The 55,917-nt window shown below is 68.2% G+C and carries 49 protein-coding genes and 1 tRNA gene (1 of these 50 only partly in view); 27 read left to right on the forward strand and 23 right to left on the reverse strand.

Annotation, left to right across the window (positions count from 1 at the left end; translation table 11 throughout):
- Positions 1 to 54 precede the first annotated feature (54 nt).
- Together ACFDTH_RS00500 and ACFDTH_RS00505 are read right to left on the reverse strand one after the other, a co-directional pair.
- Positions 55 to 1,266, reverse strand: coding sequence for a CmpA/NrtA family ABC transporter substrate-binding protein (locus ACFDTH_RS00500; RefSeq protein WP_375285536.1), 1,212 nt, complete (start codon positions 1,264 to 1,266; stop codon positions 55 to 57).
- On the reverse strand, positions 1,263 to 1,844 hold the full coding sequence (locus ACFDTH_RS00505; RefSeq protein WP_375285537.1) for an ANTAR domain-containing response regulator: 582 nt from the start codon (positions 1,842 to 1,844) through the stop codon (positions 1,263 to 1,265). The genes ACFDTH_RS00500 and ACFDTH_RS00505 overlap by 4 nt, the downstream gene beginning before the upstream one ends.
- Before the next feature lie 105 nt (positions 1,845 to 1,949).
- Between ACFDTH_RS00505 and ACFDTH_RS00510 the strand changes: the two genes are divergently transcribed.
- On the forward strand, positions 1,950 to 4,256 hold the full coding sequence (locus ACFDTH_RS00510) for a GH92 family glycosyl hydrolase (RefSeq protein ID WP_375285538.1): 2,307 nt from the start codon (positions 1,950 to 1,952) through the stop codon (positions 4,254 to 4,256).
- Here the strand turns inward: ACFDTH_RS00510 and ACFDTH_RS00515 are convergent.
- The gene (locus ACFDTH_RS00515; RefSeq protein WP_375285616.1) at positions 4,253 to 4,711 is read right to left on the reverse strand and encodes a YaiI/YqxD family protein; all 459 of its coding nucleotides are present in this window, start codon (positions 4,709 to 4,711) and stop codon (positions 4,253 to 4,255) included. The two genes, ACFDTH_RS00510 and ACFDTH_RS00515, sit on opposite strands and share 4 nt — an antisense overlap.
- 2 nt (positions 4,712 to 4,713) lie before the next feature.
- Positions 4,714 to 6,399: a DEAD/DEAH box helicase gene (locus tag ACFDTH_RS00520; protein ID WP_375285539.1), complete on the reverse strand. Its 1,686-nt coding sequence runs from the start codon at positions 6,397 to 6,399 to the stop codon at positions 4,714 to 4,716.
- 93 nt (positions 6,400 to 6,492) lie between these two features.
- Here ACFDTH_RS00520 and ACFDTH_RS00525 point away from each other — a divergent pair, with 93 nt between their 5' ends.
- Genes ACFDTH_RS00525 through ACFDTH_RS00535 form a run of 3 tightly spaced genes read left to right on the forward strand, consistent with a single transcriptional unit; the run spans position 6,493 to position 9,474 of the window.
- Positions 6,493 to 8,121 (forward strand): NAD(P)/FAD-dependent oxidoreductase, encoded by a 1,629-nt coding sequence (locus ACFDTH_RS00525; protein ID WP_375285540.1) that lies wholly within the window; start codon positions 6,493 to 6,495, stop codon positions 8,119 to 8,121.
- Positions 8,114 to 8,293, forward strand: a complete 180-nt coding sequence (locus tag ACFDTH_RS00530; RefSeq protein ID WP_375285541.1) for a hypothetical protein — start codon at positions 8,114 to 8,116, stop codon at positions 8,291 to 8,293. Before ACFDTH_RS00525 ends, ACFDTH_RS00530 begins: the two co-directional genes overlap by 8 nt.
- Positions 8,294 to 8,352: 59 nt before the next feature.
- Positions 8,353 to 9,474 carry an NAD(P)/FAD-dependent oxidoreductase gene (locus tag ACFDTH_RS00535; RefSeq protein WP_375285617.1) on the forward strand — a complete coding sequence of 374 codons (1,122 nt, stop codon included), beginning with the start codon at positions 8,353 to 8,355 and terminating at the stop codon, positions 9,472 to 9,474.
- Positions 9,475 to 9,507: 33 nt separating this feature from the next.
- Here the strand turns inward: ACFDTH_RS00535 and ACFDTH_RS00540 are convergent, their stop codons facing one another.
- The 3 genes from ACFDTH_RS00540 to ACFDTH_RS00550 form a co-directional block, all read right to left on the reverse strand.
- Positions 9,508 to 9,891, reverse strand: coding sequence for a hypothetical protein (locus tag ACFDTH_RS00540; protein ID WP_375285542.1), 384 nt, complete (start codon positions 9,889 to 9,891; stop codon positions 9,508 to 9,510).
- A gap of 82 nt (positions 9,892 to 9,973) precedes the next feature.
- Positions 9,974 to 11,221: a spinster family MFS transporter gene (locus tag ACFDTH_RS00545; protein ID WP_375285543.1), complete on the reverse strand. Its 1,248-nt coding sequence runs from the start codon at positions 11,219 to 11,221 to the stop codon at positions 9,974 to 9,976.
- 41 nt (positions 11,222 to 11,262) lie between these two features.
- Complete coding sequence (locus ACFDTH_RS00550) at positions 11,263 to 13,596, reverse strand: TonB-dependent receptor (RefSeq protein WP_375285544.1); 2,334 nt, start codon at positions 13,594 to 13,596, stop codon at positions 11,263 to 11,265.
- Between the two features lie 116 nt (positions 13,597 to 13,712).
- Between ACFDTH_RS00550 and ACFDTH_RS00555 the strand changes: the two genes are divergently transcribed.
- From ACFDTH_RS00555 to ACFDTH_RS00570, 4 genes are read left to right on the forward strand one after another with little or no spacing between them, the layout of a single operon-like run.
- Positions 13,713 to 14,390: a TetR/AcrR family transcriptional regulator gene (locus tag ACFDTH_RS00555; protein ID WP_375285545.1), complete on the forward strand. Its 678-nt coding sequence runs from the start codon at positions 13,713 to 13,715 to the stop codon at positions 14,388 to 14,390.
- 44 nt (positions 14,391 to 14,434) lie between these two features.
- Positions 14,435 to 16,717, forward strand: a complete 2,283-nt coding sequence (locus ACFDTH_RS00560; RefSeq protein ID WP_375285546.1) for a TonB-dependent receptor — start codon at positions 14,435 to 14,437, stop codon at positions 16,715 to 16,717.
- A complete protein-coding gene (locus tag ACFDTH_RS00565) occupies positions 16,717 to 17,274 on the forward strand; it encodes a hypothetical protein (protein WP_375285547.1) in 558 nt (185 codons plus the stop codon). The genes ACFDTH_RS00560 and ACFDTH_RS00565 overlap by 1 nt, the downstream gene beginning before the upstream one ends.
- Positions 17,271 to 18,779: a PepSY-associated TM helix domain-containing protein gene (locus ACFDTH_RS00570; RefSeq protein WP_375285548.1), complete on the forward strand. Its 1,509-nt coding sequence runs from the start codon at positions 17,271 to 17,273 to the stop codon at positions 18,777 to 18,779. Before ACFDTH_RS00565 ends, ACFDTH_RS00570 begins: the two co-directional genes overlap by 4 nt.
- 21 nt (positions 18,780 to 18,800) lie before the next feature.
- Here ACFDTH_RS00570 and ACFDTH_RS00575 read toward each other — a convergent pair whose 3' ends face one another.
- Both ACFDTH_RS00575 and ACFDTH_RS00580 read right to left on the reverse strand, forming a co-directional pair.
- Positions 18,801 to 19,457: a 3-oxoacid CoA-transferase subunit B gene (locus ACFDTH_RS00575; protein WP_375285619.1), complete on the reverse strand. Its 657-nt coding sequence runs from the start codon at positions 19,455 to 19,457 to the stop codon at positions 18,801 to 18,803.
- Positions 19,457 to 20,167, reverse strand: coding sequence for a CoA transferase subunit A (locus tag ACFDTH_RS00580; protein ID WP_375285549.1), 711 nt, complete (start codon positions 20,165 to 20,167; stop codon positions 19,457 to 19,459). Before ACFDTH_RS00580 ends, ACFDTH_RS00575 begins: the two co-directional genes overlap by 1 nt.
- A gap of 93 nt (positions 20,168 to 20,260) precedes the next feature.
- Here ACFDTH_RS00580 and ACFDTH_RS00585 point away from each other — a divergent pair, with 93 nt between their 5' ends.
- Positions 20,261 to 21,133: a LysR family transcriptional regulator gene (locus tag ACFDTH_RS00585; protein WP_375285550.1), complete on the forward strand. Its 873-nt coding sequence runs from the start codon at positions 20,261 to 20,263 to the stop codon at positions 21,131 to 21,133.
- A gap of 24 nt (positions 21,134 to 21,157) precedes the next feature.
- Here ACFDTH_RS00585 and ACFDTH_RS00590 read toward each other — a convergent pair whose 3' ends face one another.
- Together ACFDTH_RS00590 and ACFDTH_RS00595 are read right to left on the reverse strand one after the other, a co-directional pair.
- Entirely contained in the window at positions 21,158 to 22,411 is a 1,254-nt protein-coding gene (locus ACFDTH_RS00590) for an NAD(P)/FAD-dependent oxidoreductase (protein ID WP_375285551.1), read from the reverse strand.
- Between the two features lie 759 nt (positions 22,412 to 23,170).
- Positions 23,171 to 25,390 carry a TonB-dependent receptor domain-containing protein gene (locus ACFDTH_RS00595; RefSeq protein ID WP_375285552.1) on the reverse strand — a complete coding sequence of 740 codons (2,220 nt, stop codon included), beginning with the start codon at positions 25,388 to 25,390 and terminating at the stop codon, positions 23,171 to 23,173.
- Between the two features lie 496 nt (positions 25,391 to 25,886).
- Here ACFDTH_RS00595 and ACFDTH_RS00600 point away from each other — a divergent pair, with 496 nt between their 5' ends.
- The 4 genes from ACFDTH_RS00600 to ACFDTH_RS00615 are packed head-to-tail and all read left to right on the forward strand — an operon-like array spanning position 25,887 to position 31,596.
- Positions 25,887 to 28,004, forward strand: a complete 2,118-nt coding sequence (locus tag ACFDTH_RS00600; protein ID WP_375285553.1) for a TonB-dependent receptor — start codon at positions 25,887 to 25,889, stop codon at positions 28,002 to 28,004.
- Positions 28,004 to 28,726, forward strand: a complete 723-nt coding sequence (locus ACFDTH_RS00605; RefSeq protein WP_375285554.1) for an ABC transporter ATP-binding protein — start codon at positions 28,004 to 28,006, stop codon at positions 28,724 to 28,726. The genes ACFDTH_RS00600 and ACFDTH_RS00605 overlap by 1 nt, the downstream gene beginning before the upstream one ends.
- A 2-nt stretch (positions 28,727 to 28,728) precedes the next feature.
- A complete protein-coding gene (locus ACFDTH_RS00610) occupies positions 28,729 to 30,126 on the forward strand; it encodes an ABC transporter permease subunit (protein WP_375285555.1) in 1,398 nt (465 codons plus the stop codon).
- Between the two features lie 9 nt (positions 30,127 to 30,135).
- A complete protein-coding gene (locus ACFDTH_RS00615) occupies positions 30,136 to 31,596 on the forward strand; it encodes an ABC transporter permease subunit (protein ID WP_375285556.1) in 1,461 nt (486 codons plus the stop codon).
- Positions 31,597 to 31,601: 5 nt separating this feature from the next.
- Here ACFDTH_RS00615 and ACFDTH_RS00620 read toward each other — a convergent pair whose 3' ends face one another.
- Positions 31,602 to 33,521 (reverse strand): TonB-dependent receptor domain-containing protein, encoded by a 1,920-nt coding sequence (locus ACFDTH_RS00620; RefSeq protein ID WP_375285557.1) that lies wholly within the window; start codon positions 33,519 to 33,521, stop codon positions 31,602 to 31,604.
- A 373-nt stretch (positions 33,522 to 33,894) separates the two neighbouring features.
- Here ACFDTH_RS00620 and ACFDTH_RS00625 point away from each other — a divergent pair, with 373 nt between their 5' ends.
- The 4 genes from ACFDTH_RS00625 to ACFDTH_RS00640 all read left to right on the forward strand — a co-directional run bounded on the left by ACFDTH_RS00625 (position 33,895) and on the right by ACFDTH_RS00640 (position 37,374).
- Positions 33,895 to 35,778 carry a gamma-glutamyltransferase family protein gene (locus ACFDTH_RS00625; RefSeq protein WP_375285558.1) on the forward strand — a complete coding sequence of 628 codons (1,884 nt, stop codon included), beginning with the start codon at positions 33,895 to 33,897 and terminating at the stop codon, positions 35,776 to 35,778.
- A gap of 107 nt (positions 35,779 to 35,885) precedes the next feature.
- Positions 35,886 to 36,812 (forward strand): CDF family Co(II)/Ni(II) efflux transporter DmeF, encoded by a 927-nt coding sequence (dmeF, locus tag ACFDTH_RS00630; RefSeq protein ID WP_375285559.1) that lies wholly within the window; start codon positions 35,886 to 35,888, stop codon positions 36,810 to 36,812.
- An 83-nt stretch (positions 36,813 to 36,895) separates the two neighbouring features.
- The gene (locus ACFDTH_RS00635; RefSeq protein ID WP_375285560.1) at positions 36,896 to 37,207 is read left to right on the forward strand and encodes an ArsR/SmtB family transcription factor; all 312 of its coding nucleotides are present in this window, start codon (positions 36,896 to 36,898) and stop codon (positions 37,205 to 37,207) included.
- Positions 37,204 to 37,374, forward strand: a complete 171-nt coding sequence (locus ACFDTH_RS00640; protein ID WP_375285561.1) for a metallothionein — start codon at positions 37,204 to 37,206, stop codon at positions 37,372 to 37,374. Before ACFDTH_RS00635 ends, ACFDTH_RS00640 begins: the two co-directional genes overlap by 4 nt.
- 27 nt (positions 37,375 to 37,401) lie before the next feature.
- Here the strand turns inward: ACFDTH_RS00640 and ACFDTH_RS00645 are convergent, their stop codons facing one another.
- Complete coding sequence (locus tag ACFDTH_RS00645) at positions 37,402 to 38,121, reverse strand: ZIP family metal transporter (RefSeq protein ID WP_375285562.1); 720 nt, start codon at positions 38,119 to 38,121, stop codon at positions 37,402 to 37,404.
- Complete coding sequence (locus ACFDTH_RS00650) at positions 38,118 to 39,167, reverse strand: alpha/beta hydrolase family protein (protein ID WP_375285563.1); 1,050 nt, start codon at positions 39,165 to 39,167, stop codon at positions 38,118 to 38,120. Before ACFDTH_RS00650 ends, ACFDTH_RS00645 begins: the two co-directional genes overlap by 4 nt.
- A 221-nt stretch (positions 39,168 to 39,388) precedes the next feature.
- On the opposite strand from ACFDTH_RS00650, the gene ACFDTH_RS00655 reads away from it, so the two are divergent.
- Entirely contained in the window at positions 39,389 to 39,832 is a 444-nt protein-coding gene (locus tag ACFDTH_RS00655) for a primase-helicase family protein (protein ID WP_375285620.1), read from the forward strand.
- Here the strand turns inward: ACFDTH_RS00655 and ACFDTH_RS00660 are convergent.
- A tRNA-Ser gene (locus ACFDTH_RS00660) sits at positions 39,788 to 39,877 on the reverse strand. The genes ACFDTH_RS00655 and ACFDTH_RS00660 overlap by 45 nt on opposite strands.
- A gap of 113 nt (positions 39,878 to 39,990) precedes the next feature.
- Between ACFDTH_RS00660 and hspQ the strand changes: the two genes are divergently transcribed.
- The 5 genes from hspQ (at position 39,991) to ACFDTH_RS00685 (ending at position 42,369) form a co-directional block, all read left to right on the forward strand.
- Positions 39,991 to 40,368: a heat shock protein HspQ gene (hspQ, locus tag ACFDTH_RS00665; protein ID WP_375285564.1), complete on the forward strand. Its 378-nt coding sequence runs from the start codon at positions 39,991 to 39,993 to the stop codon at positions 40,366 to 40,368.
- A gap of 112 nt (positions 40,369 to 40,480) precedes the next feature.
- A complete protein-coding gene (rplU, locus tag ACFDTH_RS00670) occupies positions 40,481 to 40,780 on the forward strand; it encodes a 50S ribosomal protein L21 (protein WP_375285565.1) in 300 nt (99 codons plus the stop codon).
- A gap of 24 nt (positions 40,781 to 40,804) precedes the next feature.
- The gene (rpmA, locus tag ACFDTH_RS00675) at positions 40,805 to 41,074 is read left to right on the forward strand and encodes a 50S ribosomal protein L27 (protein ID WP_375285566.1); all 270 of its coding nucleotides are present in this window, start codon (positions 40,805 to 40,807) and stop codon (positions 41,072 to 41,074) included.
- Between the two features lie 138 nt (positions 41,075 to 41,212).
- Positions 41,213 to 41,725 carry a GNAT family N-acetyltransferase gene (locus ACFDTH_RS00680; protein ID WP_375285567.1) on the forward strand — a complete coding sequence of 171 codons (513 nt, stop codon included), beginning with the start codon at positions 41,213 to 41,215 and terminating at the stop codon, positions 41,723 to 41,725.
- A gap of 56 nt (positions 41,726 to 41,781) precedes the next feature.
- A complete protein-coding gene (locus ACFDTH_RS00685; protein WP_375285568.1) occupies positions 41,782 to 42,369 on the forward strand; it encodes a TetR/AcrR family transcriptional regulator in 588 nt (195 codons plus the stop codon).
- A gap of 113 nt (positions 42,370 to 42,482) precedes the next feature.
- Here ACFDTH_RS00685 and ACFDTH_RS00690 read toward each other — a convergent pair whose 3' ends face one another.
- Positions 42,483 to 42,827, reverse strand: coding sequence for a nuclear transport factor 2 family protein (locus ACFDTH_RS00690; protein WP_375285569.1), 345 nt, complete (start codon positions 42,825 to 42,827; stop codon positions 42,483 to 42,485).
- 4 nt (positions 42,828 to 42,831) lie between these two features.
- Positions 42,832 to 44,100, reverse strand: a complete 1,269-nt coding sequence (locus tag ACFDTH_RS00695; RefSeq protein WP_375285570.1) for an NAD(P)/FAD-dependent oxidoreductase — start codon at positions 44,098 to 44,100, stop codon at positions 42,832 to 42,834.
- 604 nt (positions 44,101 to 44,704) lie between these two features.
- Here ACFDTH_RS00695 and obgE point away from each other — a divergent pair.
- On the forward strand, positions 44,705 to 45,766 hold the full coding sequence (gene obgE, locus ACFDTH_RS00700; protein WP_375285571.1) for a GTPase ObgE: 1,062 nt from the start codon (positions 44,705 to 44,707) through the stop codon (positions 45,764 to 45,766).
- A gap of 84 nt (positions 45,767 to 45,850) precedes the next feature.
- Here obgE and thrS read toward each other — a convergent pair whose 3' ends face one another.
- On the reverse strand, positions 45,851 to 47,833 hold the full coding sequence (gene thrS / locus ACFDTH_RS00705) for a threonine--tRNA ligase (protein WP_375285621.1): 1,983 nt from the start codon (positions 47,831 to 47,833) through the stop codon (positions 45,851 to 45,853).
- 291 nt (positions 47,834 to 48,124) lie between these two features.
- Between thrS and ACFDTH_RS00710 the strand changes: the two genes are divergently transcribed.
- The gene (locus ACFDTH_RS00710; protein WP_375285572.1) at positions 48,125 to 48,721 is read left to right on the forward strand and encodes a TIGR02281 family clan AA aspartic protease; all 597 of its coding nucleotides are present in this window, start codon (positions 48,125 to 48,127) and stop codon (positions 48,719 to 48,721) included.
- Positions 48,722 to 49,342: 621 nt separating this feature from the next.
- Here the strand turns inward: ACFDTH_RS00710 and ACFDTH_RS00715 are convergent.
- The gene (locus ACFDTH_RS00715; RefSeq protein ID WP_375285573.1) at positions 49,343 to 50,158 is read right to left on the reverse strand and encodes an LD-carboxypeptidase; all 816 of its coding nucleotides are present in this window, start codon (positions 50,156 to 50,158) and stop codon (positions 49,343 to 49,345) included.
- A 50-nt stretch (positions 50,159 to 50,208) separates the two neighbouring features.
- On the opposite strand from ACFDTH_RS00715, the gene ACFDTH_RS00720 reads away from it, so the two are divergent.
- Both ACFDTH_RS00720 and ACFDTH_RS00725 read left to right on the forward strand, forming a co-directional pair.
- Complete coding sequence (locus tag ACFDTH_RS00720) at positions 50,209 to 51,639, forward strand: glutamate ligase domain-containing protein (protein ID WP_375285574.1); 1,431 nt, start codon at positions 50,209 to 50,211, stop codon at positions 51,637 to 51,639.
- Between the two features lie 44 nt (positions 51,640 to 51,683).
- The gene (locus ACFDTH_RS00725) at positions 51,684 to 51,938 is read left to right on the forward strand and encodes a DUF6356 family protein (protein WP_375285575.1); all 255 of its coding nucleotides are present in this window, start codon (positions 51,684 to 51,686) and stop codon (positions 51,936 to 51,938) included.
- 6 nt (positions 51,939 to 51,944) lie between these two features.
- Here ACFDTH_RS00725 and ACFDTH_RS00730 read toward each other — a convergent pair whose 3' ends face one another.
- The 4 genes from ACFDTH_RS00730 to ACFDTH_RS00745 all read right to left on the reverse strand — a co-directional run.
- Positions 51,945 to 53,039 carry a DUF3667 domain-containing protein gene (locus ACFDTH_RS00730; RefSeq protein WP_375285576.1) on the reverse strand — a complete coding sequence of 365 codons (1,095 nt, stop codon included), beginning with the start codon at positions 53,037 to 53,039 and terminating at the stop codon, positions 51,945 to 51,947.
- Between the two features lie 43 nt (positions 53,040 to 53,082).
- Entirely contained in the window at positions 53,083 to 53,844 is a 762-nt protein-coding gene (locus tag ACFDTH_RS00735; protein WP_375285577.1) for a calcium-binding protein, read from the reverse strand.
- 77 nt (positions 53,845 to 53,921) lie between these two features.
- Complete coding sequence (locus ACFDTH_RS00740) at positions 53,922 to 55,163, reverse strand: cytochrome P450 (protein ID WP_375285578.1); 1,242 nt, start codon at positions 55,161 to 55,163, stop codon at positions 53,922 to 53,924.
- 32 nt (positions 55,164 to 55,195) lie between these two features.
- Positions 55,196 to 55,917 carry the 3' portion of an ABC transporter permease gene (locus tag ACFDTH_RS00745; RefSeq protein WP_375285579.1) on the reverse strand. 538 nt of this gene lie beyond the right edge of the window, so the window shows 722 of its 1,260 coding nt (coding positions 539-1,260); its start codon lies off the right edge, out of view; it ends in the stop codon at positions 55,196 to 55,198.

Below are 55,917 nucleotides of genomic sequence, written 5' to 3' on the forward strand. Positions count from 1 at the left end.
ACAAGCTGCCTGATTCGCGTCCGCGGCACAAGCCCCTTTCGCAGGTGCAGCACATCATGGCAGCCGGGCGAGATACCCGGCGATGTCTTCCGGATCGAAGGCCCGTCCATCGAAGAAGCGATCGCTGCCGAGCACCAGCCTGCCCTGCGTCGATCCCGCACCGATCGGCTCGTGCAAAGCGCCCTCCAGCTTGGAACTGGCATTGGGGAGCGGCGCATTCGATCCGGCGAGCGCGGCGCGGTACAGGTCCGGGCGGAACACCGACTGCGCCGTCGCGGCATCCTTCTCGGAAAAGGGCAGGCCGTCCCAGCGCACCATCTGCGCATACAGCCACGCCGCCTGGCTGCGCCACGGGAAGTTCGCCGCCTCCCGATGCTGGAACATGAAATCGGGATAGTGAACCGGCGCGCCGCCCGGCACCAACCGGATCCGGTCGGTGATCGCGCGAAGGATCGCGTCCACCGGAGCGTCCAGATACTCGCGCCGCGTGAGCAGAGCTGCGCTTTCCGCCACCGTATCGGGCCGCACGAAATGCTCGGCGGCCGCGTGAAGCGCGCGGATCAGTGCCGCCAGTGCTTCGGGACGTGCCGCCGCCGTCTCGGCCCGCAGCGCCAGTACCTTCTCCACCCCCCGCCGCCAGATCTGCGCAGTGGCGAGCGCAATCCGGCCGACCCCGCGATCGACTGCGATCGAGTTCCACGGTTCGCCCACACAGATGCCGTCCACTTCGCCCGCCGCCAACGCATCGGCGGCGAACGGCGGACTCGTCACGGAGATCGCGACGTCCTCGTCCGGTCGGATGCCGACGCCGGCCAGCCAGTAGCGCAGCATGTAGTTATGGCTGGAATATCGATGCACGACGCCGAAACGCAGCGGCCGCCCCGCCGCGCGCCGCTCGGCCGCCACCGCCTTCAGCGCCGCACCGATCGCCACCGGATCGCCCAAGACGTCGCCCAGCGCGCACGCCTCGCCAAGCGCCGTCGAGAAGGTGATCGCATTGCCGTTCAGCCCCAGGACGAACGGCACGGTCAGGGGTACCGCTGGCCGATCCCGCCCCAGGGTCGTCGCGATCGCCAGCGGGGCGACGAGATGCGCGGCATCGGTATGGCCGTAGAGCAGTCGATCACGGACCGTTGCCCAGGTGACGTCGCGTACCAGCTCGATCGCGACACCTTCCGCCGCGGCAAAACCCAGCTCCTTCGCCAGGATTGGCAGCGCCGCATCGACCAGCGGCACGAAACCGATGCGGAAGGTCTCGGCGCTCATCGCAGATCTCCCATCAGCGCCTCGCTGGTCACGATCGCCTCCGCCACTTCGGCGATGCGGCGGTTCGACTTCATCGCATGGCCGCGCAGCAGCGCATAAGCGGCTGGCTCGTCCAATCCGCGCCGTTTCATCAGGATTGCTTTGGCACGATCGACCGTCTGGCGGTCGGCTAGGGCATTCTTTGCCTCGGCCAGTTCAGTCTGCAGCCGCGAAAACGCTTGAAACCGGCGGACGGCAAGATCGAGCACCGGTTTGATCCGCTGTTTCGCCAACCCGTCTACGACATACGCCGAGACTCCTGCATCGACCGCTGCCATTGTTGACTGCGCATCCGATTGATCGACGAACATCGCGATCGGCCGCGCCAGCGCGCGCGACATCGCAAAAAAATCCTCCAGCAGGTCGCGGCTCGGGTTCTCAAGATTGATCAATACCACCTCGGGCGCGCACCTCTCGACTTGTGCGACCAGCGGCCCTGCCGGATCGATCACCACCAGATCAGTAAGCCCGGCATCGCGCAATCCTTCGGAGATGATCGCAGCGCGCGTCGTGCTGGTATCGATGATCGCGATCCTCACGGCTTCATCGCCTACAGGTCGAACCGGTCGTTCGCCAATCCCCCTCGGGCTTGGGCGACCGCGGCGACGCTTGGATGGGGCCCGCGCGCGTGCTCTAACGCTGCGATGTTCCGCCCCGCCTGCGCCCTGCTGCTCGCCGCTGTTCCCGCTCATGCCCAGACCGCGGTCGAGACGGTTGATCCGTTCATCGGCACGGGTGGAGAGGGGCACACCTTTCCTGGAGCGGTGGCGCCGTTCGGGATGGTGCAGTTGAGCCCCGATACCGACACGCGCTGCCGGATTCGCGAATGCTACGGCCACGCCGCCGGCTACCGGTACGACGATCCGACCATCCAGGGCTTCTCGCAGACCCATTTCTCGGGCGCGGGCCACTCTGATCTCGGCGATTTCCTGCTGATGCCCCTTGCGGGAGATGCCGTGCCGCTGGAGCCGGGTGACCCGGCCAAGCCGGGTTCCGGCTATCGCGCGCAGTTCAGCCATGCAGGGGAGGTGGCGCGACCAGGTTACTATTCGGTCCACCTCGGCACCGGTATCCGCGCCGAGCTCACCGCCGGCACGCGGGTCGGCGTGCACCGCTACACCTTTGCGCCCGGGACGGCGGCGCATCTGCTGCTCGACCTGCGCAGCTCGCTCTACGATTATCCGGGCAAGATCCTGTGGTCCACGGTGCGCGTCCGCGCCGATGGCACGCTGACCGGCATGCGCGAGACGCGCGGCTGGGCGCCCGCGCGCAAGCTGTTCTTCGCGATGCGGTTCAGCGCACCGGTGAAGGCGCACGGCTTCTTCAACCGCGAGGGGGAGATCGCCTACAAGGGGTTCCAGGGGCCAGGGCGGGGCCGCGAAGATGTTGACCAGCTCCAGGGCCGTGCGCTGGTGGCGCGGCTGGACTTCGGCAGGCTCGCCGCGCCGCTGGAGGTAAAGGTCGCCCTCTCCAGCGTCGACGAGGATGCCGCGATCGCCAACCTCGACAGCGAGGCGGGCGGCTTCGACGCAGTCGCCGCGCAGACCCGCGCCGCCTGGGAGCAGGCACTGGGCGTGCTACGGGTCGAGGCGCCGGCCCCGATGCAGCGTATGGTGATGACCGCGCTCTATCACACGCTGATCGCCCCCAGCGTCTTCTCGGACGCGGACGGGCGCTATCGCGGGCCGGACGATCAGGTGCACCGCGCGGAGGGCTTCACCTTCCACTCCACCTTCTCGCTGTGGGACACGTTCCGCGCCCAGCACCCCTTGCTGCTGCTTACCCAGCCCGAGGCGCGCAACCGCGATTTCGTCCGCTCCTTGCTCGCCAGCCAGCAGGCGAGCCCGTTCGGCATCCTGCCGGTGTGGCAGTTCCACGGTCGCGAAACCTGGACGATGATCGGCTATCACGCCGTGCCGGTGATCGCTGACGCCTATCTCAAGGGCGTGCGCGGCTTCGATGCCGCGGCGGCGCTCGACGCGATGGCGCAGAGCGCGCGCTACGGCCCCTATGGCGGCCTCGCCGATTACATGAAGCTCGGCTTCGTCCCGATCGACCGCGAGGCCGAGGCGGCGTCAAAGACGGTTGAATATGCTTATGACGACTGGACGATCGCGCGGATGGCGCAGGCGGTCGGCCGGGCGGACCTCGCCGCCGAGTTCGGCCGGCGCGCGGGCAATTGGCGCAACAGCTTCGACGCGAAGACCGGCTTCCTACGCGCCCGCAAGGCCGACGGCAGCTTCCGCGTGCCGTTCGATCCCACCGCGATCAACTACGGCAGCGACTATACCGAGGGCAACGCTTGGCAATATTCCTGGTTCGTGCCGCAGGACCAGGCCGGGCTGTTCCGGCTGCTCGGCGGCGACGCGGCGGCGGTGGCGAAGCTGGACCGGATGTTCGACTATGACATGTCATCTATCGACTACAGCCATGCCGAGGATATCGCCGGCCTGATCGGCCAATACATCCACGGCAACGAGCCGAGCCACCACGTCGCCTATCTCTACGCCTTCGCCGGCCAGCCGTGGCGCACGCAGGAGCGGCTCGCCCAAATCGTGGCGAGCCAGTACAAGGCGACGCCGGACGGGCTGTCGGGCAACGACGACCTGGGGCAGATGTCCGCTTGGCTCGTGTTCACCGCGCTGGGCTTCTACCCGGTTGCCCCCGGATCGAACGAATATGTCATCGGCCGCCCGTTCGTGGAGCGCGCGGTGCTGACGCTGCCAAACGGCAAGAGGCTAACAATGGTGGCGGGGGGACTGTCGGCGGCGAACCGCTATGTCGGGCAGGTGACGCTGAACGGCCGCGCGATTGATCGCGTCTTCCTGCGCCACGACGAGATCATGGTCGGCGGCGAACTGCGCTTCACCATGCGGGCAGCGCCGAACAAGGCCTGGGGCACGTCGCCCGCCGCGCGCCCCTTCTCGATGAGCACCGCCGCTCGCCGCTAGCGCACCGTCCGCTTGAGCTGCACCAGCGCCTCGTCAAGCGCCTGGAGAAAACGCGAGCGGTCCGCCTTGGCGAACGGGGCGGGACCGCCGAGCTGGTCGCCGCCGGCGCGCAGGTCCGCCATGATCGCGCGGGTGGCGATCGTCGCGCCGATCGAGCTGGTGGTGAACGGCCGGCCGGTGGGCGCCAGCACGGTGCCGCCCGCCTTGAGGCAGCGGTCCGCCAGCAGGATGTCGGCGGTGATCACCACCGCGCCCGCGCCCGCGCCCGTTTGCTCGGCGATCCAGTCGTCCGCGGCGTCGAAGCCGTCGCTCACCACCACGCGGCTGACCAGCGGATGCTCCACTACCCGCAGCCGCGCGTTGCTGACGATCGTCACCGGCACCTGGTGGCGCAGCGCGACCCGGTAGATCTCCTCCTTCACCGGGCAGGCGTCCGCGTCGACCAGGACGCGCAGGCTCACCGCCGGGGCACTTTCCCGCCCGGCCGGCGCGGTGGCGGGCCATCGCCGCGCGGCGGGCGACCGCCACCCGATCCGCCGGGAGCAACCGGCGCGCGGGCGATCAGCACATCGTCCGGGTCGTTCGGCTGCGCGCTGCGCGCCACCGCCGCCTCGAACTTCGCGGCGATCGCGCGGGGCACCTGGAACAGGGTCTCGCCCGCACCGATGCGGATCGCGCCCACCTCGCTCTTGGTGATGTGACCGCGGCGGCAGAGCAGCGGCAGGATCCAGCGCGGATCGGCGCGATGGCGGCGGCCGACGTTCATGCGGAACCACACGGTGTCGTCGAAGCCGGGGCGATGCCGCTCCTGCTGCGCCGCGCGGCGCGCCTCGGGCGTCGCCTCGATCAGTTCCTCGGGCGCGGGCAAAGCGGCGCGGTGCGCGCGGACCAGCGCCGCGGCGATCTCCTCCGCGCTCTTCTGCGCCAGCAGCTCGCGGCCCAGCGCCAGATCGTCCTCCTCCGCCTCGACCGGTGCGGTCAGCACCGTGAGCAGCCGCTCGCGATCGCGCGCACGCACCTGCTCGGGCGTCGGCGCGTCGATCCACTCGGCCGCGATCTTGGCGCCGCGCAGCACCGACTCTACCGCCCGCCGGCGCGGATAGGGCACGATCAGCACCGCGGTGCCCTTGTTGCCCGCGCGCCCTGTCCGACCCGAGCGATGCTGGAGTGTTTCGGCATCGCGCGGCAGCTCGACATGCACGACCAGGCTCAGCGTCGGCAGGTCGATGCCGCGCGCCGCCACGTCGGTCGCCACGCACACCCGCGCACGCCCGTCGCGCAGCGCCTGCAGCGCGGCGTTGCGCTCGTTCTGGCTGTGCTCGCCCGACAGTGCCACCGCCGCGAAGCCCCGCTCCACCAGGCTGGCGTGCAGCCGGCGCACATTATCGCGCGTCGCGCAGAACAGCATGGCGGTCTCCGCCTCGTGCCAGCGCAGCAGGTTGATCACCGCATGCTCGATGTCCGCCGGGGAGACCGACACCGCCTGATAGGTGATGTCGCCATGGCCGCGGTCCTCGCTGACCGTGGAGATGCGCAGGGCGTCGCGCTGGTAGCGCTTGGCCAGCGCCACGATCGGGCGCGGCATGGTGGCGGAGAACAGCAAAGTCCGCCGCTCGGTCGGGGTCGCGTCGAGGATCTCCTCCAGATCCTCGCGAAAGCCCATGTCGAGCATCTCGTCCGCCTCGTCGAGCACCGCGACGCGCAGGGCGGAAAGGTCCAGCGCGCCGCGCTCCAGATGGTCGCGCAAGCGGCCGGGCGTGCCGACGACGATATGCGTGCCATGGCCCAGCGAGCGGCGCTCCTTGGCGGCGTCCATCCCGCCGACGCAGGTGGTGATCCGCGCGCGCGCGCCGGCATAAAGCCAGCCGAGCTCGCGGCTGACCTGGAGCGCCAGCTCGCGCGTCGGCGCGATCACCAGCGCCAGCGGCTGGGCGGCGAGGGGCAGCTGGCCGTCAACCAGCAGCTCGGGCGCCATGCCCAGGCCGAAGGCGACGGTCTTGCCCGATCCGGTCTGCGCGGAGACGATCAGGTCGCGCCCGCGCGCGTCCTGCTGAACGACGGCGTCCTGCACGGGGGTCAGCGCGGCATAGCCCCGCGCGGCAAGGGCGTCCGACAACAGGGCCGGGAGAGTGTCAGCGATCATGCGAACGCGCCAGATGGTCGCAGACGCGCCGAAATGCAAGGAACGATGCCGCCGCGGTGGTCATATCGCGCCCGCGCTCCTATCTGGCGCGCCATGCTGCGCCTTTCCGAGTTGAAGCTGCCGCTGGGGCATGATCCGGCGGCGATCGCGCCCGCCGTGGTCGCGCGGCTGGGGATCGAGTCGGCCGAATTGCTGTCGCACAATGTCGCCCGGCGCGCGCATGATGCGCGGCGCAAGTCGGCGATCCTGTCGGTGTACAGCGTCGATGTCGAACTGCGCGACGAAGCGTCGGTGCTGGCGCGGCTGGCCGGCGACCCGCACGTTCGGCCAGCGCCCGACACACGCTACCGCTTTGCCGCCACCGGCCCCGCCGAACGGCGCCCGGTGGTGATCGGGGCGGGGCCGTGCGGCCTGTTCGCGGGGCTGATCCTGGCGCAGGCGGGCTTTCGACCCATTATTCTGGACCGCGGCAAGGTGGTGCGCGAACGGACGAAGGATACCTGGGGCCTGTGGCGCCGCGGTGTGCTGGAGCCCGAATCGAACGTCCAGTTCGGCGAGGGCGGCGCAGGCACCTTCTCCGACGGCAAGCTCTGGAGCCAGATCAAGGATCCGCGCCATCTGGGCCGTAAGGTGCTGGAGGAGTTCGTCGCCGCCGGTGCGCCGGAGGAGATCCTGACCGAGGCGCATCCGCACATCGGCACCTTCCGCCTCGTCTCGATGGTGGAGCACATGCGCCGTTCGATCGAGGACCTTGGCGGCGAATACCGGTTCGGCACCCGCGTCACCGATTTCGAGATCGAGACCGCGGCAGACGGCTCGCGCCGGCTGGTCGGGCTCTACCTCCAAGACGGCGGCATGCTGGCGGCCGACACGGTGGTGATGGCGATCGGCCACAGCGCGCGCGACACCTTCGCCACGCTCCACGATCGCGGCATCCACATGGAGGCCAAGCCCTTCTCGATCGGTGTCCGGATCGAGCATCCGCAAAGCTGGATCGACCGCGCCCGCTTCGGCCCCTGCGCCGGCCACCCGGACCTGGGCGCCGCCGCCTACACGCTGTCGCATCACTGCGCGGGCGGGCGCAACGTCTACAGCTTCTGCATGTGCCCGGGGGGGCGCGTGGTGGCGGCAACGTCGGAGCCCGGCCGCGTCGTCACCAACGGCATGAGCCAATATTCGCGCGCCGAGTTCAACGCCAATTCCGGGCTGGTCGTCGGCATCGATCCGGCGCGCGACTATCCCGGTCATCCGCTCGCCGGCATCGCGCTCCAGCGCGATCTGGAGTCGCAGGCGTTCGTTGCGGGCGGATCGGACTATGTCGCCCCCGGCCAGCGTGTCGGCGATCTCCTCGCCGGCCGCGCCTCCACCGCCTTCGGCGAGGTCACGCCCTCCTACAAGCCGGGCGTGCGGCCGACCGATCTTGCCGAATGCCTGCCGCCGTTCGTGCTCGATGCGATCCGCGAGGCGCTGCCGGTGTTCGGCCGCCAGATCGCGCGCTACGACGATCCCGATGCGGTGATGACCGGGGTGGAGACGCGCACCTCCTCACCGGTGCGGATCACCCGCGGTCGCGATTTCCAGAGCCTCAACGTCGCCGGCCTCTACCCGGCGGGCGAGGGGGCGGGCTATGCCGGCGGCATCCTTTCCGCCGCGATCGACGGCATCAAGGTGGCGGAAGCGGTCTCGCTGGCGCTGACCGGCAAGGAGCAAAGACATGGCTGAGAAGTTCGAACGCCACCGCCAGCCCTGGCGCCCCGATGAGGTGCAGAAGCTGCACCAGCTCGCCAAAAAGGGCATGGCGCTGCGCGCGATCGCCAAGGCGCTGACTCGTAGCGAGGAATCGGTGAAGGACCGCGCCAAGGCGGACGGCCTGTCGATCGCCAAGCTGCACTGACGCGCGTGGCAGCCGCGCGATACGACGCGATCGTGCTCGGCGCGGGCGCGGCCGGGCTGATGTGCGCGGGCGTTGCGGGGCAGCGCGGCCGGCGCGTGCTGGTGGTCGACCATCAGGACCGCCCGGGCGCCAAGATCCTGATCTCGGGCGGCGGCCGGTGCAACTTCACCAACATCGGCACCGCGCCCGACCGGTTCCTCTCCGCCAATCCGCATTTCGCGCGCTCGGCGCTCGCCCGCTACACCGCCGCCGACTTCCTGGCGCTGGTCGAGCGCTACGGCATCGCCTGGCACGAGAAGACGCTGGGTCAGCTGTTCTGCGACGGCTCGGCCCGCCAGATCGTCGACCTGCTGCTCGCGGAATGCCCGGATACCGTTGAGCTAGCGCTGGGGCAGGCGATCGGCGAGGTGTCGCACGCCGACGGCCTCTTCCGGGTGCGGCTGGGCAGCCGCACCGCTGAGGCTCCCGCTCTGGTGATCGCCACCGGCGGTCCCTCGATCCCCAAGATCGGTGGCAGCGGCATCGCCTATGATCTCGCCCGCCGCTTCAGCCTCAAGGTGGTCGAGCCGCGCCCGGCCTTGGTGCCGCTGACCCTGTCGGGCGAGGACGCGCTGTTCCGCACCCTTTCGGGCGTCGCCGCTCCGGTGGTCGCGCGCCAAGGCAAGGTGGCGTTTCGCGAGGCGGCATTGTTCACCCATCGCGGGCTGTCCGGCCCCGCCATCCTCCAGATCTCCTCCTACTGGCGGACGGGCGAGGCGATCGCGATCGACTTCCTGCCCGATCGCGCCGCCGGCTGGCTGACCCAGGCCAAGCGCGCCACCCCGCGCGCCACGCTGCCGCGCCTGCTGGCGGGCGCCTTGCCCGATCGCCTCGCCACCACGCTGGGCGAGCGGCTGGCGCTGCCCGGCGAGCTCGCCAACCTTCCAGACGCGAAGTTGGTGGAGGCGGAGCGAAGGCTGGCGGCGTGGACGTTCACGCCCAACGGCAGCGAAGGATTCGCCAAGGCGGAGGTGACCGTGGGCGGAATCAGCACCGCCGAACTGTCCTCGCGATCGCTGGAGGCACGCCGCGTCCCCGGCCTGTACGCGATCGGCGAGGCGGTGGACGTCACCGGCTGGCTCGGCGGCTACAATTTCCAATGGGCGTGGTCGAGCGGATGGGCGGCCGGGCAGGCGCTCTGATCGGCCGCGTCCCGCCTGGTCGGCAACCCGCGATCAAGTGTGATCGGGCGGGCAGCACTCCTCGGTGTCCCCGAACGAAAGCTCGTCCGCCGAGCCGATTTTCTGCTCACCCCGGAACAGCCGGTCCAGCCGCGCCTTGATCTCGCTGCGGTGGTCGCGCAGCGCGATCCGCCGCGGCGGCGCGACCGAAAGCTCGTCGGCGATCGCGTCCTTGATCCGCTCCAGCGCCGGCTCGCTCAGCACCTCGGCATGGCGCAGTTCGACGCACAACTGCACGAAGCCGACCGCGGTCGCTTGTGCGCGCAGCCCGACATTCATGATGTCGTAGTGCATCTTCTTCTGTTTCTCGTACGAGCCCATCATTGTCCTCTCCGTTTTTCTTGCCGCGGCGGTCTGGCCAGCGGTATCGCGCTGCATCCGGGGCCGCAATCATCCGGGCTCGCGGATGTGACGGACGAACGGGGCTGCCGCGCAGAGAGTTGCATCGGGTCCGTTCCGGTCAGTCGACCCAGTCTCGGTGCAGGCGACGGCTGGCGAGCGCCATCAGCGCGCCGGCGATGAGATACAGGCACAGGCCGACGGCGACCGCGTAGCGCAGCGCCTCCGCGCCGTAGCTGGGAGTCAGGCCGTCCGACAGGCGGCCGATCACCAGCGAGCCGAAGCCGAGGCCCAGCAGATTGTTGATGAGCAGGAAGCTGGCCGAGGCGGTGGCGCGCATGTGCGCGGGGACGAGATGCTGGATGGCGGTGAGCACCGGCCCCAGCCAGACATAGACCAACGCTTGCGGCAGCAGGAACAGCGCGAACGCCGCCTGCCAGCTGCCGGACAGCACGCCGGCGATGAATAAAGGCGTGCCGGCGACATAGCAGATCGCCGGCGCCAAGGCATACCAACGCCGGTCGCGCCGGCCCAGCCGGTCGCCCAGCGCACCGCCGAGCAGCACCCCGGCGACACCGCCGGTGAGCAGCAGCGCACCGAAGAACTGGCCGACGCCGACAAGGTCGAGCCCGAAGCTGCGCATCATCAGGCTGGGCAGCCAGAAGGCGACGCCATAGCCGCACATCGACCCCGCCGCCGCGCCGAATGCCATCAGCCAGAAGCTAGCCTTGGCGGCGAGGATCGCGAACACGCGGCTCACCGGCACCTGATCGGCCGGCGCCACCGCACGCGGCGGATCGCGGACGAGCAGCTTAAACATCGGCGCGATGCCGAGGCCGAGCAGGCCGACGACGATGAAGGCGGTGCGCCATTCCACCGTCTGGGCGATATAGCCGCCGAGCAGGGCGCCGCCCGCGGCGCCGAGCGGGATGCCTAGCGAATAGATCGATAGCGCGCGTGCGCGCTGCTCGGGCGGATAGTAGTCGCCGATCAGCGCATAGGAGGGCGCGACGCCGCCCGCCTCGCCGACGCCGACGCCCAGGCGGAACAGGAACAGCTGGGTGAAGCTCTGCGCCGCCCCGCACAAAGCGGTGAACGCGCTCCACACGCCCAGCGAGACGGTGATCACCCAGCTGCGGCTGGTGCGATCGGCGATCAGCGCCAGCGGGATCGCCAGCGTCGAATAGAGCGCGGCGAAGGCGAGCCCGCCGAGCAGGCCGAGCTGCGTGTCGGAAAGGCCCAGGTCGGCCTTTACCGGCTGGGCGAGGATGCTGAGGATCTGACGGTCGAGGAAGTTGAACGTATAGACCAGCAGCAGCATCGCGAGCACGAGGCTGCGGCGGGGCGAGGCGGGAGCGGTGAGCATCATGGCGTGCCTGACCCGCCCCCGGGAGGGTGGGTCAAGGTCCCTTAGAAGCGGAAGCCAGCGGTGACGCTCCAGGTGCGCGGGTCGCCGAAATAGGCGGTCTGGATGTTGCCGATCGAGGAGAATTCCTGCCCGTCGGTGCGGTAGATCTCCTTGGTCAGGTTCTTGACCCCGCCGCGCAGGTAATAGCGGCCGCCCGGCGCGTCATATTGGACGAAGGCGTTGACCAGCAGGTAGCCCGGCTCGACCAGGCCGGGGCGGTTGTCGATCGACAGGAAGTGCTTGTCGACGAAGCGCGCGTCGCCGCCGAGCGTCAGCGCACCGGCGTTGCCCAGCGAAATGGCATAATCGCTGGCGAGCGACCAGCTGATCGGCGGCGCGAACGGCGGCTCGCAGACGATCTGCCGGCCGGTGGGGTTGCACGAATAGGCGGGCGCACGCCGCCCATCGTTGAACTCCTTATACTCGGCGTCGAGGTAGCCGAAGCTGGAGCGGATCGTCCATTCGCGCACGGGCTTCACCGTGGCTTCCAGCTCGATGCCCCAGATGCGCAGCTCGCCCGCATTGACCACCGGAAAGGCGCCGGCGGACCCGCCGCCGACCCGCGCCTGGAAGTCCTTGTAGGTCGAATAGAACACGTCTCCCGACAGGACGACGCGGCCGTTCAGGAAGCTGCCCTTGGCGCCGGTCTCATAGGTCCACACCGTCTCGGGGTCGAAGAACGGCACGATCGTCGGCACGCCGTCGATTACCTGAGTCACGTCGCCGACGCCGTTGACGCGGCCGTTGAATCCGCCCGACTTGAAGCCACGCGAGGCCGAGGCGTAGAGCAGGGTCTGCGGCGTCGGCTTGAACGCCAGGTTCACCGTCGGCGTCCACGCATCGAAATCGACGCTATCGACGCCGTTGAACGGCGCGGGCAGGCTGTTCGGGAACTCGTACTGCCCGCCGATCGCGCCCGCCGTCACCGTGTAGGTGGTGCGGTGATAGCGCTTGCGCTCCTTCGAATAGCGCAGGCCGCCCGTCAGTGAGAGCCGGTTAGTGAAGTCGTAGGTCAGCTGGCCGAAGGCGGCGTAGCTCCTCGTGTTCTGCTCGTCGTCGATGAAGCGGGTGAAGGGCAAAGGCGGGCCCGCCGGCGTCAGGAAGACGAGATAATCGTCATAGGATTCCTGGTGCGAGGTGACGTCCTCGTTGAGGTAATAGAGCCCGACCACGCCGTTGAGCGGGCCGGAATCATATTTCAGCTGAAGCTCCTGGCTGAACTGGTTCTGCCGCACGCCGACGAACGCATCGGCAACCTCCAACTGCGTAGCGTCGAAGTCGAGGTAATAGTCGGGGCTGAGCTTGCGATAGCCGGTGATCGAGCTGATCGATATCGCATCGGTCAGCTCGACATTGGCGGTGAACGAGACACCCCAGTGATCGACGCGCTGGCCCTGACCGGGCCCGAGGCTGGTCGAGGCGCGGTAGTTCCACTCGCGGCCATAGGGATAGGCGGGGCTCAGCACGGGGAAGCCGAGCAACCCGGTCAGCGGCGCGGTCGCCTGGCCGAGGGCGGCGGCGTTGCGCTGCTTGTAGTAATCGCCCGAGAGGATCAGCTCGACCCGGTCGCTCGGCGTCGCGCGCAGGATGCCGCGCACCGCCCAGCTGTTGCGATCGTTATAGTCGCGGCCGGTGAGCGGGTCGATCACCACGCCGTCCCGCCTGTCGTAGACGCCCGCGACCGACAGCGCGAGCGTGTCGGTCACCAGCGGTGCGGAGACATAGCCGTTGACCAGCCACTGGTCGTAGCTGCCATAGGTGACCGAGCCGGCGGCGGCAAAATTGTTGGTGTCCGGCTTGCGCGTCACCACATTGACCGCGCCGCCGACGGTGTTCTTGCCGTACAGCGTCCCCTGCGGCCCGCGCAGCACCTCGACGCGCTGGACATCGAACAGGTTGAACAGCGCGCCCTGGATGCGGCTCATGTAGACGCCGTCGACATAGATGCCGACCGCGGGGTCGAAGGTCTGGAGCGCATCGGGCTGGCCGATGCCGCGGATGAAGATGTTGGCGTTGCTGGTCGAGCCGCGGCCCTGTACCAGGTTCACGTTGGGCACGGTGCCCTGGATGCCGCTGAGGTCGGTCGCCTGGATCTTGCCCAGCGTCTCGGCGGAAATGGCGGTGACCGCCACCGGCACGTCGATCAGCCGCTCCTCCCGCCGGCGGGCGACCACGACGACATCGGCGCCCTCGTTCACCTCCTGAGTCAGTTCGGGCGCCCCGACTTCGGGATCGGCGGCCTGCGGCGACTGGGCGGTGGCGGGCGCGGCGGCGAGGCCGAGGACAGCTGCCCCGAGGAGCAGTGCGGCGCGAGCGGTGTGGCCGTGGCATGACATCTTTGTTCCGTCCTCTCCTGTGGCAACCCGTCTTGCTGCGGGTTGTAAGCAATCGGCCGGGGCTATACTGAAACCTGAACCAGGTTTCAACTTGGCAGTGGAAAAGGGGAGAGCGGATGGGCGACGGACGTGGCGCGAATGCAACGCCTGTTCCGCCTGCGGGTGACGATCCGGCGAGCGCGGGCAAGGCGCCACGCACCGCGCGCGGGCGCCGGACGCTGCGCGCCATCCTCGACGCAGCGGCGGTGGAGTTTGCCGAACAGGGCTTTCACGACAGTTCGATCAGCGGGATCACGCGCCGGGCGGGCGTCGCGCTGGGCAGCTTCTACACCTATTTCGATTCGAAGGATGACGTGTTCCGGGCGCTGGTGCGCGACATGAGCGACCAGGTTCGCGATCATGTCGCCCCGGCGCTCCGAGAGGCGCGGGGCGGCCAGATCGCCGCCGAACAGGCCGCCTTGGCGGCGTTCATCGGCTTCGCGCGCACGCACAAGGAAATCTACCGGATCATCGACGAGGCCGAGTTCGTCGATCCTGAGACCTTCCGCATGCACTACGCCACCACGGCGGATCGCATCACCCGGCGCCTTCGCGCTGCAGCGGATCGGGGCGAACTGCGACCAGAGGTGGGCGAGGTGCATGCCTGGGCGATCATGGGCATGAACGTCTTTTTGGGGCTGCGCTACAGCGTGTGGCAGGCCGATACGGCACCGGAGGAGATCGCCGCCACGATCGCATCGATGCTCTCGCGCGGGATCGCCGCGCAAGGCGCCAACCCGCCTAACTGCGATTGACTCGCAACCGCCCCGGCGTCAGTAACGGCGCAAACGGGAAGCTAATGCGAACTATTCACATGCTCTTGGTCGGCGCGGTGTTCGCGTGGGCGGTGCCGGCGGTGGCGCAGGAGGCAGATCCGTCGGCTGACCTCGGTACCGACGACATCATCGTCACCGGCGAGAAGAGCAATCGCAGCCTTCAGGAGACCACCACCAGCGTCGCGGTCACCATGCCCGAGCGGCTCCGGCAGGAGAACATCCTGACCATCCAGGACGTCTACAACCGCACCGCCAATGTCTCGGAAACCTATGGCGCCGCCGGATTCACCATCCGTGGCATCAACAACCAGGGGGTGGGCGCCGGCGGCAATGCCGATACCGCCACCGTCTATATCGACGGCGCACCGATCCCGCGCGAGGCGCTGTTCGGAGGCCCGACCGATCTTTGGGACGTCGGCCAAGTCGAGATCCTGCGCGGGCCGCAATCGACCATCCAGGGCCTCAACGCGCTCGCCGGCGCGGTGGTGATCACCACCCGCGACGCCTCCGCCACCGAATACAGCGCCGACGGCCGCGTACTGTGGACCGGCTATGACGACCGCACCTTCTCCGCCGCGGCCGGCGGCCCGCTGATCCCGGGCGAGCTCGGCCTGCGCCTGTCCGCCGAGCGCCGCGCTGATCGCGGGCTCATCCGCAACGTCACCCGTGGCGGCTATGACGACAGCCTGCGCACGCTCAACCTGCGCGGCAAGCTCAAGTGGACGCCCTCGGCGCTACCCGGCCTGGAGGTGCAGGCAAGCTACAACCGCGTTCGCCGCGACGGCGGCTATCTCTACGAATATGCCCGCACCGACGTGCCGGACTTCTACGACAACCGGATCAGCACCGGCGACCAGCCCAGCCGCGGCCATATCCAGAGCGACATCGCCGTCCTCAACGCCGGTTACGAGATCACGCCGCAGCTACGCCTGTCCAGCGTCACCTCGTTCAGCCGCGTGTCGAGCCATGCGGTGATCGACACCGACGGCACCGCCGAGGATCTCCAGACTGTCGACAACCTCAACCGCTTCCGCACCTGGACCGAGGAACTGCGCCTCAATTACGATGGCGAGCGGTTCAGCGGCGTGCTCGGCGCCTGGGCCTATCGCCGCACCGGTGGGCTCGATGCCGACAACCGGCTCAACATCCGCACGCCCACCGCCACGATCACCGCCTTGCTCCAGGGCGGCGGCTTTCCCGCGGCGGCGGCGCAGCAGATCGCCGGCCTCTATGCGCAGGCCTTGCCGGACATCCCGGTGACCTATGTGGGGGATCAGAACCAGCGGGTGCAGACTGCGGCGCTGTTCGGCGACGCGCGCGTCCGCCTTACCGACCGTCTCTCGCTGATCGCCGGCTTCCGCTACGATCACGAGGAGAACACCTATGGCGCGGAGACGGTGGCGACGTTCAACGGCACGCTGCCGAGCCCGGCCGCGTTCGGCGCGCCCGGTACTCCGCTGTTTCAGGCGATCACCGCGATCAACGCCGGCGTGCTCGGGTTGGTGAACAGCGCCTCCTCCGCCCGCGCCGCGAATTCGCGCACCTTCGATGCCTTCCTGCCCAAGGGCGGGATCAGCATGGACTGGACGCCGGACGTATCCACCGCCTTCACCGTCCAGCGCGCCTATCGTTCGGGCGGATCGAGCCAGAACCCGGCGCGCGCGCTGCTCGTGCCCTATGATCCCGAATACAGCTGGAACTACGAAGGCTCGCTGCGCTCACGCTGGCTGGACGGGCGGCTGACGATCAACGCCAATGTCTTCTACGTCGACTGGAAGGACCAGCAGACCAACGCCTTCTTCGGCTTGAACGAGTACGACTATAACACCGTCAATGCCGGCAAGTCGCACCTCTACGGCTTCGAGGTGGAGGGGCAGGCCCGTTTCAGCCGCGCGCTCGACGGCTATGTCTCGGTCGGCCACGTCCGCACCAGGTTCGACGAGTTCAACCTGCCGACCGGATCGACCAGCACGGTGGACCTCGCCGGCTCCGAATTCCCCTATGCCGCGCACTGGACGCTGGCGGGCGGGGTGAACGCGCGCGTCGGCGGCATCACCGCCAACCTCAACGCCAACTATCGCGGGCCGGTGTTCACCGACGTGGGCGTGCCGCAGGAACAGAGTCGCCTGCCCGGCCGCACCGTCGTCAACGGCCGTCTCGGCTACGATTATCGCGGAATCACCCTGTTCGCCTTCGCGCGCAACCTGCTCGACGCGGATTACAGCCAATACACCTTCACCGGCGGCAATCGCGCGATCCTGGGCGAGCCGCAGACCTTCGGCATCGGGCTGGAGGCGCATCTGTGATGCTGGCGGCGACCGCGCTGGGCCTTGCCGGCGGTGCGGGCGGCGCGGTGCTGCTGCGCCGCGCCTGGGCAGATCGCCGCAATGAACGAGTGTGGCTGATCCTGGCGGGCTGGGCGTTGATGCTCGCCGCGATCCTCGCCGCCGCCTGGCTGCTCGGGCCGGTCAAGGGCACCGCGCTCGCCATCGTGATGATCGGCCTCGCTGCCCTCTGCGTTGTCGCGCAGGGCCGCGTCCGTCGCGCGGTTCGGGTCGCCCGCGACACGCTCGCCCCCGAACCGCTGGAGGGTCCGTCGGTGGCGTGGCGCGGCTGGCTCAAGGCGCTGCTCGCCGGACCGCTGGGCATGACCGCGGCGATGGGCATCGCCTTCTGCTATGCCGCCTGGGTGCCCGGCGACCCGCGCACCCGCATCGTGGTTGGCGGGCTGCTGATGCCGATCGTCTGGGCGCTGGCGATGACCTGGACGCTCGCCGACCAACGGCTGCTGCGCGCGCTGGCGGTGCTGGCCGGCACGACCGTGCTCGGCTTCGGACTCGCCGCGATGCGGGGCGTGGCATGAGCGCGGCCAAGTCGGAGCGGCCGCGCGGCTGGCCGCTGTCGCCCGCCATCGTGCGCGCGGTGCTGAGCGGCCACGGCCTGCTCGGCCTCGCCTTCGCCGCGATCATCTACCTAGTCTGCCTCAGCGGCACGCTTGCGGTCTTCGTCCACGATCTCGAGCGCTGGGAGCAGCCCACCGCACCCCGAATCGAGCGACTGGACGATGTCGCGCTGGACCGCGCCGTACAGGGCGCACGCGAGACCGCTCCTGCGGACGCCATGCTGTTCGTCTCGATTCCGAAGCCCGATGAGCCGGGCGCCGGCATCGTCGCCTACACGCCCAGTTTCGAGCGCGAATGGTCGATCGCGACCGACGGCACGCTGGTGGAGCATCTCGCTCCGTTTGCCGCCTTTGTCATGGACCTCCACATCGCGCTGCACCTGCCGCGCACCTGGGGGGAGTTCATCGTCGGGCTCGCCGGCGTGGCGCTGCTGTCGTCGCTGGTGTCGGGCCTGCTCGCCCATCCGCGCGTGTTCAAGGACGCCTTCCACCTGCGCCTCGGCGGCTCGCGGCGTCTACAGGAGGCGGATCTCCACAACCGCCTCGGCATCTGGGCGCTTCCCTTCCACGTCACCATCGCACTCACCGGCGCGCTGCTCGGGCTCAGCACGATCATCGTCGGCGTTCTCGCGCTGCTGCTCTACCGCGGCGACACCGCGCGCGTGTACAACCTGTTCCTCACCCCACCGCCGCCGGTGAACGCGGCGGCGGCTCCGCTGCCGCCGATCGGCGCGGTGCTGGCGGAAGCGCGCCGTCGCGCGCCCGGTGCGGTGCCGCACCTGCTCACCATCGAACGTGCCGGTAGGGCGGACGCGCGCTTTACCGTCTCCTCGGAGCGCGAGCGCCTGCTGGTGGCCCAGGACACGACGGTGTTCGACGCCGCCGGCCGTGTGGTGAAGGACGATCATCCGCGCGACCTGTCGGTCGGCACCCGCATCCTCGGCGGCGTCGGCCAGCTCCATTTCGGTTGGTTCGGCGGGGTGCCGGTGCGGATCGCCTATGGGCTGCTCGGGCTCGCCCTGTGCGTGGTCACCTCCAGCGGCGTCACCGTCTGGCTGGCGCGGCGGCGCGACAAGGGCCGTGCCGTCCCGCAATGGGAGCGTCTGTGGACGGCGGTGGCCTGGGGGCAGCCGCTCATCGTTGCGCTCGTCGCGCTGCTTGCGCTGGCGGGCGGCGGCGCGGTGCTGGTGTGGGCGTGGGTGGCCGCGACGATCGTGCTGCTGGTCGCCGCGGGCATCTCGGGCGTTCCGGCGATGGCGGCGGCCCGGGCGCTCAGGCTGGCGCTCGGCGCGACCATGGTGCTGGTGGCGCTCGTTCACGCCATCCGGTTCCCGCCCGAGGTGACCGGGATGGTGGTGGATGTGGTGGTGCTGGCCGGCGGCGCCTGGCTGGCGTGGCGCAACAGGCAGCCGTTCGCCGCGGTCACCGGAACGGCCGCCCCCGAGCGATCCGGCGCCGCCGCCTGATCATATCCGCCGGCCGAACCTTCAGTTCGGAATGCGGTCCAGGTCGGGGACGTAGTGCGCGGTAACCATCGCGGCGACATCGTCGGCGGAGACGCCGGGCGCGAGTTCGATCAGGCGGAACGGCGACCGGTGGTCGGCGCGCTCAAATACGCAATGGCCGGTGATGATCATGTCCACCACGTCCAGTCCGGTCAGCGGCAATGTGCATTCGGGGATGAACTTCGGGCTGCCGTCCTTGGCGGCGAGGTCCATCACAACGATGATCCTCTTCACGCCGGCGACGAGATCCATCGCGCCGCCCATGCCCTTCACCATCTTGCCGGGAATGGTCCAGTTGGCGAGGTCGCCCGCCTCGGACACCTCCATGGCGCCCAGTACCGCCACGTCGATATGCCCGCCCCGGATCATCGCGAAGCTGTCGGCCGAGGAGAAGAAGCTGGACGAGGGCAGCGCCGTCACCGTCTGCTTGCCCGCGTTGATCAGGTCTGCGTCCTCTTCGCCCTCATAGGGGAACGGGCCGATGCCCAGCATGCCGTTCTCGGACTGGAGCGTCACCTCCATGCCCTCGGGCACGTGGTTCGCCACCAGCGTCGGGATGCCGATGCCCAGGTTGACGTAATAGCCATCGCGGAGTTCGCGGGCCGCGCGGGCCGCCATCTCGTCGCGGGTCCACACCATCATGCCGTCTCCCGCGGGCGCACCGTGCGCTGTTCGATCTTCTTGTCATAGGGTGCGCCAAGCACCAGCCGGTCGACGTAGATGCCTGGGAGGTGGATCGCATCGCCGTCCAGCGTGCCGACCGGCACGATCTCCTCCACCTCGGCGACGCAGATCCGCCCGGCGGTGGCGGCGGGGTGGTTGAAGTTGCGCGCGGTCTTGCGGAACACCAGGTTCCCCGCCTCGTCCGCGCGCCAGCCCTTCACGATCGACAGGTCGGCAACGATGCCGCGCTCCAGGATATACTCCTGGCCGTCGAACACCCTCACGTCCTTGCCCTCGGCCACCAGCGTGCCGACCCCCGTCTTCGTGTAGAAGCCCGGGATGCCGGCGCCGCCCGCCCGCAGCCGTTCGGCCAGCGTGCCCTGGGGGGAGAATTCCACCTCCAGTTCGCCGGCGAGATACTGGCGCTCGAACTCCTTGTTCTCGCCGACATAGGAGGAGATCATCTTGGCCACTTGCCGCGTGCGCAGCAGCTTGCCGATCCCCTCATTGTCGATGCCGGCATTGTTGCTGGCGAAGGTGAGGCCGGTCACGCCCGAGGCCTGGATTGCGTCCAGCAGCCGCTCGGGAATGCCGCACAGGCCGAAGCCGCCGGCAGCGATGGTCATGCCGTCGCGCAACAGGCCGTCGAGCGCGGCGGTCGCATCCGGATAGAGCTTGCGGGCCAAGTGGGAACTCCCGTGGTGACGTGCGCGGACCCTACGGAGTCGATCCCATTGCTTCCAATGATTGTTCGTTTACCTTATCGATAAGACACGCTGATGAAACGGCTTGCCCTCTATCATTTCGAGACTCTGCTCGCGATCGACCGCTTGGGAACGTTCGCGGCCGCCGCAGCGCATCTGAACACCACCCAGCCCGCGATCTCGGCCCGCGTGCGTGAGCTCGAGACCCAGCTGGGCACGGCGCTCTTCCAGCGCCGGGGGCGGCGCATGGTGCTGACGGCGCAGGGCCGCCGGTTGGTTCGCGAGGGCGAGCCTTTGTGGTCGGCGCTGGAGAGGATGCTGGTCGAGATCGGCGACGCCACTTCGGATCACGGCGTCGTGCGCATCGGTAGCGGCGAGATCGTGGCGGCGAGCTGCCTGCCCGGGTTCCTGACGGCCATCAAGCGTGACCTGCCCGGCGTGCTGCTGGAAGTGACGGTGGACCTGACCGCGCGGATGCTGGAGCAGCTGCTAGCCGGCGAGAGCGACCTGGTCTTCCTGGCGGGACCGGTCGCCAGCCCGGGGATCGTCACCCGGTCGATCGGAGCCGTGCGGCCGCACTGGCTGGCAGCCCCGGAGGTGCTCGAGCGGATGACCCGTGAAAAGGGCTGGATGCCGCCGCTCTGGTCGCTCCCCGGTCATTCGCCGCTGTATCGCGCCATGACGGCCTCGCTGGAGCGCGCCGGACTGGACCGGCAGGACGTGAACACCTGCAACAACGTGCGCGCGCTGATCGAGATCATCGTCGGCGGCGGAGGGCTTGCGCTGCTGCCCGACACGATGACGGGCGCGGCGAGGGACGGGCGCCTGCTGTGCGAGGTGCCGATCGGTCCGGTCGATCCGATCATCTTCCAGGCCGCCGTGCGTGCGGGCGAAAGCGACCGGACCGTGCTGAAGCTGTTCGAGCGGACCGGAACGCTGACGATCTGATCTCTCGCCACCGCGATGCGATGCTCACGAGAGGGGCGTCGCGATCCCTGCGGTGGCGAGCTCCTTGAGTGGCACGGCCGCATCGGCAAGCGCCGCCGGATCGATCTCCGCACGCGCCGCCACCAGCGCGCGGCCCTGCACATAGTCCTTCATCGTGTTGACGCAGTCGAGCGCGACCAGCCTCGGCCCGCGGTAATAGGCGACGGTGAAGGCGCGGCTCGCCGGATCGCCCCGCACGACCTCGCGGTCGTGACCGAGAGAAAGGCCGACTGTCTGGAGCTTCAGGTCATATTGGTTGGACCAGAACCAGGGCACCGCATCATAGGGCTCGGCCACGCCGGTGAGCGCCTTGGCGACCGTGGTCGCCTGATCGTTGGCGTTCTGCACCGATTCGAGGCGGAGCGTCGCGCCGTCGGCATACGGATTCGGGTGGGCGGCACAATCTCCGATCGCCCAGACGTCGGGCAGCGAGGTGCGGCAGAGCGAGTCCACCGCCACCCCGTTGCCGCCCTCGGCTCCCGCCGCGATCAGCGGCTCTACCGCGGGCACGATGCCGATGCCAGCGATCACCATCTCGCAGGGCAGCACCTCGTTGTCGGCCAGTCGTACGCCGCAGGCGGCGCCGTCGCGCTCCTCGATGCAGGCCACGTTCGCGCCCAGCCGGATGTCGACACCGTGGGCGCGGTGCTCGGCCTCGTAGAAACGCGACAAGGCAGGGCCGGCGACGCGGGCCAGCACGCGGTTCTGCGCCTCCAGCACCGTCACCTGCTTGCTGAACTTGGTCAGCACCGCCGCTGCTTCCAGCCCGATATAGCCGCCGCCGATCACCACCACGCGGGTCACCTGCGGCAGCTCGGCGAGCAGCCGGTCGATGTCCGCGCGGGTGCGCACCGAATGTACGCCGGCCAGGTCATGGCCGGAGCAGGACAGCCGGCGTGGGCGCCCCCCGGTGGCCCAGATCAGGGTGCCGTAGCCGATCGCCTTGCCACCCTGGACCGACAGCTGCCTGGTGATCGGATCAACCGCGCTGACCCGCCGGCCGGGCAGCATGGCGACCTGCCGATCCGCCCAGAAGCTCGCCGGACGGATCAGCAGCCGTTCGAAAGCCTTGTCGCCGGCGAGATAGTCCTTGGAAAGCGGCGGGCGTTCATAGGGCAGTTCCGGCTCGTCGCCGATCACCGCCATCGTTCCCTCGAACTTGCGCTGGCGCAGCGCGATCGCCGCCTGGGCGCCGCCATGGCCCGCACCCACGATCACCACATCGAAACGGTCGGTCACTCCGCATCAGCCTCCACATTGCCGTCCTCGTCGGTGACAAACTCGGTCGCGCCCCCGCGCATTCCGCCGCCGCGGCGACAGCGATCCCCCGCGAGCGCGTTCCTGCCCGTCGCTCGACGTGACGACCTGGAACGTGGCGACCTTGTTGAGCATGAGACTAGGTTTGAGCAAGAGACTAGGCACCGCCAGATGGGCGCGTGCCAGGCCTCCTGCCTCTTGGCGGAGAGGGTGTACCTTCAACCAGGGTTCCGCGCGTGTTCAAGCCACTTCGCTGACGGCCCGGGAGCCCGGTACAGCTCTAGCCGAAGGACGAGTTTCAGCGTTGATGCGTTCGCGCGCGCTCGTATCCGAGCGGGACTATCCGCATGCAAGTTGGGCATGAAAGTGGGCGTGCCGCGCGGATCAGTCGAGTGGTGCCTCAACGGCGGAGCGGGTACACCTCAGGCGCTGGCTGCAGCCCCCCTGTTGCGCGCGACGAGCCCGCTACCGCTCAGGGCGCCTGAAGGATGTGCTGGTGGTCTCCCGGTCGCTGGCAGGTCATCTATCCCAGCCGCTAAACGCTCCATCCAGCCGCCCGCGGAACTGCGGCCTTCCCCGTTTCTCTGTCTTTCCCTGTCGGTTTAGAGGAGCAGCGCTCGGAACAGGTTGGGGAAACCGCACTGCTTGAACACCGTGCAGCGCAGCCAGCGCACCGACTCTTTCGGCAACGTCTACTGATGGCGGCGGATTCGACCGGCGTGCCGGCCGCATCCGCCTTCATTAGAAAGCGTGACGCATGCCGATCACGAAGTTGCGTCCCCGAAGAGGTGACTGATCTTTGACGAACGAGGTGTGGACGAAGGCGAGTTCATTCAGCAGGTTGGTGCCACGAACATAGAGCTCGACCGCCTTGGCTCGACCGAGGTCGAAGCGATAGCTGAGCGTCGCGTTGAGCATGTCGTAACCGGCGGTGCGCGTCTCATACAACGCGATCTTGTCCTGCTCGAAGGTATGGTAATATTCCACGTCCCCCGACAGCGAGCCGGCGGCATGCTCATAGCGTGCGCCAAGCCGTCCCGGAGGAATGCGGGGCAGATTGTCGTTCTCGCTCTTCAGCTTCGCGTCGACGTAGTCGCCAAACACGGTGACGCGCGATGCGGGCGTGAGCTGGTAGCTCACCTGCCCGTCGATGCCGGCGAAGCGCGCGTCGGCGGCGGTGTAGACCAGGAAGTTGTGCGGTACGCCGGTCTCGTTTTCGGTCTCGATCAGCCGCGCGAAGACATAGTCGCTGACATCCTGGTAGAACAGGCCGATCTCGAACCCCAGTGCGCCACCCGTCTTGCGGAACGTCAGGTTGACCGCATCGGTGGACTCCAGGATGTCCTCCGCCGACACGCCTCGGTTCTCGAATCCCTCAACCTCGGCCACCAGGCCGAGTTCGTAGCTGTTGGTCGCCAGGTTGTTGCCACGGGCGTACAGCTCGCGCACGCTTGGCGCGCGTTCGGTATGCGCGAGCGACAAGGCAAGCGCGTAACCCTGTCCCACGTTCAAGGTGGCGCCCAATGATGCCGAAAAGGGATTGTGCCGGACGGTGGGATTGCGCTCGCGAAACGCCGCGACATCCTCGGCTTCCAAGATGGTTCGCCAATCGGCACCATACCATTCGACGAAGAGGGCAGCGAGTTCGGGACCGATCGTCTCCCGCCAGTTCGGCACGCCCACGTCGATGCGACGCCAGTCCTGGCGCACCGCTGCCTCGATATCGAACGCGCCGAACGAGCGGCGTTCGGTCAGGAAGATGCCGACATTCTCCGACTGATAGTCGGGACTGCCGTCCAGGCCGTAAGCGCCGTCGGGAAACGGGCGGTGCAGGTTGTTGACGTTGATGCCGCTGAACGTGCCGTCAGTATACTGGATGCCCGCCGTGCCGGTGAAGCCCAGGATCGGCTTGTGCGTCAATTCGATGCGCCCGTCCCAGACTTCGTTGGTGAAGCGGGAGAAGAGAAGCTCGCCATCCATCTCGTCATGCGCATAGTCGGTATAGGAGCCGCGCAGGCGGACATGCTCGAAGCCCGGCAGCAGATCGTCATAGTCGGCGCGCAGATCGACGCGGTCGCTTTTCAGACGGATGAAGGCCGTATGGCTGTCGGATCCGCCAAACGGATCCTCGAACCCGCCATGCGCTTCGCAATGCAGGTCGAGACCATGGGTGTGGCAGACGCCGTTGATGTGGCTGTGGCCGGGCAGGCCATACTCGCTTTCCATGCGCGTGAAGGTGGCGCCGAAATAGCCCTTCGACGTGATCCACGACGCGCCGACACTGTAGCTGGTGCTCTCGGCAAAGGAGTCGCGCAGCTTGTCAGACCCGTAGGCATCCGGCACGTCGTAATCCTCGGCGCGCCGCCGGGCGCCTTCGGCATGGACCGCGAACTGGCCGATGCCGGCGGTGACCCGGCCGACGACGGTCTTCTCCTCGTTGCCGGTGCCGAAACGCACCTCGGTCGCGCTGGTGATCCCGCCCACAGGCACCGCCTTGGGCACCTTGCTGTCGATCAGGTTGATCGCGCCATTGGTGGCGTTGCCGCCATAGCGGATCGCCGCCGGCCCGCGCTGGATCTCGATGGCGTCGAGCAGCAGCGGATCGGTGGTGATTGCGTGATCGGGGGAAATCGACGAGACGTCAAACAGGTTGGCGCCGTCGGTCAACACCTCGATGCGGGGCAAAGTCTGGCCGCGGATGACCGGCCGCGATGCACCACCACCGAAGTTATCGAGATGGACCCCCGGTAGCCCGGCCAGCGTCTCGCCCAGGCCACCCTGACGGCGATGCGCAAGTTCCTCGCCGGCTAGAACCTGCACCGGCAGCACGGTGCTTTCCTCCTGGAGCGAACGACCGGTTACGATGATATCGCTCGTGCGGGCGCGCCCGCGTTCGTCGCGCTCCACCTCTTCACGTTCGGAGGCCGCTTCTTGGCTCCACGCGATGCCTGGCACGCCCATGGTCAAGACGGTTGCAGCCGCAAAAACGGTGGTGCGCGAGCGCTTCTTCGCAATCAAGACACTTCCCCCATCCCAGGAGCAAGGCTCGTTGGATATGCTATATCATCTAGTCAAGAGTTATGCGATGGGTTGGTGGCGCGACGTAAGAACCGCCGAGGCCCTCGACGGGCCGAGGTCGCGCTCCGCGTCCGCTCGCTGAGCTTAGCGATCGGCTGAATCCCGCTCTTGGTGCATTCCAGTTTTCGGTCGTTTGGAACATCCGTTGATTAGGTCAGTGCGATCGTAGCGCCGCAGGCCGGCCTAAATGGATGGTTGAACCAAAGACGAGTGAGCACCGCTTGAATGGTGTAACATATCATGCTTATGGGCGCGCCGGTCGACAGCGTAGATCGCGCGTCGGTTCGGATTGGGGGACGACATGACGGACGCTTGCGGGCGTAGGGGTTTCGGTGGGCGCGGGCGATGGGTCTTGGCGTCGGTTGCAGCGGCAGCGATCATGGCGTCGATGCCGGCGTACGCGCAGGTGGTTGGCGCCCGTGCGGACGACGACATCGTGGTCACGGGAACGTTGCCGGACACTCAGCTCGACACGGAGAGCGAAGTCGGGTCGCGTAGCGGCCTTTCCAATCGCGAGATTCCGGCGACGCTGACCGTTATCGATCAGGCGGCCCTGCTTGAGCGCGGCGCGCGCACGACGGTGGATGCGCTCAACGCGGTGCCCGGCGTGGTCTCGGCATCGCTGCCCAGCATCCCGGGCGTCACCTCGATCCGCGGATTCACCGGCGATGCGGTCTCCCAGCTGTTTGACGGCGTGCGGCAACCGTTCATGCGCGTGTTCGACAGCTGGAGCTTCGAACGGGTGGAGGTGCTGAAGGGGCCGGCGTCGATCCTCTATGGCGAGGGCGCGCTGGCCGGTGCGATCAACTTCGTGCCCAAGCGGCCGGTGATCGGCAAGCAGTTCGGTTCCGGCCTGGCGAGCTACGGTAGCTTCGACACGCTGCGTCTCGCCGGCGACGTCAACCAGCCGCTGGGCGAGCGCGCTTCAGTGCGCGGTTACGCGAGCTACAGCCGATCGTCCGGCTATGTCGACGACACCGACAGCGAGCTGTTCGCGGGCACGCTCGCCGTCAAGGGCGAGCTGACCCATGGGCTGGTCGCCGACCTGGCCGTCGACGTGACCACCGACGATGCCTCCAGCGCCTATTGGGGCACGCCGCTGGTGCCACGCGAGGTCGCCCGCGATCCCACCGATCTTGTGCGGTCGCCCAATGGCTACGTCATCGACCGTTCGCTGCGGCGGACCAACTACGAGTTCGAGAACAGCTCCACCCGCTCGCGCACCGTCTGGGCGCGCAGCAACATCGCCTGGCAGATCAGCGAGAACGTCCGGCTGGTCAACCAGCTCGACTTCTACGACGCCATCCGGCGCTGGCGCGACTCCGAGCGGTACAGCTACATTCCCGAGAGCGGGATGCTCCGGCGCGACATCACGCGGATCGACCACGACAACGACATCGTCACCGAACGGTTCTTCGCCTCGGTTGACACGTCGATCCTCGGCCTGCGCAGCCGCTCGACGATCGGCGTTGAGTATAGCGACTTCAACTTCGAGAACCCGCGCAGCTTCGGCACCGCCGCACCCGCAGCGCTGCGTGATCCGGTACGCGGCCTCTTCCCCGATCTTTCCGCCATCGAGAACTTCGCGGGTGCCGGCAACCGCACGGTGTTCAGAACGGGGATCGTCACCAAGGCGGTGTTCGCCGAGGAGGCGCTCAACCTCACGCCGGACCTGCTGCTCGTCGGCGGGCTGCGCTTCGACGACATCGAACTGAAACGGCGGGTCACCGATCTCAACGCGAACACAAATCAGACGTTTGGGCAAGACTATCACCCATTCTCCTGGCGGGCGGGCGTGGTCTATGGCGTTGCCGAAGGCGTCGAACTCTACGGCCAGTACAACCGCGCCAGCCTATCGATCGCCAGCCTCGCGCTGATCGGACTCGCCGACACGCGCTTCCGCCTGTCCACAGGCGAAACCGCTGAGGGCGGCGTCAAGGCCACGTTGTTCGATCGCCGGCTGACGCTCACCGCCGCGGGCTATTGGATCCGCCAGAACAATATCGTCACGCGTGATCCGAACAATGCCGCCATCTCGATCCAGGGGGGCCGCCAATCCTCCCGCGGTGGCGAGGGATCGGCGTCGCTGGCCATTGCCGACGCGCTGCGCATCGACGCCGGTTATGCCTATACCGACGCGCGTTACGACGTGCTGCGCGAGGCCGGCGGCAATCGTGCCGGCAACCGTCCGCCCTTCGTGTCGGATCACGTCGGCAACCTGTTCGCGATCTGGCGCCGGCCGGGCGACGGCCCGTCGATCAGCGCGGGCCTGCGGGCGGCTTCCAGCTACTTCACGGACACCGCCAACACGATCCGCGTGCGCGGCTATGCCGTCGCCGACGCCTCGGTGGGCTATCGCCTGGGCGGGTTCGACCTCGACCTGCGCGTGCGCAACCTGACCGACAGCTTCTATGCCACCTGGCGCGGCGGATCGGTCACCCAGCTGATGATCGCGCCCCCGCGCAGCGTCGATCTGACGCTGACGGGTCGTTTCTGATGGAAAGGCCACAAGCCATGCTGGAAGCGGTGGAGGTGTCGAAGCGGTTCGGCACCAACCTGGCGCTCGACGCCGTGTCGATCCGGGTCGATCCGGGCGACATCTATTGCCTGCTGGGTGCCAATGGCGCGGGCAAGACGACGCTGATCAACCTGTTCCTGGCGTTTCACAAGCCAACGGCGGGCAGCGTGCGGATCAACGGCCACGACGTCGCCGACCATGCGCTCGAGTCCAAGCGCGACATCGCCTACATCCCCGAGACGGTGATGCTCTACGGCATGCTGTCGGGCGTCGAGAACCTCGACTATTTCGCGGCGCTGGCCACCGGCGAGCGGCTTTCCCGCACCCGCCTTCTGGAACTGCTCGGCGAGGCAGGCCTGCCATCGGACGCGCCCGACCGCCGGGTCTCGGACTATTCGAAGGGCATGCGCCAGAAGGTCGGCATCGCCATCGCGCTCGCCAAGAACGCCCGCGCGCTGCTGCTGGACGAGCCGACCTCGGGGCTGGACCCGTCCGCGGCCAACGAATTCTCCATGCTGCTCGGCCAGGCGCGCGACCGCGGCGTGGCGGTGCTCACCACCACGCACGACCTGTTCCACGCCAAACAGACCGGCACGCGCATCGGCATCATGAAGCGCGGACACCTCGTCGCCGAGATGCGTAGCGAGGATGTGAGCCACACTGACCTGGAGGCGCTCTACCTCCAGCACATGCGGAGCTGACGATGCTGCGGCTGATCGCCAGCAAGGACCTGCGTGAGTTCCTCCGCGACGGGCGGCTGCCCTGGGCGGGCGGCCTGATCGTGCTGCTGCTGCTGACGGCCGCGGCGGTGGGCTGGGTGCAGCAGACCGCGGTCCAGGCGGAGCGCGTCTCCGGCCAGGCACTCGACTATCAGGCTTGGGTCAACCAGGGGTCCCGGCATCCCCATACCGCCGCCGACCAGGGCATGAACGTGTTCAAGCCCGAGCCGCCGCTCGCCATCTTCGACACGGGCGTGGAGCCCTATGTCGGCTCGACCATCTGGCTCCAGTCGCACTCGCAGGGCGAGGTGAAGTTCCGCCCCGCGCAGGACGCGACCGGCCTGCAGCGGTTCGGCTCGCTCACCCCGGCCTGGGTCCTCCAGGTGCTGGTGCCTTTGCTGGTCATCATCCTGGGGTTCAGCGCCTTCGCCAGCGAGCGGGAAGGCGGCACGCTGCGCCAGCTGCTCAGCATCGGCGTGTCGCGGCGGCGGCTCTTGTGGGGGAAGGCGCTGGCACTTGGGGCAAGCGTCGGCCTGCTGCTGCTGTCGGGTGCGGCGCTGGTCGGCGGCCTGGCGCTGGTGACGGCGCCGGCCGGGACCGCCGGCGATGTCGCCGCCCGGCTGGCGGGGCTGGCCCTCGGCTACGGCCTATATCTGGGCGCGGTGATCTTCTTGGTTCTGGCGGTGTCCGCGATCTGCCGCACCTCACGGGTGGCGCTGTTCTCGCTGCTCGCGATCTGGATCGTTGGCGTGCTGATCGCGCCCAAGGCGATCTCCGACATGGCCGTTGCCCTTCACCCCACCCCTTCGCGGATCGACTTCGCCAAGGCGGTGCGCGACGAGGAGAACGCCACCTCGCGCAAGGTGTGGCTCAAGAACTTCGGCGTCGAGACGCGGTGGGATCCGCGCGTGCCGCTGAGCAAATGGGGCATCGCGCTGCGAGTGACCGACCACAACGGCTATCGCGTCTACGATCGCCAGTTCGGCGCTTTGTGGGATACGTTCGAGCGGCAGCAGCGCTTGCAGGAATGGGCGGGTCTCCTCGCGCCAGTGGTGGCGATGCGCAGCCTGTCGATGGCGCTGTCGGGCACCGACTTCAGCCAGCACCGCGACTTTTCTGAAGCTGCGGAGCGTCAGCGGCGGATCATCCAGGAGGTAGTGTCGGAGGATCTGATCAAGAACGCCGATCCGCTCGGCGACCGGCACTTCAGCTACCGCGCCAGTCCGACGCTCTGGGCCAAGGTGCCGGAGTTCCACTATCCGCTGCCGCGGATCGGCTTTGCGCTGTCCCATCACTGGCCCAGCCTGGTCGTGCTTGCCGCAAGCTTCCTGCTGGCGATGGCGCTCGCTTTGGTCGCCGTGTCCCGCCGCCTGCGCGTCTGAGAGGTGACGATGAACAGAATGCGCACCCTGCGGATGGTGGTCCGCCACGAGCTCAGGGCATTAATCGCCGATCGCTCGCTGGCGCTCGTCTGCGCGCTGCTGATCGCGCTGATCGGCTACGCCTTCTACAACGGCCTTACCGCGACGGAGAACCGCGACCGGACCGTAGCGTCGGTGCTCGACGCCGAGCGGAAGGCGGTCGAGGCCAATGTGCAGACGCTGCACCGGATCGAGACGGGGCAGCAACGGCCGGGTCCGTTCGCCAACCCGGCCAATCCGGCCACGATCGGCGGCGGCGGCGCGGGCCGTTATGCGGTGATCCCCACCAGCGGTCTTGCGCCGGTGGCGATCGGCCAGGGGGACATGATCCCCAATTATTATGCGATCGGCTACGGCAGCAAGGTCAGCTTCATGTATGACAGCGAGATCGAGAGTCCGTGGAACCTCCTCAACGGGCATTTCGATCTCGCCTTCCTGATCGTCTTCCTGCTGCCGCTGCTGGTGTTCGCGCTCAGCTACAACCTGCTGTCCAGCGAGCGCGAAGCCGGAACGCTGCGGATGCTGCTCTCGCAACCGCTGGACCTTGCGACTTTGCTGACCGGCAAGGTCGCGGTGCGCGCGACCGCGGTGATCGGCATCGCCGCGATCCTGCCGGTAATCCTGCTGCTGATCTTCCGGCCCGAGGCACGCGGTGCCGAGCAGATCGCCGGCGTCGCCTTGTGGATGGGGCTGGTCGCCGTCTATGGCCTGTTCTGGTTCGCGCTGGCCTTCCTGATCAACAGCCTGGGCCGCTCGTCGGCCTTCAACGCGCTCAGCCTGATCGCCTGCTGGACGCTGATCGTGCTGGTCGCGCCGGTGCTGCTGAACCTGGCGGTGGGCATGGCCGAGCCGGCACCCTCGCGTACCGAGCTGACCAACCGCACCCTCGCGATCAAGGCGGAGAACCTGCGCAGCTACGACAAGCTGTTCCACGGCGACTACAACTACGTCGCCAAGCCAGACGCACTGTTGGCGAAGAACGGTCGGATCGAGATGCCGCCGCGCGCCCGCGCGACCTTCCTGGCCGATCGCGACATGGATGCGAAGATCGACGACCTGCTGAAGCGCTTCGACGACCAGTTGCGCGCCCAGCAGCGTCTCATCGACCGGCTCGGTCCCATCTCCCCGGCGGTGATCGCCTATGAGGGCTTCTCGTCCCTGGCGGGCAACAGCTCTCGACGGTATCTCGCCTTCAAGGCGCAGGTGGACGCCTTTCATGACCATTGGCGCGCCTATTTCGTGCCGCGTATCCTGGGCGGGCGGGCGATGGGGGAAGCGGAGCTGAGGAGCCTGCCGCGCTGGACCTGGCGCGAACTGCCCGCGGGCGAGACCAGGGCCGATACCCGCTGGCGCATCGGCCTGCTCCTCACGCTCACCGCCGCGCTGCTCGTCGCCGGCGTGCTCCGGCTGCGACGTTACTCGATCGCCTGATCTGCTCAGAAATCCGCAGCGAGGTACAACAGGGCTCGCCGCTTGTCGGTGAGCCCGTAGCTGTTGCTCCCCACCACGTTCCACGCGAATGTGTCGGTGATGTTGGCGATCTGGAACCGCAGCATCGCCGGCGCCCGGGCGAGTTTGAAGCGGTAGCGCATGCCGATGTCGACCAGCGTGTAGCCGGGCACGAACACGGTGTTCTCGCGCGAAGCTGCGCGCCGGCCGAAGTTGGCGACCGCACCGTCGATCGAGAAGCCCGGAAGGAACGCCGGTCGCCATTCCGCATTGGCGCGCAGCACCCGCGCGGGCTGGTTGAGCGGGATTTCGCCGACCCGGCCGAGCTCGACGCCCTGTCCCGTCACGCGCGGCCGCATCAGCACCGCGCCCGCGATCAGGCTGACGCTGTCGACCGGATTGCCGGCGAGGCTCAGTTCGGCGCCGCGGTGGCGGACGTCGCCGAGGATCGCGAAGACGTTCCGCTCGTCGGTGTTGAAATAGGGTTTGCGGATGTCGAACACGCCCGCGACCAGCTTCATCCGGTCGTTCAACGCCCAGCGCACGCCCGCATCGGCCTGGCTGGTGCGGATCGCGGGCAGCGCCTCGTTGCGGTTGGCGGCGTTGACCGGGGCGATGCCGCTCTCTTCCAGCCCGCGGGTGTAGCCGGCGTAGAGCGCCACCCGGTCGGAGAGGAAGCCCGCGGCCGAGGCGTTGAACAGCCACGGCCGATCGCGCCGCTCCGCGTTGGGCACGCCGCCGGGAAGGTCGATGGTCTTGCGATAATCGGTGCGCTGCACCCCGACGCTCAGCTCGCCGACATTGCGCCAGCGCCCCTCATAGGCGATCCCGAACGTGCTCTGACGCACGCGGTCCTGCGTCCGTTCGCCGAAGAGGAAGCCAGGCTCGGCAACGGGCACCTGGTCGCCAAGCCGCCGGGGCCCGAGATCGATCGCAGCGGTGCCGCCGCCATACAGGCTGTCGAGCCGGCGCGCGCGGACGGACGCGTGCAGCGTGTGCAGCCGCGGCCCTTCGACGAGGCTGCGGCTCACCCGCAACTCCCCGCTGGTCGAGGCGTAACGCTGGCCGGGATCGGCCGAGACACGCTCGGTGGTGATGCCGTCGCGGGTCGTGCCGACGAACAGCTCGGCGAAGTTCTGCTCGTTGACGAAGATCGACCGGAACGCACCGGCCGAGAGCGCCCAGCTGTCGCCGATCCGCGCCTTGACGATCGCGCCAGCATTGATGCTGCGGCTGTCCTTGGCCGCCCAGTCCTGGCCGAAATAGCGCCGGCGGGGCGCCTCGGGCGGAACATAGTCGCCGCCGGCGATCACCGTGGGCGCGACCTGCTCGTCCTTGCCGATCGTCATCGACCAGAAGGGGATGACCTCCACCCGGTCGCTCGGCCGCCAGCGGGGGATCACGGCGAAGCGGCCGTAGTGCGCGTCCGAGCCGTCGTAATATTCCTCATGCGCATAGGAGACGCCGAGCGCCACGCCCAGCCGCTTGCCGCTGATCGGCAGCTGCGCATCGACTTCGACGGTCGGCGCGCCATAGGCGAAACTGCCCGCGACGACGCTGACCAGCGGCTTCTCGCCGACCCGGCGCAGGCGATAGTCGACGATGCCGGTAGGGGCGGGGAAGGGGTATCCCTGCGCGCTCAGCCCGACACGGATGATGGAGCTTTCCACCAGCCGCGTCGCCAGCGATCCCTGACGGTCGATATAGACGCCTTCCAGCCGCACGTTGCCCGCGGTTACGGGCGAGAAGCCGCGCACCTGGCTGGGCGAATAGAGCCCGATGGTCTCGTTACCGACCGACGAGCCGAAGGCGTCCTCCGCTGCGGTGACAGCATTGTCGGTGGCACGCTGTGCGTGAGCCGTCCCGCAGAGCATGGTTGAGGCGAGCATGCAGGCGAAGAAGCGCATGTCAAATCACCGTCGAGCGGCGATCAACTGTAGCGCCGCCGACAGGCCAGGACCGTTCGATTTGCACACCTTCATTGTCCCCCCCCCGAGCTAACAACGCGCTTTAATGTTATATTATCCCATTGCAAGCTTTCGGCCTCTCCCGCCGCGCCCCGCGGCGATCGGCTCGATGCCGCGGCGTGCCACAAGCGCTGCGTGCTGTCGCCGATCCGCGGGGCTGCCAATTCGTCGAGGTACGGGCGGCTTCGTCCGTCAAGCTGAACGCGCGCGGACAGGGCGAAAGCGGCATCCTCTATCGCCGCCGGAGCGGGGCCGGCGGCCCGTTCGCCATGCCCGCTTGCCAACGGCAGGTCGACTGGCGAAGCTGCGCTCCATGCGTCGCCGTACCTTCCTTGCCGCTTTGCCTGCCGCCGCCGCGGCCCCCGCCTTCGCTGCGCAGCAGGGAGCCGCCGCACCCGAGCAGGGCACCGCCGGCCCGGGGCAGGGTGGGGCGCCCCAGCCTGCGACCGCCGATGCCGCGCCGCTGCCGAAGCGGTGGGCGGCCGGCGAGGACCGGTTCCTCCGCCCCGACGTGCATGCCGGGGATCGCCCGGTGGGCGCGAGCTTTGCCTCGCGGACCGCGGTCTATGGCCTCAGCGGAGCAGCGGGGACCGCGCATCCGCTGGCGACGCAGGCCGGCATCGACATCCTGCGCCGCGGCGGATCGGCGGTGGACGCCGCGATCGCGATCAACGCGTGCCTGGGCCTGCTGGAGCCGACCTCCAGCGGCATCGGCGGCGACGTTTATGCGATGATCTGGGATCCGGCGCAGCGCAAGGTGGTGGGTCTGGCCGGCTCGGGCGCCTCGCCGCGCGGGCTGTCGCTGGAGACCGCGCGGTCCAGGGCGAAAAACGGCGCGCTGCCGCCGCTGGGCGCGGTCACTGTGTCGGTGCCCGGCGCGGTGGACGGCTGGTGGACGCTGCACCAGCGCTACGGCAAGCTGCCGTGGGCGGCGCTGTTCGAGCCCGCGATCGCGATGGCCGAGGCGGGCACGCCGGTGCCGGACATGATCGCCTACTACATCCGCCGCAGCATGGCGAACTTCCGGCGGCCGGGGAACGGCATCGAGGACCCGAGCAATGCGCTGCGCACCTGGGGCATGGCGGACGGCCGCGGGCCGGCGGCGGGGCAGGTGTTCCGCAACCCGGACCTGGCGCGCACCTATCGCCTGATCGCGGCGGGCGGGCGCGACGCCTTCTACACGGGCGAGATCGCACAAACGATCGACCGCTATTTCCGCCGGATCGGCGGCTGGCTGCGCGCCGCGGACCTCGCCGCGCATCGCTCCGAATGGATCGAGCCGCACCGCACCGACTATCGCGGCGTCACCGTTCATGCGCTGGGCGCGAACACGCAGGGCATCGCGACGCTGCAGATGATGAACATGCTGGAGCGCTTCGACCTGGGCGACGCTGGCTTCCAGTCGCCCTTGTCGATCCATCTTCAGGCGGAGGCCAAGCGGCTGGCCTATGAGGACCGCGCGCGCTTCTACGCCGACCCGCACTTCGCCAAGGTGCCGGTCGAGTGGCTGATCTCCAAGGATTACGCCGCGGAGCGGGCGAAGCTGATCCGGCCTGACCGCATCCTCTCGCCCGTCCATCCCGGCCAGGCGCCCAGCCGTGGCGACACCACCTATTTCTCCTGTGCCGATGCGCAGGGCATGATGGTCTCGATGATCCAGTCCAACTTCCGCGGCATGGGATCGGGGCTGGTGGCCGACGGACTGGGCTTCATGTTCCAGGACCGCGGCCAGCTTTTTAGCCTGCGCGACGGCCACCCCAATATTTACGCGCCGGGCAAGCGGCCGTTCCAGACGATCATTCCCGGCTTCGCCACCCGCGGCGACCAGCCATGGATGAGCTTTGGCGTGATGGGCGGGGACATGCAGCCACAGGGACAGGCGCAGATCCTGATCAACCGCATCGACTATGGCCTGGAGATCCAGGCCGCGGGCGATGCGCCGCGTTGGCATCACGAGGGCTCGTCTCAGTCGATGGGCGAGGACGCGCCGGGGCTCGGGGCGACCGGGTTGCTGCGGCTGGAGAGCGGCGTGCCGCTGGCGACGCGCGCGCGGCTGGCCGAGATCGGTTGGCGGATCGGCGACCCGGACGGCGGCTTCGGCCGCTACGAATGCGTGGAGCACCGGATGGACGGCGCGACCCGCGTCTATGCTGCGGCGAGCGAGATGCGCGCGGACGGCTGCGCGCTCGCTTACTGACCGATTGTGGTGCGCCGGCCACACCCGGCCGGCCGATGTGCCGGCCCCGGCTGACATGCGCCCGGCATCTGGTGCATAGCGGCGGCGTCCAACGGATCGCCACCATTATGTCGACATCTTGCAGCCAGCTCGAACAGGATCACCGCCACCATGAAGCCGGCGAGAGGGCAACCACGCTGGTGCTCGCCCTTACCGTGGTCACCATGGTCGCGGAGATCGCCGCCGGCTGGTGGACGGGTTCGATGGCTCTGCTGGCGGACGGCTGGCACATGGGGATGCATGCTGCGGCGATGGGGGTGGCGCTGTTCGCCTATCGCTTCGCGCGCCGGCATCGCGCGTCCGGGCGGTTCGCGTTCGGGGCGGGCAAGGCGGCGGACCTGGGCGCCTTCGCCAATGCGGTGATGCTGGCGGTGGTGGCGGTGCTGGTGGCGGGCGAATCGGTGGAGAAGCTGGTCGCTCCTGGTCCGATCGCGTTTAATGCAGCGATGACGGTGGCGGCGATCGGCCTGGCGGTCAACCTGCTGAGCGCCTGGCTGCTGCGCGAGCAGCCGCATGCGCATGGCTGCGGGCACGTCCACGACAACAATCGCGAGGCCGCCTATGTTCATGTGCTGGCCGATGCGCTCACCAGCGCGCTGGCGATCGCGGCGCTGTTCTGCGGCCGGCGCTACGGACTCGTCTGGCTCGATCCGCTGGTGGGGCTGCTGGGTGCGGCGGTGATCCTGCGCTGGGCCTATGCGCTGGTCCGCAAAGCCGCCGCGGTGCTTCTCGACGCGACGCCGGACGAGGTGGCCGATCGGATCGGCGGCATTGTCGCCCGCCATGGCGACGAGTTGCGCGATCTGCATGTCTGGCCGATCTCCGCCGGCCGCTACGCCGCGACGGTGAGCGTCCTGGGCGAGGCGGACCTTTACCGTGGCGAGATCCTCGCACTGCCTGCGATCGCGCATCTGACGCTGGAGCGCGCGGGTGGGCGCGAGCCTGTCCGTGCCTCCTGCGGCCACGATCACCATCACCACCACCACAGTCACTGAGCATGTCTCACAGACCTGCGTTTTAGGCGTTGACAACACATGCACACACGTTCATATAAGCACTTGTTCATGTGTTGGCATCAATGACTCCTGACCAGGGCAATGAGCTGGCGGAAACGTTCCGGCTGCTCGGGGAGCCCAACCGGCTTCGGCTGGTTGCGGCCTGCCTCGATCGGCCGAGGACGGTGGGCGAGCTGACGGAGGAGATCGGCATCAGCCAGTCGCTGGTGTCGCATCACCTTCGGCTGCTGCGCGCGGCGCGACTGCTCCGGCAGACGCGCTCCGGGCGCAACGTCCTGTACGACCTGCCCGACTGCCACGTCGCGACCATGCTGACCAACATGATGGAACACGTCACCGAACCCGATCACGACCATCCCGGAGAAGACCAATGACCGTTACCGTCGACATGGTGAAGTGCGCCTGCGCCGATTGCGTCTGCGTCGTCAGCACCAGCAACGCCGTGCAGGCCGAAGGCCGCATCTTCTGCGGCGACGCCTGCGCCTCGCACCACGAGGGCAAGGCCGGCTGCGACCACGCCGGCTGCGCCTGCCACGGCTAAGCTCTTCGCCGGGCGGTTGAGCGTGGCTCAGCCGCCCGGTTCGGCGATCGCCGTCATCACCAGCATCAGCGCGACCCCGGCGAGCACGCCCAAGGTCGTGCGCAAGCGGCCGTCGCGGGCCAGGCTCCGCGGCACCAGTTCGCAGGCGCCGATGTAGAGGAACACGCCGCCGAACACGGCCATCAGCGGGGCCAGCACCCAGGCCTCCAGCCGAATCAACAGGCCGGCCACCACACCGGTGATCGGCGCCAGACCGTTCGCAACCAGCCAGCGCAAGGCGGTGCGTTGATGGCTGGCGGCCAGCGCCAGGCTCACCGTGTTCATCCCATCCGCGACATCGTGGGTCAGCACCGCCACTGCGACCACGCCGCCGATCTCCGGCGCGATCTGGAACGCCAGGCCCATTGCCAGCCCGTCCAGAAAGCTGTGCAGCGTCAGGCTTGCCGGGCCGAGATGCACCTGCCAGCCCGTGCTTCGTCGGGCGCTTGCCAGCAACCGGGTCAACAGCAAATAGCCCGTGAAGCCCAGGGCCGCGCAGGTCAGCACCGCACGGTGCGAGTAGCTGCGCTCACCGAACTCGAGCGATTCGGGAAGCAGGTCGAAGAAGGCAACGCCGAGCACCACGCCGGCCGCGATCGCCAGCAGGAGTGTCAGGCGCCCGGCCATGCGCAGCGCCAGCACGCCGCCCAGCACGGTCGCAAGGCTGGCCGCGATTCCGAAGCCGAGTGGCATCCACCAGGCGTTCATTCCGCGTCCGTCTCGCTGGCCGGCAGCGCCGTGACACCGTTCGCCGGCGCGGCCTTGCCGTCGCGTACATAGGTGTCGAACCAGCGATCGAGTTCGCCCCGCGCGTCAGCCATGTCGGCCAGCAGGTCGTGCCCGCCACCCTCATATACCTTCAGCCGATAGGATCGCTTGAGCCCCTGTAGGGCCTGCGCCATCCGCAGCGCCTCGTCCGGCGCGACGCGTGGATCGTCGCCGCCTTGCAGCAACAGGATGGGGGTGGGCGCCAGACGCTCCGGCCAGCGGATCGCCGAACGGCGGGCAAGCGCGCCTTCCTGGTCACGGGCGTAGCCGGCGATGACATCGGGGTAGACGAAGCGGTCGAACTCGGCGCGTCGCGGGGCGGTGACGAGATCGGTCGGCCCGCCGACGATCGCCGCCGCCTTGAGCCGCGTCGTTCGCGCGAGCACGCCATAGCTGACCATCCCGCCTCGGCTGAACCCCCAGAGTCCCACCCTTTGCGGATCGGCACCGGGCAGGCGATCGACCAGCTTGAGCAATGCTAGCACGTCGGCGATGTCGCCTTCGCCGAAGCTCGGCTTGCCCTCGCTCCCCATTTCGCCACGATAGGCGGTCGCGAGCACGATATAGCCTCGCTCGGCCAGACGGTGGAACTCGAGCACTTCGGGGACGATGATGCGGCCCCATCGCGCCACCCCGCCATGCGCGTAGAGGATCACCGGGTGAGGCCCCGGTGAGGGCGGCGCCACCATGATGCCGCGGATCAGCAGTCCGTCACTGCGATAGCCGATCCGGCTGGCGGTGACGGTTCGGCCAGATTGATAGCGGCTGTAGTCCGCGTCGGAGACCAGCGTGTCATAGCGGCGCGCCGCCGCATCGCCGTCCGGCAGCTCGCGAACGAATGCCAGCCACTCGGCACGCGTGTCATAGGCCAGGCGAAGCGGTTCACGGATCTCGAACGGAGGCGCCGCAGCGGTGGTCACTGGCGGCGCAGGTGCGGCGGCGGCGATGCAAAGGGCGGCGGCAAGCGCGATCACGACTTTCGACACGGTGGCGCCAGATCCCTCTTCAGCCTCGGAAGCCCTTTGGCAGGCGTGTCGCGACGTTACAACATACCGTGAGTGCAAGGTTTTGCTGTTGCGACGCGTCTGTTCCGATGGAGACCAGCGAACCGTGTCGTTGGCATCCCTCCACTCGTGGGAAGATGGCGGCGCCGGCCGAGACTCACATCCGCTGCGGGAAGAGTAAGGTCTCCGATTGGCTAAGGATGATGTTGGGACGGTACGCGGTCAAGATCGCCCAGGCTGATGGGATCACCGGTAAGTTTAACGCTCATCACGAGAACAGGGTTCTGGTGGTAGCAGATGAGGCGGTGCGCAGCATCGGCAGCAGGGCTGATGCCATTATCAAGGATATGATTACGAGTCCGGTCATGCAGATCGAGGAAAGGGGCGCGATCAGAAGGAAGTTAGCAACTTCATCGGACTTGCCATGCTTTGCAACGATTCCCGCGTGGTCCGTGCGACCGTTGATGAGCGTCGCTATCTTGTTCTCAAGTGCGGGGAAGGCAACATCCGGGACCAGAAGTTCCTTTTCGAGATGGATCGTGGGCACCTCGATGGCCATCGCGAGAGCAGGCCAGCGTAAGCAACTACAATTCAACGGAAGGTGGCGGAGAGGGTGGGATTCGAACCCACGTTACGGTTCCCCGTAAACCGCATTTCGAGTGCGGCGCGATCGACCACTCTGCCACCTCTCCGCGAGGTCATGTGCGGGCGAACCCGCGGCCGAGCGGGCGCCCTTAGACTGGAAGCGACCGGCCGCGCAACCCTTGCTTGTGCAACGGCGCGGACGCACTAGATCATTCGCGTGATGAGTGAGCTTCTTCCCGACCAGACTGATGCCGGCGTGCCGGAGGCGCCGCCGATCGCCCATGCCGATTTCTCGATCGGCGACGTGGTGCGCCACCGCATGTTCGACTTCCGCGGCGTGGTGTTCGACGTCGATCCCGTCTTCAACAACTCCGACGAATGGTATGAGGCGATCCCCGCCGCGATCCGCCCGCGCAAGGACCAGCCCTTCTACCACCTGCTCGCCGAGAATGCCGAATCGAGCTATGTCGCCTATGTCAGCCAGCAGAATCTGGTGCCCGACGACAGCGACGAGCCGGTGGAGCATCCCGCCATCGCCGGCATGTTCAGCGAGTACGTCGACGGGCGGTACAATCTGCGCCAATCCTACCGGCATTGAGCGCCGATCGGCCGCTGGGAGGTTGACAGGGGAGGGCGCCTGCCTTAGCTGCGCCCTTCCTCCTGCCGGGGCCACCCCGAGCGGGCACAAGCATTTGGAAAGTGTTCGAGCCATGTTCGCAGTCGTGCGCACGGGCGGCAAGCAGTATCGCGTCGCCGCCGGAGACAAGATCGTCGTCGACAAGATCGACGGCGAGGCCGGTGCGTCGGTGACGCTGGGCGACGTGCTCGTCGCCGGCGAGGGCGCCGAGCTGCGCTCCACCGACGGCCTCACCGTTGCTGCCGAGATCATCGCGCAGGCGAAGGGCGAGAAGGTGATCGTCTTCAAAAAGCGCCGCCGTCACAATTATCGCCGCCGCAACGGCCATCGCCAGCAGCACACGATCCTCAAGATCACGTCGATCGGCGCGTAACGGCTCGGGCGAGGGAGACTTAAGATGGCACATAAGAAGGCAGGCGGTTCTTCGCGCAACGGTCGTGATTCGGCCGGTCGTCGCCTGGGCGTCAAGAAGGCGGGCGGCCAGGCCTGCATCGCGGGCAACATCCTGGTGCGCCAGCGCGGGACCAAGGTGTATCCGGGCCGCAACGTCGGCATCGGCAAGGACCACACCCTGTTCGCGCTCACCGACGGTCAGGTCGTCTTCCATGACGGCAAGCTCGGCCGCAAATTCGTCTCGGTGGACATGATTCAGGCCGCGGCCGAGTAATCGGGCGACCACACGGGTCGCCCACCAGGGTGACCCGGGCCTGTTCAGGCCAACCAACAAGGGAGGCGGGTCACCCCGGCTCCCTTTTTCTTTGCTCCCTCAGCTCGCGGGCCGATGCCTGCAACGGTGAGGTGGAGCATGTTCGCACGCACGAAGCGGCTGACGCTGCGGCCCGGCTGGCCCGAGGAGGCGGAGGCGTTGCGCGACGCGATCGCGCACGAGGCCGTCGTGATGCGCCTCGCCCGTGCGCCCTGGCCCTATGCGCTCGAGCATGCGGCGGACTTCCTGTCGCGTGATCGTGGCGCGGAGGAGGCGACCTTCCTGATCTTCGCACATGATGATCCCGCGCCGCGCCTGGTCGGCGGCATCGGGCTGGAGCACGCGGGTGCGGGCAAGGCGACGCTCGGCTATTGGCTCACCCCGTCCGCCTGGGGGCGCGGCTATGCCGGCGAGGCGGCGGCGATGATGCTGGAGATCGCACGCCACGCGTTCGGCATCGCGCGGGTCGAGGCCACCCACCACCTCGACAACCCCGCCTCGCGCCGCGTGCTGGAGAAGCTCGGCTTCGTCGAGGTCCGTCGCGAATCGCAGATGTCGCTGGCGCAGGGCAGGGCGGTGCCGTGCGCGGTAATGGCGCGCGCGCTGGCCTGAGCCGGCAGCGGCTTCGCCATTGTGTTTCCGAACATTTCCTCCGAAGGCCCAAGGCGATGTCCGTCACCCCGCTCCCCGTCCGCCGCCGCCTGTCCCCCGAGGAATCGCGTGAGGCGGCGCTGGAGGCGGCGCGCGCGTTGCTGGTGGAGGTGGGCCCGCAGGCGGTGACGCTCAAGGCGGTTGCCGGGCGGATCGGGCGGACGCATGCCAACCTGCTCCATCATTTCGGCTCCGCGGAAGGCCTACAGAAGGCGCTGATCGCCAAGATGGCCTCCAGCATCGTCGGCACGATCAAGGCGGCGGTGTTCCGTTCGCGCGAGGTGCAGGATCCCGCCGAGGTGGTGGACCTCACCTTCGACGCGTTCGGCAAGAACGGCGCCGGCGCGCTCGCCAGCTGGATGATCCTGTCGGGCAATGAGGATGCGCTCGATCCCATCCTCACCGCGATCCACGACCTGGTCGAGGAACTGGCGCAGGAGCACAAGAACGACGTGCCGATCCATGAGGAAACGCTGCAACTGGTGCTGATGGCGCTCGGCGACGCGCTGCTCGGTGCCCCCATGGCCCGCGCGCTCGGGCTGCCGCGCGATCGCGCGCGGGAGTTGGCAAGGCAGATGCTGCTGGCGGATCGGACGGGGAGCTGATCCTTCAAGCTTGAGCACCTCCCCGGCGAACGCCGGGGCCCAGTTGCGGGCGGCCCGGTCCTGGGCCCCGGCGTTCGCCGGGGAGGCGACCCAAATTCCAGCAGGGCCGAACCTCACCCCGCCAGCTGATGCACGTACACCTCGTTGTGCGCGATCCGCCCGCCCGCCATCAGCACCAGGTCGAACCCGCGCAGCCGCCCGCCGTCGGCAACCTCGCAATACCAGCGCCCGCAGAAGCCGCCGGGGATCGGCCACACCTCGTCGGGCGTGTAGGTCATCGCCGGGGTCGCCGCGAACAGCCCGGTCAGGTACGCCCGCAGCGCGTCATGCCCGGTGATCCCGCCCGCGGTCTGCGGATCGTGATAGGTGCAGTCGGGCGCGTAGAATTCCAGCAGCGCGGGCACGTCCTTGGCGGTCCAGGCGGCGAGCCAGTCGGCGTTGAAGCGCTCGATCTCCATCGCGTCAGCCCCCCAGCACCCGCGCGACATGCGCGGGTTCGCCAAGTACCCGCGCGATGTGCGCGGACTCGAACGTCTCCGCCGGCACCATCTCCGGACCCGCAAGCGTGGCGACGCCGTGCATGCCCAGGGTCGGATCGACCGCGCTGCCCTCGTGAAAGCGCCGCCGCCGGTCGCGCGCGACCTCGCCAAACTCCATGTCCAGCCCCGCCTGCATCTCCGCCGCGATGCGCAGCCGGCGCATCCGCTCGGCGCGCTCCTCGGCATAGGGGCCGAAGTCGGGCGCCTGGCCCGCGGGCGTCGCCAGCAATATGTCGCTGACCAGCCGCACGTCGCGATAGGTGATCGACAGGCCGAGGCCGAGGATCGGATCGTTCCATCCCGCCGCATCGCCCACCAGTACCGCGCCCGCCGCAAAGGGCCGCTCGGCCGCGGAGCAGTTGTTGTAATAAGCGAACAGCGGCCCCGCGGGTACGCCGCTCGCGATCCGGTCGTTATGCGGTGCCGATCGCATGCGGAACGCGTCGAGGAAGCGCGCCGGCCCCTCGGCGCCCGCGAACCGCGTCTTCTCCGCCAGCGACCAGCCGCCATAGATGCGCACCCGCCCGGCGCCCTGAGGAAAGGCGAGAAAGGCGAAATCGTCCTCCGTGCCGATCGCCTGGCGCGTCTCGTCCCAGCCCTCGACGTCGTCGACCAGCAGCCCGGCGAACCAGTGATGCGGCTTGTCCTGTTGGAGGGTCAGGCCGGCGGCACGGCGCACGCCCGACTGGCGCCCCTCCGCGCCGACCACCAGCGCCGCGCGGGCGACGTGCTGTGCGCCCTCATGGCGGTAGGTGACCTGCGGCGTGGCGGAGAGGTCGATCGCCTCCACCTCCACCCCGCGTAGCGCGGTCGCGCCGGCGGCGACCGCCTGGTCGAACAGGGTCTGGCAATGGACCGGATGGCGGATGCACAGCGGCCCCGGCACCTCGGGCGCGAACATCCCCAACGGCAGCGCCGCCGCCTCCGCCGCACCCGGATCGCGCGTCTCGTCATAGGTGACATGGCTGGTCAGATGATGCCCGCCCGCCGCGAGCAGCGCGTCGTACAGGCCCAGCCGCTTCGTCTCGGTGACGCCCCAGGGCGCGATCCACTCGCCGCGCACCCGATCCTCATAGGCGGTGGATTTCTCCAGCAGCAGCACCGATCGGCCCGCCCGCGCCAGCACAGCCGCCAACGCCGACCCACCGATCCCGCCGCCCACGACGATCACGTCATATGCGTGCCTGCCCATCGCGCTCTCCTCGCGTCGCCGGCTTCTAAGTCGATCGACTGACTTGGGGTAGGCGCGGGGGTGCGGGGAAGTCAATCGGGCGGTTCGCACGGCCGGACGGCCACCAAGATCCTCCCCCTCCGGGGGAGGAAGCGCGAATGCGCGAGGAGAGGGAGGACGGCGGCACCCCCGCGGCAATCACACCGCTTCCGCCCCACCCGGCACATTCGTGCCTTCTCCCAGTGGCGGGGGAGGATCGCGATTGCAAGTTGGCAGCTTTCAAACACGAAAGCGGCCGCTGCACGCTAGGAAGATCGAGCGGCAAGCCTTCCGGCACCACGCCGCTGTCCTACAAGACCCCGATGTGATATCCTGCCGGCGCTCTTTGAACCGTCGATCATCCAGCACACGCCGAGCCCTCGCGCCCGCGTCGAAGCGACTTACACCCGTATTTGTCTCCCATCTGCGCGAAGTTCGTGAAGTTCCGCCAGCCGCGGCAAAGCCGCCCTTCGACTGCCTGCCAAGGCAGGCGCTCAGGACAGGCTGTGTCGGACGCCGCCGGAGCGGCGCCGGCCGGGCGGACGCCGGGTCGCTTTAGCTGGGCTAAAGCGTTAGGCGTCTCGCCATGCACTTCCTCGATCAAGCCAAAATCTACGTCTCCTCCGGCGCCGGCGGGCCCGGCGCGGTCAGCTTCCGTCGCGAAAAATTCATCGAATATGGCGGGCCGGACGGCGGCAACGGCGGCAAGGGCGGCGACATCATCTTCGAGGCGGTGGCCGGGCTCAACACGCTGATCGACTTCCGCTACACCCAGCATTTTCGCGCGCCGCGCGGCTCGGGCGGCTCGGGCTCCAACCGAACCGGCGGCGGCGGCGACGATCGCGTCATCCAGGTGCCGGTCGGCACGCAGGTGCTGGACGAGGACCGCGAGACCGTGCTGCTCGATTTCACCCGCGTCGGCCAGCGCGAGGTGTTCCTGCGCGGCGGCGACGGCGGGCGCGGCAATGCCAGCTACAAAACCTCCACCAACCGCGCGCCGCGCCAGCACGGCACCGGTTGGCCGGGCGCCGAGGCGTGGGTGTGGCTGCGGCTGAAGTTGCTCGCCGATGCCGGGCTGGTCGGCCTGCCCAATGCGGGCAAGTCCACCTTCATCAACGCGGTCACCAACGCGCAGGCCAAGGTGGGTGCCTATGCCTTCACCACCACCCGCCCGCAGCTGGGCGTGGTGCGGCACAAGATGCAGGAGTTCGTCGTCGCCGACATCCCCGGCCTGATTGAGGGCGCCGCGGAAGGCGCCGGCATCGGCGACCGCTTCCTCGGCCATATCGAGCGCTGCCGCGTGCTGCTCCACCTCGTCGACGCCAATGACGCGGACGTGGCGCGCAGCTACGAGATCGTCCGCGACGAGCTGGCGAACTACGGTGCCGGGCTGGACGAGAAGCCGGTCGTCGTCGCGCTCAACAAGATCGACACGCTCGACGACGAGCTGATCGCGGCGCTCTCCGCCGAGCTGGAGGAGGCGAGCGGCGCCCCGGTGATCCCGCTCTCCGGCGCCAGCGGCACCGGCGTCGACTGGGTGCTCGACCAGTTGCTGGAGGCGATCGGCCCGCGCGAGGCCGCGTCGGACGAGGCGTTCGGCGAAGCTGAGGACGCGATCGAATGGTCGCCGCTGGGCGAGGGGCGGTAGACTCTCCGTTCGTGCTGAGCGAAGTCGAAGCACATTCCCCCACGCCGGGGCTTGGCCTTCGACCTCGCTCAGGCCGAACGTACGTTACCGCAAATCGGGCGGAGTCGCCTCCGCGCGCAGCATGGCGACCGCCTCGGCCAAAGTCACGACCTGCTGCTGCTGCTCGCCCAGCCGGCGGATCGCGACCTTGCCTTCCTCCGCCTCGCGCTTGCCGACCACCAGCAGCGCCGGCACCTTGGCCAGCGAGTGCTCGCGCACCTTGTAATTGATCTTCTCGTTGCGAAGATCGCTCTCCACGCGCAGCCCCGCACGGCGCAGCTCGGCCACCACCTGCCCGGCATAGTCATCCGCATCGGAGACGATCGTCGCCACCACCGCCTGCACCGGCGCCAGCCACAGCGGCAGCTTCCCCGCGAAATGCTCGATCAGGATGCCGATGAACCGCTCGAACGATCCCAGGATCGCGCGGTGCAACATGATCGGGCGGTGGCGCTCGCCATCCTCGCCGACGTACGACGCGTCGAGCCGCTCGGGCAGCACCGTGTCGGTCTGGATCGTGCCGACCTGCCACGTCCGCCCGATCGCGTCGGTCAGGTGGAACTCCAGCTTGGGCGCGTAGAAGGCGCCTTCGCCCTCCAGCTCCTCCCAGCCGAACGCGTCGGTGTTGCGCCCCGTTGCCGCCACCGCATCGCGCAGCGACTGTTCGGACCAGTCCCACATCTCTTCGCTGCCGAACCGCTTTTCCGGCCGCAGCGCCAGCTTGATCGCATAGCGGTCGAAGCCCAGATCCTGATACACCGCATCGAGCAGGTCGATGAACTTCGCCACCTCCTCGACCAGTTGGTCCTCGCGCACGAAGATGTGCGCATCGTCTTGGGTGAACTGGCGCACGCGCATGATGCCGTGGAGCGCGCCATGCGGCTCGTTGCGGTGGCAGCAGCCGAACTCCGCCATGCGGATCGGCAGGTCGCGATAGCTCTTGATGCCCTGGCGGAAGATCAGCACGTGCGCCGGGCAGTTCATCGGCTTCAGCGCCATCCAGTCCGCGTCCTGCGACACCACCGGGCCTTCATCTTCGACGTTCGGCACCTCGTCCGGGATCACGAACATGTTCTCGCGATACTTGCCCCAATGGCCGGATTTCTCCCACTGGCGCGCATCCATCACCTGCGGGGTCTTCACCTCGGCATAGCCGCCCGCGTCCAGCCGGCGGCGCATGTACGCCTCCAGCTCGCGCCAGATCATATAGCCCTTCGGGTGCCAGAAGACGCTGCCGTGCGCCTCGGCCTGGAGGTGGAACAGGTCCATCTCCTGGCCCAGCCGGCGATGGTCGCGCTTGGCGGCCTCCTCCAGCATGTGGAGGTGCGCGTCGAGCTGCTTCTTGCTGAGCCAGCCGGTGCCGTAGACGCGGCTCAGCATCGCATTCTTCTGGTCGCCGCGCCAATAGGCGCCCGAGACGCGGGTCAGCTTGAACGCCTGCGGATCGAGCCGGCCGGTGGAGGGCATGTGCGGGCCGCGGCACATGTCCAGCCACTGGCCCTGGCGATAGATGGTCAGCTCCTCGCCATCCGGCAGCTCCGCCGCCCACTCGGCCTTGAAGGTCTCGCCCTGCCGCTTCCACGTCTCGATCAATTGCTCGCGCGACCACACCTCGCGCACGAACGGCTCGTTCTTCGCGATGATGCGCCGCATCTCCGCCTCGATCGCGGGCAGGTCGTCCTCGGTGAACGGTCGCTCCTTGGGTGCGAAATCGTAGTAGAAGCCGTCCTCGGTCGCCGGGCCGAAGGTGATCTGCGTGCCGGGAAACAGATGCTGCACCGCTTCCGCCATGACGTGCGCGAAATCGTGGCGGGCGAGTTCCAGCGCGTCCTTCTCGTCCTTGCTCGTCACCAGCGCCAGCTGCGCGTCGCCGGTGAACGGGCGCGACAGGTCGCGCAGTTCACCATCCACCCGCGCGGCGATCGCCGCCTTGGCGAGGCCGGGGCCGATCGCCGCGGCGACATCCGCCGGGGTCGACCCTTGCGGCATCTCCCGCACCGAGCCGTCGGGAAGCGTGATCGAGAACATGTCCATGATGAATCCTGCCTTCAGGGGCGGCGCTTAGGCGAGCGCGGGCGATACGGGAAGGCGCCCGGCGGAGAGGGAAGCAGGTGAGGGGCGCCGACTCACCCGTTCCGGGCGGCCGCGCCGAAGCTAGGCGCGCCGCCCGCGGCTAGTCTGGGGGACGGCGCGGCGGATCATGCGCGCGATATAGCGAAATCGCAGGCGCGATACCACCTGTAGTCAGCAACGGGAAAGCGACCCTCTGTTAGAGCCTGTACCAGCATGAACCCTTTGCCTGCCATCACCCAAGACCAGATGATCCTCTTCGCCGTGGTGGCGGGTGCCTTCGCGCTGCTCGCGGTGCTCCGCCGCATCCCGGTGATCGGCACGATCGTCTCGGTCGCCAGCTGGATCGCGCTCGCCGGCGCGCTCGCGGTGTTGCTGGGCCAGCGCGAGAAGTTCGATCCCGTCGTCGGCCAGATCGCGGCGATGCTGAACCTGTCGGACGATCAGAAGGTGGTCGGCGAGGTGACCCGCGTGCCGATGTCGCGCGACGGCCACTTCTGGGTGCGCGCCACCATCAACGGGGTCGAGCGGCGGATGCTGGTCGATTCGGGCGCCACCGTCACCGCGCTGTCGCAGGCGACCGCGGCGGCGGCGGGCATCGACGCCAAGCCCTCGCCCTTCCCGATGCTGATCCGCACCGCCAACGGCACGATCAGCGCCGAAACCGGCGACCTTCAGGAGTTGCGCATGGGCAACATCGTCGCGCGCGACCTCGCGGTGGTGGTCTCGCCCGCCTTCGGCAACGCCGACATCCTCGGCATGAACTTCCTGTCGCGACTGAAGAGCTGGCGCGTGGAGGGGCGCACGCTGATTCTGGTGCCGAACCACCCGCAGTCGGTGGACTGAGTGGCGGCGCGCTCACCACCGTCGTCGCCGCCCCGGTCCCATCATCCCCGCTTTCGCAGGGATGACAATTAGGGAGGGGCCAACGATACCTTCTCCGGCTACGCCACCCCGAAGCGCCTCCCCGGCGAACGCCGGGGCCCAGTTGCGAGCGGCCCGATACTGGACCCCGGCGTTCGCCGGGGCGGCGTGCCAGGCAGGGCTGGATCCGCTCCGAACTGCGATCCCTCCGGCCCGACCCTCATCCCACGTCACCCCGGACCTGATCCGGGGTCCCGCTACCTCTCGCCACCGAGGAAGCGGCATATCGGCGCAGACCTGACTTGAGCTTCGCCGCGGGTGACCCGAACGGCCAGTAATGGGCGTTTGCAGCCCTTCTGCTGTTTCGCTTCCGAGCAATCTTCACTGTCCTACAAGCGAGCCGAGTGCTATGACTATGTCTCGGCTCTTTCCAGCGTCCAGACCCTTACGACTTGCTGGATCGGGCAAGCAGGGTGCGCGTGCGCCTGGCTCTCGGGAACATCGCTCCGACTCCTGCCCGCAACGTCCCCGCCACCGCCGACGGTGTAAAGTTAGTGTCAACTTCCGCACGATCCGCCCACGCCCGATCGCGGGCTCGCCCGGTCAGGCCACCCCGAACGGCACCACCCGGTTCGCCTGCGTATGCCCGATCTCCGCGCGTCCGAGATACGGCACTCCCATGTCCCGGCACCAGCGCGCGATCATCACCTCCAGCGTCTCGCCCCAAGGCGGATCATTCTCCTGCACCGCAGTCACCGCGCCCAGCCGCACCCCCGCCAGCCCCTTGAGCTGCGTCGCATTGGCCATGGTGAAGAGCAGCCGATCCAGATTGTACATCGGCTCGGACACCTCCTCGATCATCAGCACATGGTCGGCGAGGTCGGGCAGCCAGGGCGTGCCGATCAGTGATCCGAGAATGGCGAGGTTGAACGCCGCCGCGGGCGCGCCGCCGAGGCTCGGCTCAAGCCCCGCCCGCTCCCCCCGCGTCAGCCAGCCGAGCGAGCGCGCCACCGTCCGGTCGCCGCCATCGCGGCGGATATCGGTCGCCATCGGCCCGTGCGCGACCCGCCCGATCCGCCGCGCGTAGAGCGCCGCCAGCAGGAACCCCATGTCCGAATAGCCGAGGTAGGCCTTGTCGCGCGCCGCCGAACCGAGCCGCGGCATCGCCTCCGCGAGGATCCGGTTGGAGCCATAGCCGCCACGCGCGAACCAGATCGCGCCGAACGCGGGGTCGTTGGCGAACTCCAGGAAGGCAGCGGCGCGGCGCGCGTCCGGGCCGGCGAAATGCCCCTCGGCCTCGAAGCATTGCGGGTGGAACACCAGCTCCACCTCGGGATAGGCGAGCGCGGCGAAGGCGGAGAGCGGCGCCACCACCTCCGGGTTGAGCGTGTTCGCCGGCGCGACGATCCCGATCTTCAACGCGTGTCCCCGCTTGCCCGTGCCGTTCGCAGCCGCGATAGCGCCGGGCCATGCACGACGGCAACATCGCAGGGCAGCGCTTCTTTCTGGTGGGTATCGGCGGATCGGGGATGATGCCGCTGGCGATGATCCTCGCGGCGCGCGGCGCGCGCGTCGAGGGATCGGATCGCGGGCTCGACCAGGGTCGCGTGCCCGCCAAGTTTGACGCGCTCCGCGCGCTGGGCATCGCGCTCCACCCGCAGGACGGCAGCGGCATCGTCTCGGCCGATCAGCTGGTGGTCGCCTCCGCCGCAGTCGAGGCTATGGTGGCGGACATCGTCGCCGCCGAAATGCTCGGCTGCAAGCGGATGACCCGCGCCGAGCTCAACGCCGTCCTGTTCAACGCCAGCCGGCTGCCGATCGGCGTCGCCGGCACCAGCGGCAAGTCCACCGTCACCGGCATGATCGCCGCCATCCTCCAGGCCACCGGCCGCGACCCCAGTGTGATGAACGGCGCGGTGATGAAGGACTTCGCCACCACCGACCGCCCCTTCGCCAGCGCGCTGGTCGGGCAGGGCGACGCCTATGTCAGCGAGGTGGACGAGAGCGACGGCTCGATCGCGCTCTACGCGCCCCGTATCGCAGTGCTCAACAACGTCAGCCTGGACCACAAAGCGCTCGATGAGCTCAACGCGTTGTTCGGCGCCTTCATCGGCAAGGCGACGCACGCTGTGGTCAACCTCGACAATCCCGATGCCGCCACGCTGGCAATGGCATTACCCGCGGACCGGGTGCTCGGTTTCGCCATCGATCGCGAGGCGCGGCTGCGCGCGACCGGCCTCGTCGAGGAGCCGTTCGCCATCGCTTTCGACCTTGCGGTGGACGGCACGCGGGCAGGCAGCGTCCGGCTGGCGGTGCCGGGCCGCCACAATGTGTCCAACGCGCTCGCCGCGATCGGCGCTGCGGTCGCCGCCGGCGTGCCGGTGGCGGAGGCGACCGCGGCGCTGTCGCACTTCTCCGGCCTCAAGCGTCGCTTCGAGCTGGTCGGCGAAGCCGCAGGCGTGTCGGTGATCGACGATTTCGGGCACAATCCCGACAAAATCGCGGCGACGCTCGATACCTTGCGTGCCGCGCCCGGCCGCCTGCGCTTGCTGTTCCAACCGCACGGCTATGGCCCGCTGAAGCATATGCGCGCCGAACTGGTCGCCACCTTCGCGGCGCGGCTCGGGCAGGACGATCTGCTGGTGTTGCCCGATCCGGTCTACCAGGGCGGCACGGTCACGCGCGAAGTGACCAGCGCCGACATCGTCCGCGATCTCACCGTCGCCGGCAGCCCGGCGCTGCACATTCCCGATCGCGAGGCGGCTGCCGCCCACCTCGTTTCCATCGCGGCACCTGGCGATCGGATCGTCGTGATGGGCGCACGCGATGACACCTTGTCGCTGCTGGCGCTGCGGATCGTCGACGATCTCGCCGCAAGGGGGGCGACTTTCGACGAATGACGTGGCAAGGGAGCGCCGCCTCGGAATTGCACGAAAGAGCCGCGATGATCCGCCGCCTGTTCCTCGACCATCCCGCTGCGGTGGGCGAGACCTATGTAGAGCATTTCGGGGTGGCGACGCGCTTCGGCGTGCGGATGATCGCAGGCGGGGTCGGCGCGGTGGTCCACGGTGTCCTGCCGTTCGCGTTCAAGACAACGGGAAGCCGGACGATCGACCGGCTTCACGCCGAGATGGTCGCCAAGCGCCGCGCTGTCCGGGAAGCGCAGGCTCAGCTGAAGACGGTCGAATATATCATCTGAAGCGCGTCAGGCGGCGCCGAGGTACACCAGGCCCAGGATGAAGGCCGGGATTACGGTCCAGAACACCAGGTTGACCAGCACGAAGGTGCGGATGAGCGCGCTCAGGCGACCGAGCGAATAGGCGCCCTTCAACTGCTTGTAGATGTGGACGATCGGGATGAACGTGGCCGCGGAGATCAGCAGCCACGGCCGCACGCCCACCGCGCTCAACACCGCCAGCACGATCGTCAGCAGCGACATGAAGCTGAGTGAATAGGTCACGAAGATCGCGTGGTCGTACAGCGCGAAGCGGCGGCTGAACGGGAACAGCAGCCACAGCAGCGGCACCGACAGCGGGATCAGCGCCCAGCTGTACTTGTAGGCGCCGGTCTTCAGCTTGTAGAAGACCAGATCCGGGTTCTTCTTGGCGTGTTCGATGGCGGCGCCGAACCAACCGCTGCTGCCTTCGGTATCGGGTGTCGCTGCCGCGCTCGGCAACATCTGCTCGATCCGTGCCAGATCGGCGATGCTCTTGCTGCTGCGATCGATCCGTTGAGAAAGGCGTGTGACCCGCTCCGGGTCCTTCTCGGCGTCCGCTTGTTCCCGCGCGAGGCGTTGCCGCAGTTCGGCAAGTTGCGCCTGCTCGCGGCGGCGGTTCTCGACCACTTTCGCCCGGACGTCGATCAGGCTTTCCGAGACACCCGGCTTCATGAAGTCGGTGGAGAATTTCTTGCCGGGCAGATTGGCGACGATCGCGAACATCAGGAAGACGGAGAACAGGAAGATCGCCAGCGGCGACACGAACTTGGCGCGCTCGCCGGCCGCGTAGCGGCGGGTCAGCTCGCCCGGCCGGAACACCAGCAGCGGCAGCGTGCGCCAGATCTTGCCCTCGAAGTGGAAGACGCCGTGCGCGATCTCGTGGCCTATGGCGCCGACCGAGCGGTGGACGTGCGCAGACTGACCGCACACATGGCAATGCTCCCCGATCAGCGCGGCGCCGCAGTTCAGGCACTGCCCGCCATGCGCCGCATGCGGATAGGCGTCACCCGCATGCGGCTCGGCTGCACGGGCAGCCAGGCCCGCCATCGCCGCGTCCGCCGCACCTTCCGCCACCCCGTTCATCGCGGGCGATGATACGGAAAGCGCGGCAACGCTCAAGAGGCGGTCAGAGGATGAAGTCTCCACCCACCAGCGGCACGTCGGTCTTGACGAGGATGGTGAAGTCCGCCCCGTCTTCGCCGTCGGTATCGCCCGAGACCAGCCACCCGGCTGCGACCTCCTCGACGGTCAGTTGACCCGCCTTGCCGGTAAACTCGTCAACCAGCCGAAACTTCTCGTTCCTCGCGCCGGTCTTTTCGACAGCATCAATCGCGCGAAGATCGATTCGGTCTCCCTCCATATGGCTGAAGCCGTAGATCACGTCGCGCGTGTCGATCATCGTGCCTGAGTCGTCGGCTGAACGGAAGGCGTAGCGGTCCGCCCCCGTGCCGCCCGACAGCTTGTCCCGCCCCGCTCCGCCGACAAGCACGTCATCGCCGCCACTACCCTGCAGCGTGTCATTGCCGGCAAAGCCGTAGAGAACGTCGTCCTGGCTGTTGCCCACAACCGTGTCGGCGTTGCGCAGAACATAGGCCTGCGCACCCAGGATGTCGCCGCTGTCGATCAGGGCAAACAACGTCTGCGCATCCGCGCTCGCGCCCGAGACGCTGAACACGGTCTTGCCGCCGACGACATGCGTCACCGCCCTCACCGTGCCGGTGAACTGACCGCCCGGCAGGAACGAGAAGGTCCCGCCGAAGTCGGTATAGTCGCCGTTTCCATACGCAATCCGGACATTGTTAGACGACGGCACCACCGTTCCGTCCAGATTGATGCCGAGATCATCCATGCGCAGCGCACTGCGCTTGCCCGCCGTCACCTTTGCCATGTCACCCTCCCTGTCATGTCCGATCCGTACCCGAAATCCGGTCGGTCAAACAGGTGGGATTCCTTACAAGGCAAGGCTCAATAGCGGCTGAGTTCCACCGGTAACTTGCGATAACCATGGACGAAACACGCGTTGACCCGTTCCGGCGCACCAACGACATTCACGCGCATCCGTCGCGCCGCCATTTCCTCCAGCAGGATGCCGACCTGAAGTTCGGCGAGTCGCGCGCCGACGCAGCGGTGGATGCCGTGGCCGAAGGCAAGGTGGCGGCGGGCGTTCGGGCGATCGACGACCAGTTTATCGGCATCCTCGCCGAACACGCTCTCGTCGCGATTGCCGGAAATGTACCAGAGCGCCAGCTTGTCGCCCGCCCTGATCTGCTGGCCCATCAGCTCGGTGTCCTGCGTCGCGGTGCGGCGCATGTGGGCGAGGGGGGTCTGCCAGCGGATGATCTCGCTCACCGCATTGGGGATCAGCGACGGGTCCGCCTCCAGCTTGGCGCGCTGGTCGGGATAAAGGTCCAGCCCGTAGGCGAGGCCGGACATGGTGTTGCGCGTCGTGTCGTTGCCGCCGACGATCAGCAGGATCAGGTTGCCGATGAATTCGTAATGATCCATCTGGTTCATCGCGTCCGAATGGATCATCATGCTGATCAGGTCGGGTGTCTGCGGCTTGCCCACCTTCTGGTTCCACAGGTTCTGGAAATAGGCCCCGCACTCAAACATGTGCTGCAGCCGCTGCTGGCGCAGGCCCTCGTCCTTGACGATCTCGATGTCGCCCGCCCAATCGGACCAGAAGGTCAGCTTGCGCCGCTCCTCCCAGGGGAAGTCGAACAGCAGCGCCAGCATGCCGGTGGTCAACTCGATCGACACGGTGTCCACCCAGTCGAACCGCTCGCCCCAGGGCAGGGTGTCGAGCACCTCGGCGGTACGGTGGCGGATGTCCGCCGTCATCCGCTGCATTTCGGAGGGCGTGAAGGCGGGAGAGACGGTGCGGCGCTGGGCGGTGTGGACCGGCCGGTCGCGGGCGATGAACATCGGCATCTTCACGTCGTTGCCGGGATCGAAGTCCGCCAGGGTGATGCCGCCTGCCTCAGACGAATATAGTTCCGGTAAGGATTCCACCTCGACGATGGGCTTGTAGGTGGAGACCGACCAATAAGGCCCGAATGCGCTGTCCTCGCAGCGGTAGACGGGCGCCTCGGCGCGCAGCCGGGCGAAGGGGGTGCGCCACGTGTCGTCGCGGTAGAGCTCGGCGCGGCTTACGTCGAGCGGATCGGAGGCAGTGGTCTCGACAACGTCCCTGGTAAGCGTGGCCATCGACTCTCTCCTAGGTTTCAGGTAGAGAACCTCTAATTGACATTCGTGTCAATAGTTGTGCGACCGGCGCGCGGAAACAGCCGGAGCCAGAGCCCGGTCGCGCTGCCCGACTGGAGCACGCCGCGGCGGAACAGACGTGCGCCGACGCTGATGAAGATCGCGACCCACAAGGCTTGCCACGCGAGCGCGGCGAAGTGCGGCCACAGGTCCGGCGTGCTCGCCGCATGGCCGGCCATGGCGAAGGGCGAGGAGAGGGGGAACAGCTCGGCAAAGGTCGCCACCGCGCTACCGGGTTTGGAGGCGGCGGCGGAGGAGAGCGCGAACATCGCCACCTGAAGGATGGTGATCGGCAGCGACAGCATCTGGATCTCGCGCGCGGTGGAGGCCTGCGCGCCGACGCCCAGGAACACCGAGCCGAGCAGCAGATAGGCCATGGTGAAATAAGCGGCGAACAGCAGCGCGAACGGGCCGAAGCCGACCGCCGGACGCAACGCCGCGATCTCGCCCGCCGCACCCGGCGGGAGCAAGGCGGCGACATTTGCGAGCACCAGGGTCCAAAAGCCGACGAACAGCACGGCGACGCCGAACATGCCGAGCAATTTGCCCAGAAACACGCTTTCGAGCGGCACCGCGGCGGCGAGCACCTCGATGACCTTGTTGGTGCGCTCCTCCGCCATCGAGCCGACCACCTGGCCTGCGAGGAACAGGGTAAGGAAGAAGACCCCGAACACGGCAAGGAAGGCGGACTGGTTGC

This window comes from Sphingomonas sp., assembly GCF_042096255.1.
Taxonomy (GTDB): Bacteria; Pseudomonadota; Alphaproteobacteria; order Sphingomonadales; family Sphingomonadaceae; genus Sphingomonas.

Excerpts from the sequence above, each read along its gene's own strand:
- ACFDTH_RS00500 (WP_375285536.1), bottom strand. The coding sequence starts at position 1,266 with ATGAGCGCCGAGACCTTCCGCATCGGTTTCGTGCCGCTGGTCGATGCG.
- ACFDTH_RS00510 (WP_375285538.1), top strand. The coding sequence starts at position 1,950 with ATGTTCCGCCCCGCCTGCGCCCTGCTGCTCGCCGCTGTTCCCGCTCAT.
- ACFDTH_RS00520 (WP_375285539.1), bottom strand. The coding sequence starts at position 6,399 with ATGATCGCTGACACTCTCCCGGCCCTGTTGTCGGACGCCCTTGCCGCG.
- ACFDTH_RS00525 (WP_375285540.1), top strand. The coding sequence starts at position 6,493 with ATGCTGCGCCTTTCCGAGTTGAAGCTGCCGCTGGGGCATGATCCGGCG.
- ACFDTH_RS00530 (WP_375285541.1), top strand. The coding sequence starts at position 8,114 with ATGGCTGAGAAGTTCGAACGCCACCGCCAGCCCTGGCGCCCCGATGAG.
- ACFDTH_RS00535 (WP_375285617.1), top strand. The coding sequence starts at position 8,353 with ATGTGCGCGGGCGTTGCGGGGCAGCGCGGCCGGCGCGTGCTGGTGGTC.
- ACFDTH_RS00540 (WP_375285542.1), bottom strand. The coding sequence starts at position 9,891 with ATGCAGCGCGATACCGCTGGCCAGACCGCCGCGGCAAGAAAAACGGAG.
- ACFDTH_RS00545 (WP_375285543.1), bottom strand. The coding sequence starts at position 11,221 with ATGATGCTCACCGCTCCCGCCTCGCCCCGCCGCAGCCTCGTGCTCGCG.
- ACFDTH_RS00550 (WP_375285544.1), bottom strand. The coding sequence starts at position 13,596 with ATGTCATGCCACGGCCACACCGCTCGCGCCGCACTGCTCCTCGGGGCA.
- ACFDTH_RS00555 (WP_375285545.1), top strand. The coding sequence starts at position 13,713 with ATGGGCGACGGACGTGGCGCGAATGCAACGCCTGTTCCGCCTGCGGGT.
- ACFDTH_RS00560 (WP_375285546.1), top strand. The coding sequence starts at position 14,435 with ATGCGAACTATTCACATGCTCTTGGTCGGCGCGGTGTTCGCGTGGGCG.
- ACFDTH_RS00565 (WP_375285547.1), top strand. The coding sequence starts at position 16,717 with ATGCTGGCGGCGACCGCGCTGGGCCTTGCCGGCGGTGCGGGCGGCGCG.
- ACFDTH_RS00570 (WP_375285548.1), top strand. The coding sequence starts at position 17,271 with ATGAGCGCGGCCAAGTCGGAGCGGCCGCGCGGCTGGCCGCTGTCGCCC.
- ACFDTH_RS00575 (WP_375285619.1), bottom strand. The coding sequence starts at position 19,457 with ATGGTGTGGACCCGCGACGAGATGGCGGCCCGCGCGGCCCGCGAACTC.
- ACFDTH_RS00585 (WP_375285550.1), top strand. The coding sequence starts at position 20,261 with ATGAAACGGCTTGCCCTCTATCATTTCGAGACTCTGCTCGCGATCGAC.
- ACFDTH_RS00595 (WP_375285552.1), bottom strand. The coding sequence starts at position 25,390 with ATGGGCGTGCCAGGCATCGCGTGGAGCCAAGAAGCGGCCTCCGAACGT.
- ACFDTH_RS00600 (WP_375285553.1), top strand. The coding sequence starts at position 25,887 with ATGGCGTCGATGCCGGCGTACGCGCAGGTGGTTGGCGCCCGTGCGGAC.
- ACFDTH_RS00605 (WP_375285554.1), top strand. The coding sequence starts at position 28,004 with ATGGAAAGGCCACAAGCCATGCTGGAAGCGGTGGAGGTGTCGAAGCGG.
- ACFDTH_RS00610 (WP_375285555.1), top strand. The coding sequence starts at position 28,729 with ATGCTGCGGCTGATCGCCAGCAAGGACCTGCGTGAGTTCCTCCGCGAC.
- ACFDTH_RS00615 (WP_375285556.1), top strand. The coding sequence starts at position 30,136 with ATGAACAGAATGCGCACCCTGCGGATGGTGGTCCGCCACGAGCTCAGG.
- ACFDTH_RS00620 (WP_375285557.1), bottom strand. The coding sequence starts at position 33,521 with ATGCGCTTCTTCGCCTGCATGCTCGCCTCAACCATGCTCTGCGGGACG.
- ACFDTH_RS00625 (WP_375285558.1), top strand. The coding sequence starts at position 33,895 with ATGCGTCGCCGTACCTTCCTTGCCGCTTTGCCTGCCGCCGCCGCGGCC.
- dmeF (WP_375285559.1), top strand. The coding sequence starts at position 35,886 with ATGTCGACATCTTGCAGCCAGCTCGAACAGGATCACCGCCACCATGAA.
- ACFDTH_RS00635 (WP_375285560.1), top strand. The coding sequence starts at position 36,896 with ATGACTCCTGACCAGGGCAATGAGCTGGCGGAAACGTTCCGGCTGCTC.
- ACFDTH_RS00640 (WP_375285561.1), top strand. The coding sequence starts at position 37,204 with ATGACCGTTACCGTCGACATGGTGAAGTGCGCCTGCGCCGATTGCGTC.
- ACFDTH_RS00645 (WP_375285562.1), bottom strand. The coding sequence starts at position 38,121 with ATGAACGCCTGGTGGATGCCACTCGGCTTCGGAATCGCGGCCAGCCTT.
- ACFDTH_RS00655 (WP_375285620.1), top strand. The coding sequence starts at position 39,389 with ATGTTGGGACGGTACGCGGTCAAGATCGCCCAGGCTGATGGGATCACC.
- hspQ (WP_375285564.1), top strand. The coding sequence starts at position 39,991 with ATGAGTGAGCTTCTTCCCGACCAGACTGATGCCGGCGTGCCGGAGGCG.
- rplU (WP_375285565.1), top strand. The coding sequence starts at position 40,481 with ATGTTCGCAGTCGTGCGCACGGGCGGCAAGCAGTATCGCGTCGCCGCC.
- rpmA (WP_375285566.1), top strand. The coding sequence starts at position 40,805 with ATGGCACATAAGAAGGCAGGCGGTTCTTCGCGCAACGGTCGTGATTCG.
- ACFDTH_RS00680 (WP_375285567.1), top strand. The coding sequence starts at position 41,213 with ATGTTCGCACGCACGAAGCGGCTGACGCTGCGGCCCGGCTGGCCCGAG.
- ACFDTH_RS00685 (WP_375285568.1), top strand. The coding sequence starts at position 41,782 with ATGTCCGTCACCCCGCTCCCCGTCCGCCGCCGCCTGTCCCCCGAGGAA.
- ACFDTH_RS00690 (WP_375285569.1), bottom strand. The coding sequence starts at position 42,827 with ATGGAGATCGAGCGCTTCAACGCCGACTGGCTCGCCGCCTGGACCGCC.
- ACFDTH_RS00695 (WP_375285570.1), bottom strand. The coding sequence starts at position 44,100 with ATGGGCAGGCACGCATATGACGTGATCGTCGTGGGCGGCGGGATCGGT.
- obgE (WP_375285571.1), top strand. The coding sequence starts at position 44,705 with ATGCACTTCCTCGATCAAGCCAAAATCTACGTCTCCTCCGGCGCCGGC.
- thrS (WP_375285621.1), bottom strand. The coding sequence starts at position 47,833 with ATGTTCTCGATCACGCTTCCCGACGGCTCGGTGCGGGAGATGCCGCAA.
- ACFDTH_RS00710 (WP_375285572.1), top strand. The coding sequence starts at position 48,125 with ATGATCCTCTTCGCCGTGGTGGCGGGTGCCTTCGCGCTGCTCGCGGTG.
- ACFDTH_RS00720 (WP_375285574.1), top strand. The coding sequence starts at position 50,209 with ATGCACGACGGCAACATCGCAGGGCAGCGCTTCTTTCTGGTGGGTATC.
- ACFDTH_RS00725 (WP_375285575.1), top strand. The coding sequence starts at position 51,684 with ATGATCCGCCGCCTGTTCCTCGACCATCCCGCTGCGGTGGGCGAGACC.
- ACFDTH_RS00730 (WP_375285576.1), bottom strand. The coding sequence starts at position 53,039 with ATGAACGGGGTGGCGGAAGGTGCGGCGGACGCGGCGATGGCGGGCCTG.
- ACFDTH_RS00735 (WP_375285577.1), bottom strand. The coding sequence starts at position 53,844 with ATGGCAAAGGTGACGGCGGGCAAGCGCAGTGCGCTGCGCATGGATGAT.
- ACFDTH_RS00740 (WP_375285578.1), bottom strand. The coding sequence starts at position 55,163 with ATGGCCACGCTTACCAGGGACGTTGTCGAGACCACTGCCTCCGATCCG.